Consider the following 56,634-nt stretch of genomic DNA (forward strand, 5'->3'; position numbering starts at 1 on the left):
CGGCGCCTGCCCAATAACCAGATATCATTTCGACGATCTTGAAAAAGCCGGGTTCAGCCCGGCTTTTTCGTTAGGACAAACGCATATACGGCGACAAAGCCGCGCATGGCGGTTTTCACGAGCGCCAAATCATCTAGATTGCCTTTCTGGACTGATCCAGGACAGGCATCGCGAAGAGGATAGTGCATGACGGTTGGCCGAACGCTTCTCAAGTCGTTGCTGGCGGCAGCCCTTCTGGGGGCGGGATTGCAGACCACCCGTGCCGACGAATGGCGCACCACCTCATCGCTGATCGGCGAGTCCAAATACGGCGACAATTTCCAGCACTACGACTACGTCAACCCTGATGCGCCAAAGGGCGGCACGCTGAATTCGGTGGTGCTCGGTACCTTCGACAGCTTCAACCCCTATGTCGTCCAGGGATCGCCGGCGGCGGGCCTTGTCGGATTCGGCGGTGGCCTGCTCTACGACACGCTGATGGAGCAGGCCACCGACGAAGGCAGCACCAGCCATCCGCTGATCGCCGATGCCTACAAGTATCCGGCCGACTATTCCTCGGCGACCTACCGGCTCGACCCGCGCGCGAAATGGCACGACGGCCAGCCGATCACCGTCGATGACGTGATCTGGTCGTTCCAGGTGCTGAAGGCCAACAGCCCGCAATACAGCCGCTATTTCGAGAATGTCACCGACGCGGTGGCCGTCTCCGACCGCGAGGTCGAGTTCCATTTCAGCCAGAAGGGCAACCGCGAACTGCCCAAGATCATCGGCGATCTCGCCGTGCTGCCGAAACACTGGTGGGAGGGCACCGATGCCAGCGGCAAAAAGCGCGACGTCACCAAGCCGACACTGGAAATTCCGCTTGGCTCGGCCGCCTACAAGATCGCCAGCTTCAAGCCAGGCTCGGAAATCATCTGGCAACGCGTGCCGGACTACTGGGCGGCCAAGCTGCCGGTAAAGATCGGTCGCGAGAATTTCGACAGGCGGCGCTATACCTATATCCTCGATGACAATGCCGCCTGGCTGGCCTTCACCAAGGGTGGGCTGGAAGACATCCACCGGGAGTACAGCTCGCGCAAATGGGCGACCGCCTATAATTTCCCGGCATTCCAGACTGGCGACGTCATCAAGAAGGACTTCCAGACCCAGTCGCCAGAACCGATGCAGGGCTTCGTCCTCAACCAGCGTCGGCCGCTGTTCCAGGATCGCCTGGTGCGGGAGGCGCTCACCATCCCGTTCGATTTCGAGAGCATGAACCGCACCCTGTTCTTCGGCTTCAACACCCGCACATCCAGCTATTTCCAGGGCACGAACCTGGCATCGAGCGGATTGCCGCAAGGCAAGGAACTGGAGATCCTGGAAAGGTTTCGCGACAAGCTGCCGCCCGAACTCTTCACCCAGGAATTCAAGCTGCCCGTCTACGATTCGCCACAAGCGGAACGGAAGTACCTCAAGCAGGCGGTCGATCTCTTAGCCAAGGCCGGCTGGGTCATCAAAGGTGGCAAGATGGTCAATGCCAAGACCGGCGAGCCATTGAAGTTCGAGATCCTCGGCTGGAACGACACGGACCAGGTGATCGCCAGTCCCTACATCGCCAATCTGCGCAAGATCGGAATCGCCGCCACTTTGCGCATCATCGACCAGACCCAGTATATCAACCGCGTCAACAATTTCGATTTCGATGTCGTCACGGGCCTGTTCGGCCAATCGGATTCGCCCGGCAATGAGCAACGCGATTTCTGGAGCTCGAAGGCCGCCGACGCGCCTGGTTCGCGCAATCTGATGGGCATCAAGGACCCGATCGTCGACGCACTGGTCGACCGCATCATCTTCGCCACCGACCGTGATGACCTTGTCGCTGCCACCCACGCGCTCGACCGCGTTCTGCTGTGGAACTTCTACGTCGTGCCACAATATCACCGGTCCGCGGTCTGGCTGGCCTATTGGAACAAGTTCGGCTTCCCCGACAAGCAACCTGCTTATGTCGGCGCCGATATCGACTCCTGGTGGATCGACCTCGACAAGGAGAAGGCGCTGGCGGCCAAGTACAGGGGTAGCAATTGATGGCGGTCCTGCCTCGCCGCGATTTCCTGGCATTGGGCGGCGCTGCCGCGGCCGCCGCTCTTTTGCCCGGCCGGGCCTTCGCCAACATCGCGACCGGCACCAAGCTGCACGGCCTGTCTGCCTTCGGCGACCTCAAATACAAACCGGATTTCACACATTTCGACTATGTCAATGTCGACGCACCGACTGGCGGCATATTCAATTTCGCGCCACCGAACTGGGGCTACAACCAGGACACGCAGACCTTCAACACGCTGAATTCCTTCGCCAACAAAGGCGACGCGCCGCCGCGCATGGAGATGTGTTTCGATGCGCTGATGGTATCAGCGCTCGATGAGCCGGACGCCGTCTATGGCGAGATCGCCGACGGCGTGACGCTGTCGGACGACCGCAACGGCTTCACCTTCTCGCTTCGCTCGCAGGCCCGCTTCCACGACGGCACGCCGCTGACGGCACAAGACGCCGCTTTCACCTTCAAGCTATACAAGGACAAGGGTCACCCCGACCTGTCGCTGTCGCTCACGCATATGGTCGACGCCGTCGCCGTGGACGACCGCACGCTGCGGCTGACTTTTTCCGGCAAGCAATCCGCCCGCACCGTTCTCAACATCGTGCAGTTCCCGATCCTGTCGAGGGCTTTCTACACGGCAAACCCGTTCGACAGTTCGCAACTGAACCCGCCGCTTGGCTCGGGTGCCTACAAGGTCGGGAGCTTCTCGGCCGGCGCATGGATCGAGTATGAGCGTGTGGCGGACTATTGGGGACGCGACCTCCCGGTCAATCGTGGCCTGAACAATTTCGACATCATCCGCATCGAGTTCTATCAGAATCGCACGGCCGGTTTCGAAGCCTTCAAGAAGGGCGAGATCACCTATCGCGAAGAATTCACCTCGCGCGTCTGGGCCACCGCCTACGACTTCCCCGCACTGACGGCCGGCAAAGTGGTCAAGCACGAATTTCCGGCTGAAAAGAAGCCCGCCATGCAGGGGACCGCGGTCAATCAACGACGCGAGCAGTTTCGCGACGCCCGGGTGCGGCAGGCGATCGCACTGTGCTTCGACTTCGAATGGACGCGGCGCAATTTCTTCTACGGCTCCTACGAACGCTCGCAATCCTGCTTCGAGAAATCGGCCTTCCGCGCCGAAGGGCCGCCTTCTCCGGAAGAACTGGCCCTGCTGGAGCCGCTGCGCAGCCAGCTTCCGGCGGAAGTCTTCGGCGAGGCTGTGACGCAGCCCGCATCCGACGGCTCCGGCCGCGACCGCAAACTGCTTGGCAAGGCGGCAAAGCTTCTGGGCGCCGCGGGCTGGAAACGGTCGGGCGACTTTGTCGTCAACGACAAGGGCAGCAGGCTTTCGGCCGAGTTCATGGTCGATGACGATACCTTCGTGCAGATCTATTCGCCCTGGGTCGCGAACATGAAGGCGATCGGCATCGACGCCACCATCCGGCTGGTGGATTCGGCGCAATATCAGTCCAGACAAGCGACGTTCGACTTCGATCTGCTGTCGGCCGCCTTCTCGTTCAGCGCGACGCCGACGCGCGACGATATCGAAGTCTTCTTCCACTCGAGCACCGCCAACGTCTCCGGCTCCCGAAATTTGCCGGGCGTGGCGGACCCCGCGATCGATACGCTGATCGATGCCGTGGGCGCGGCAAAGGATCGTGAAACCCTGACCGTGGCGATGCGGGCGCTTGACCGGGTCTTGCGCGCGCGGCGCGATTGGATTCCTAGTTGGTTCCTGGCGAATCACCGAAGCGCCTATTGGGACATGTTCGGCTTTCCCGAACAGAAGCCCGATTTCGGCTTTCCGGTCGAGGCGCTGTGGTGGTTCGATAAGGGCAAGGCGGCAAAAATTGGCAAAGGCTGAGATATCAGTCCAACGAGGGCAGAAAGCCTGATGGGCGCCTATATCCTGCGCCGCATCCTTTTGATGATCCCGACCCTGTTCGGCATCATGGCGATATCCTTCGCCGTCATCCAGTTCGCGCCTGGCGGTCCGGTCGAGCAGGTCATCGCCAAGCTGACCAACCAGGGCGGCAGCGATCGCCTTGGCGGCGGCGGTGGCGACGTGGGCGGCGGCAATTTGGACGTCGCCGGCGACGTCGGTTCGAAATATCGCGGCGCGCAGGGCCTCGATCCGGAATTCATCAAGAAGCTGGAAAAGCAGTTCGGCTTCGACAAGCCGCCGCTCGAGCGCTTCGGCATGATGCTGTGGAACTACGCCCGCTTCGATTTCGGCGACAGCTATTTCCGCGATATCTCGGTGCTCGACCTAATCCTGGAAAAAATGCCGGTGTCGATTTCGATCGGGCTGTGGATCACGCTTCTCTCCTACATGATCTCGATCCCGCTCGGCATCCGCAAGGCGGTCAAGGACGGCACGCCCTTCGACGTCTGGACCAGCGGCGTTGTCATTGTCGGCTATGCCATTCCAGGCTTCCTGTTCGGCATCATGCTGATGGTGCTGTTTGCCGGCGGGTCCTTCTGGGACTGGTTTCCGCTGCGCGGCCTGACCTCCGACAATTGGGACCAGCTGTCCTGGTGGGGCAAGATCGTCGACTATTTCTGGCACATGACCTTGCCGCTGACGGCGCTGGTGCTGTCGGCCTTCGCCACCACCACGCTGTTGACCAAGAACTCGTTCCTGGAAGAGATCCGCAAGCAGTATGTGGTGACGGCGCGCGCCAAGGGCCTGTCGGAACGGCAGGTGCTCTACGGCCATGTCTTCCGCAACGCCATGCTGATCGTTATCGCCGGCTTTCCGGGCGCCTTCATCTCGGCCTTCTTCACCGGTTCGCTGCTGATCGAGAACATCTTTTCGCTCGATGGCCTCGGCCTGCTCGGTTTTAGGTCGGTGGTCGAACGCGACTATCCCGTGGTGTTCGCCAATCTCTACATCTTCTCGCTTCTCGGCCTGTTCGTCGGATTGCTGTCCGACCTGCTCTACACCTGGGTCGATCCGCGCATCGATTTCGAGCGGAGAGACGTCTGATGTCGGAGGCCAGCGCCACCGCGGAGACGGCACCCGCACGGATCAAGCGGCCGTTCCTGTCGCCGCTCAACAAGCGCCGCCTGCAGAACTTCAAAGCCAACCGGCGCGGTTTCTGGTCGCTGTGGATATTCCTCGTCCTGTTCGTGCTGTCGCTGTTTGCCGAATTCATCGCCAACGACAAACCGATCATCGCTTCCTACAAGGGCGAGATCCTGTTCCCGGTGCTGGTCGCCTACCCCGAGGAAAAGTTCGGCGGCTTCTATGCCGTCACCGACTACCGCGACCCGGTGATCCAGGACGAGATCAACGCCAATGGCTGGATGATCTGGCCGCCGGTGCGCTACTCCTACCAGACCGTCAACAACGCCATTCCGGAAGCCGCACCGGCCAGGCCGTCCTGGGAGTACGACGCCAAGACACGCTGCAACCAGTACCCGCAAGGCGCAGCCGACCCGGCCTGCATCGTCGGCAACTGGAACTGGCTTGGCACCGACGACCAAGCGCGCGACGTGCTGGCGCGTGTCATCTACGGCTTCCGCATTTCGGTGCTGTTCGGCCTGATCCTGACCGCCGGCTCGGCTTTGATCGGCGTCGCGGCCGGCGCCGTGCAAGGCTATTTCGGCGGCTGGACCGATCTGCTGTTCCAGCGCTTCATCGAAATCTGGTCGGCGATCCCGGTGCTCTATCTCCTGCTCATCGTCGCCGCCATCCTGCCGCCGGGCTTCTTCATCCTGCTCGGACTGATGCTTCTGTTCTCCTGGGTGGCGCTGGTCGGCGTGGTGCGGGCCGAGTTCCTGCGCGCCCGCAACTTCGAATATGTCAACGCGGCCCGGGCGCTCGGCGTGCCCAACCTCACCATCATGTTCCGGCACCTCCTGCCCAACGCCATGGTGGCGACATTGACCTTCCTGCCGTTCCTGCTCAGCGGCTCGATCTCGACGCTGACCTCGCTCGACTATCTCGGCTTTGGCCTGCCGCCCGGCTCCGCCTCGCTCGGCGAGCTGCTCAAGCAGGCGCAGCGCAACCTCAACGCGCCGTGGCTCGGCATTTCCGGTTTCGTCGTCATTTCGCTGATGCTGTCGCTGCTGGTCTTCGTCGGCGAGGCGACGCGCGACGCCTTCGATCCGCGCAAGACGTTCCGATGAGCGAGGCTCCCCTGCTCAGCGTCCAAGACCTCAGCGTCGCCTTCGGCCAGGGCGGCGACCAGTCGATGGCGGTCGACCACATCTCCTTCGACATCGCCAAGGGCGAGACAGTGGCGCTCGTCGGCGAATCCGGCTCCGGCAAATCGGTATCGGCACTGTCGGTGCTGAAGCTCTTGCCCTATCCGAGCGCCAGCCACCCCTCGGGAAAGATCCTGTTCCGGGGCGCTGACCTGCTTGCCATGAGCGAGAAGCAGTTGCGGCAGGTGCGCGGCAACAAGATCACCATGATCTTCCAGGAGCCGATGACCTCGCTCAACCCGCTGCACACGATCGAGCATCAGATCGTCGAGATCCTGAAGCTGCATCAAGGCATGGCCGACCGCCCGGCCAAGGCGCGTACGCTGGAACTGCTCAACGAGGTCGGCATTCGCGATCCGCAGAAGCGGCTCGATGCCTATCCGCACCAGCTGTCCGGCGGTCAGCGCCAGCGCGTCATGATCGCCATGGCACTGGCTAACGAACCCGAACTGCTGATCGCCGACGAGCCGACGACGGCGCTCGACGTCACCGTGCAGGCACAGATCCTCGAACTGCTGGCCGGCTTGAAAAGCCGCAAGGGCATGTCGATGCTGTTCATCACCCATGATCTCGGCATCGTGCGCAAGATTGCCGACCGGGTGTGCGTGATGACCAAGGGCAAGATCGTCGAGACCGGACCGACCAAGGAGATCTTCGCCAATCCGCAGCACGCCTATACGCGGCATCTGCTGGCGGCGGAGCCGAAGGGCAAGCCGCCGGCGGCCAATGCCGCCGCCAAGCCGGTGATGACGGGCAAGGACATCAAGGTCTGGTTCCCGATCAAGCAGGGCTTCTTCCGCCGCACCGTCGACAATGTGAAGGCGGTCGACGGTATCGACGTCACCGTGCGTGCCGGCCAGACGCTTGGGGTGGTCGGCGAGTCCGGCTCGGGCAAGACGACGCTCGGCCTGGCGCTGGCGCGCATGATCTCATCGACCGGGACCATCCAGTTCAACGGGCACGACATCAACCAATTATCGTTCAATGCCATGCGGCCGCTCAGGCGCGAGCTGCAGATCGTCTTCCAGGACCCGTTCGGCTCGCTCAGCCCGCGCATGTCGATCGCCGAGATCATCGAGGAAGGCCTGAAGATCCACGAACCGAAGCTGTCGTCCGACCAGCGCGACGACAAAGTGGCCGCCGTGCTGAACGAGGTCGGCCTCGATCCGGCGACACGCAACCGCTATCCGCACGAGTTTTCCGGTGGCCAGCGCCAGCGTGTCGCCATCGCGCGCGCCATGGTGCTCAACCCACGCTTCGTCATGCTGGACGAGCCGACGTCGGCGCTCGACATGAGCGTGCAGGCGCAGGTCGTCGACCTGTTGCGCAGCCTGCAGGCCAAGCACGACCTCGCCTATCTCTTCATCAGCCACGACCTCAAGGTCATCCGGGCGCTGGCCAACGACGTCATCGTCATGCGCAACGGCAAGATCGTCGAAGCCGGTCCTTCCGAGCAGATTTTTGGAAATCCGCAAACCGACTATACTCGGGCGTTGATCTCGGCCGCCTTCAAGATAGAGACGGCCCCTGTCGGCATCGTCAGCCAGTGATTTGCGTAAAGAGGGACTAGAAGATCGCGATGGAAAAAGGCCGTATCCTGCTTGCCGTCACCGGCTTTCATCCGCAGCGCTGGCGCGAACTGTTGTCGGCGGAACGCGAGGTGGTGCTGGAGCCGGATGGCGCCAAAGACCCCTCGATCACCTATGCCGTGGTGTGGAAGCAGAAGCCGAACATTCTGGCATCGCTGCCCAATCTGCGCGCCATCTTCTCGATCGGTGCCGGCGTCGACCATATCTTCGCCGATCCCGGCCTGCCCGATGTGCCGATCGTCAAGGTCGTCGCCGACAACCTTACCCAGTACATGACCGAGTATGTCGTCTGGCGGGTGCTCGATCACCATCGCCAGGGTCTGCTCTACCGGTCGCAGCAGCCGAAGAAAATCTGGCATGAGCCACAGCAGAGGCCGGCCGGCGACATTTCCGTCGGCATCATGGGGCTCGGCAATCTCGGCCGCGCCGCAGCCTCGGTGCTTTTGTCGCTCGGCTTTGCCGTCAATGGCTGGTCGCGCAGCGACCGACCGATGGACGGGGTTGCGACCTATTCCGGCGAGGCCGGATTGATCCCTTTCCTCAAGGCGACCGATATCCTGGTCGTTCTGCTGCCCCTGACGCCAGACACCCGTGGCATCATCAACTACGGGGTGCTGAAGGAGTTGAGGAAACGCAACGGTCTTGGCGGCTCGGTGCTGATCAATGCCGGACGCGGGCGCCTGCAGAAGGACGCCGACATTTTGCGGGCGCTGGATGACGGCACGCTGAAGGAAGCGAGTCTGGACGTGTTCGAGGTCGAACCGCTGCCAAAGACCAGTCCGTTGTGGAGCCATCCCAAGGTGTTCGTGACGCCGCACACGGCCGCGACCTCCGACCCTGTCCACCTGGCGCCGATCATGCTGCGCCAGATGGATGCCTTCGAACGGGGCGAAAAGCTCGTCAATCTGGTGGACCGCAAAGCGGGGTATTAGAACGCCGCGTCCGAAAACCGGATTCCACTTTCGGATCCTTAACCCGGCAGGGCCAACTTCTTCTGCTTGTCCGGGTGGCCGCAGTCGCGGCGGTCGATCGACCGGTTCATGGCATCGATCTCGCCGGTGGCCTGGTCGGCATCGCGCTTGGCCTTGGAGCGCATGTCAGGCGTGAACGGGCCAAAGCCCATCGCCGGGTTGGAGAATGTCGGCTTGGCTTCCGTCGACAGATGGTATTGCTGCGCCAATCCGTTGCGCTGCGCGAGCAACTGGTCGCACGGGACGCTGTCATACTGCAGGGAGGACTGTATATTGGCGTCCTGCCTCTCGGACATCGAATTGCCCACGCAGCCGGCGGTCGCCAGGCAAGATGCCAAGACAATCATGTTCCAGCGCATCTGATATGCTCCTCCTGATATCCCGCCCTGATGCGACCAGATCGCAAATATCAGTCGCGCACGCAAATCAGACTTTTTCGCAGCACCGATGTCCGCGAGGGCGACGAAACAGGATTGGCATTCAACCTGCTGGCAGCCTGCCCGCCACAACGACCAGCCCCCCGACCGGTTCCCGCCGATCCTGCCGGATCACGGTTGTTTCCAGCGACAGGACCGAAAACCCGTTGGCAGCCAGGACTTCACGCACATGATGTTCCGAATGTGCGTAGCGACGCGATGGCAGCAACACGAAATCGCCATTGCCGGCCAGCCTCTCGACGGAAAAGGCGAACAGGCCATCCCCGGTCAGCAAGCCGCCAACCGTCTTCACCACGCCGTCCAGCGCGCCGACATAGATGAAGACATCGGCCACCGTCACGAGTTCGGCTTTCGGGCCGGCATAGGAAAAATCCCGCAAATCGGCCTTGCCAAGGAAATCGTAGACACCCTTGGCCCGCGCCTGCTTCAGCATCCTGGCCGAAATGTCGTAGCCCTCCAGGCGATCGGCGATGGGCCGCAGCCTTTGCCCCATCAGGCCGGTGCCGCAGCCAAGGTCGAGCGCCAGCGGGAAGCGGCCCGGCCTTGCCGTCCGGATGGCCTGATCGAGCAACTGCGGCAGCCGGTAACCCAGCTTCTCGACCAGTGATTCATCGAAGCTTTCCGCGTAGTGGTCGAACAGCGTCTCGACGAAGGCACTGGGGAGCGCGTCGGCGGCCGGCGCCTTGCCGATCAATTGCAGGTTCAATGCGGCGCCCTGACGATCCGTCGGATCGAGTTGCAGCGACATCGTCCATGCCTGCGCAGCCAGATCCGGCGCACCCGCCGCCTGCTGCATTTCACCGAGGCGAAACCAGCCCATCGCCCATTGCGGCGTCAGTTCCAGCGCGCCGAGCAGCAATTCGGCCGCCGCCGCATGATCGCCGTCCGCACAAAGCATCTCGGCATAATCGGCGCGGCGATCGGCGTTCAAGTCGCCGGACGAGGCCTGTAGCGGTTTCATGGCGATGGGTCCTGTCGGCAAATGCAGCCGGCGATGCTGTATGCGGGAGTCAGCAGTCTCTGACAACAGGCTTCCCGTGGCGGAATTATATCCTATCTTGGAGAAACATGCGCGCCAGCGACCTGCTTCACCCCCGGCCCGAGGGCCTCTATTGCCCGCCGGGCGATTTCTTCATCGACCCGGTGCGGCCGGTGAACCGGGCGCTGATCACGCACGGCCATTCCGATCATGCGCGTTCCGGCCACCGCTCGGTGCTGGCGACGCAGCAGACGCTCGACATCATGGGCCTGCGCTATGGCGAGCACTTTGCCGAGACGACGCAAGCGGCGCGGCTCGGCGAGACGATTGTCCTCGACGGCGTCGGCGTCAGCTTCCATCCGGCCGGTCATGTGCTGGGCTCGGCGCAGATCGCCGTCGAGCACCAGGGCACGCGCATCGTCGCTTCCGGCGACTACAAGCGGCAGAAGGACGCGACGTGCCGGCCATTCGAGCCGATCCAGTGCGACGTGTTCATCACCGAGGCAACCTTCGGCCTGCCGGTGTTCCGCCATCCGCCCGACACCGAGGAGATCGGCCGCCTGCTGAAGTCGGCGGCGCAGTTTCCCGAGCGCTCGCATCTGGTCGGCGCCTATGCGTTGGGGAAGGCGCAGCGGGTGATGCGGCTGTTGCGCGACGCCGGCTACGACAGGCCGATCTACATCCATGGCGCGCTGGCGAAACTCAGCGAGTACTACCAGGGCCAGGGCATCGACCTCGGGACGCTCGCACCGGCAACGGTGGAGGGCGGCAAGCAAGATTTCGCGGGCGCCATCGTCGTTGGCCCGCCATCGGCCTTCGCCGACCGCTGGGCGCGGCGCTTTCCCGATCCGATCTCGTGCTTCGCGTCGGGCTGGATGCGCATCCGCCAGCGCGCCAAGCAAGGCGGCGTCGAACTGCCGCTGATCATATCGGACCACGCCGACTGGGACGAGCTGACCGGCACCATCAAGGAGACCGGAGCCGAGGAGATCTGGGTGACGCATGGCCGCGAGGAAGCGCTGGTGCGCTGGTGCGAGCTCGAAGGCATAGCCGCCCGGCCACTGCACCTTGTCGGCTATGAGGACGAGGGCGATTGATGGCATGAACCGCTTCGCCGAGCTTCTCGACCGCCTCGTGCTGACGCCGTCGCGCAACGGCAAGCTGACCTTGCTGACCGACTATTTCCGCAGCGTCGAGGATCCCGACCGCGGCCTGGCGCTGGCCGCCATCACCGGTGACCTCAACATAGCCGCGGTCAAGCCGGCGATGCTGCGGGCCTTGGTCACCGAACGCATGGACCCGGTGCTGTTCGGCTATTCCTACGACTATGTCGGCGATCTCGCCGAAACGGTGTCGCTGGTCTGGCCGCAATCGCCCGGACATATTCCGAACCGTGAACCGACGCTTGGCGAGGTCGTGGCGAAACTGCAGGCGGCAAGCCGCTCCGATGGGCCGAAGGTGCTGGCCGGGCTGCTCGACAGCGCCGGCATCTCGGCGCGCTTTGCCATCATCAAGCTGGTCACCGGGGGGCTGCGTATCGGCGTATCGGCGCGGCTTGCCAAACAGGCTCTGGCGGATTTCGGCAAGGTCGATGTCGCCGAGATCGAGGAGCTCTGGCACGGGCTGTCGCCGCCTTACACGGCACTGTTCGCGTGGCTGGAAGGCAAGGCCGAAAAACCACAAAGCACGGCGATGGCGCTGTTCAAACCGGTGATGCTGTCGAACCCGGTCGGCGATGGCGATCTCGAAAAGCTTGACCCCGCGGACTATGCGGCCGAGTGGAAATGGGATGGCATCCGTGTCCAGGCGGCAGCCGAAGGCGGCAGTCGAAGGCTCTATTCGCGCACCGGCGACGATGTCTCCGGCGCCTTTCCAGACCTCGCCGACGCCATGCATTTTTCCGCCGTCCTAGACGGCGAACTGCTGGTCGGCGATCCCCGGGAGGCGACGGGAACCTTCTCGGATCTGCAGCAGCGGCTGAACCGCAAGACAGTGACCGCCAAGATGCAGCAGCAATACCCGGCATTCATGCGCTGCTACGATTTGCTGCAGATCGGCGACGAGGATTTGCGCGCCTTGCCGTTTCGCGAGCGGCGCGGCCGTCTCGAAACCTTCGTGCAGACGCTCGATCCGAGCCGCTTCGATCTTTCGCCGTTCGTCCAATTCGAGGACTGGAAAGCGCTGGGGGACCTGCGGCGGGCGCCGCCGCATCCGGTCATCGAAGGCGTGATGTTGAAGCGCTGGGACTCACCTTATGTCGCCGGTCGGCCGAAAGGTCCCTGGTTCAAGTGGAAACGCGATCCGCACACGGTGGATGCGGTGCTGATGTACGCCCAACGCGGTCACGGCAAGCGCTCGAGCTTCTACTCGGACTATACGTTCGGCGTCTGGTCCGGCGGGGAAGGCGAGGAGGAACTGGTGCCGGTCGGCAAGGCCTATTTCGGCTTCACCGACGAGGAGCTGAAGCAGATCGACAAATATGTCCGCGACAACACCATCGAACGCTTCGGACCGGTGCGCTCGGTGCGGGCCGACCGCGACAACGGCCTGGTGCTCGAAGTCGCCTTCGAGGGGCTCAACCGCTCGACCCGACATAAATCCGGCGTCGCCATGCGCTTCCCCCGCATTTCACGGCTGCGCTGGGACAAGCCAGCCAACGAGGCGGACCGCATCGAGACGCTGCAGGCGCTGCTCGATCGCTAGGCCACTTCGTCCTGCTTACGGCTCGACCGAGACGCGGATCTCGTAGATGTCCGCTGCCTTGCCCTGCTTGTCGAAGTCGGAATTGATGGCGATCGTGCCGGCCGAGCCCGGGTGCTTATCGGGAAACTTCACGTCGAACAGATATTCGTTCTGCTGCTGGCCGACCGCATAGCGCTTGCGGCCGCAGTCGCCGAGTTCGCCGAAGTTGCAGTCGACGGACATCTGCGTCTCCTTGCCTTCTTCGGAACGGGCGATGATGTCGAACACGGCATGCTTGCCGGCGAGCTTCTCCAGCACGCCTTGCCCGACATCGAAGCTGATCGCCGAACCGGAGGCGCCGGACTGGATGCGCAGGAACGACCCGGTGTCGTCCTTCATCACCTCGGCCTTGGCATCCGACGGGGCGCTGACATGCGTCGGGTCGGTCGGCGAGAACACGTTGATCCAGTCACGCGACTGGTCCGCCGCACCCGGCTTTGCCGGTCCGGTTTCGCCATCGGCCGGCGTGAAATCGTCGTCCTCGACTGTCGGCGGTGCTTGCGGCGGCGCGGTGTCGAGTTGTGCCGGCGTCTTGAACACGCCGGTCTGCATGGCGAAGAACAGGCCGATGCCAATTGCGGCAAGCAGCGTCACGCCGAGGAAGATGGCGGTCAGCGGCAGGCGACGCCCCCTTATGCGCCGTTCATCGCGATCGGGCGCCACTTCGGCCGCGGCTTGCGCCGAGGCCGGGGCCGACATGTCGATGGCCGGCGCGCCGGGAAGAACCGGATCGGGCATGATGTCGGGAACGACCGGCAGCACGCGCGAGTGCGGCGCATCGGAGCCGGATTGCACGGGTCCGTGGACAACGGGCGATGGCGCCGCCTGGCCATTCTCAACCGTGGGTGCCGCATCGGCCGCAAGCTCGACCGCCGGGGCTTCGCCCCGCGGCGTGACATCCGGCACCGCCGGCAGGTACTCGGATTCGATTTCGGTGATTTTCGCCTGTATCGACTTGCGGCGATTGATGGCGACTTCAACTGTTACACCAGGATTGGCCTGGAGCGCGCGGTCGAGCGCGGCGAAAGCCGATCGATAGACCTTTTCGCGGAACGCGCGGTCCTCGGCATTGCCCTTCTCCAAGGCGTTCCGGATCGCTTTTTCGATCGCGTCCAAGCGGGTCCCTTTGCACGTTTGCCAACCTTGCCATGATCGTTAGCCGCAGGCGACCAATCAATCAACGGGCGAGCGGCGCATTCTGCCTTGTCGAGGTGTGCAAAGTCCATTCCGGCAGTGTTCCGATAACGAAATCAGCATGTTTCATCTATTTTCCCGCGCATGGCGACATCGATCCTGTCGAGCCATCCCTTCGCAACCAATTGGCGAAGGGTGCGTGAGCGGCTTTCGGCGGCGATACGACACGCCGCATGAAATGCCAAGTCGCATCTTGAATTCGCGGCCGGTTGAGTCTATCACCCAGCCCATCTTGGAGGCTTGGCTTCCCGGGGCCGCTTTAGCTCAGTTGGTAGAGCACCGCATTCGTAATGCGGGGGTCGCGTGTTCGAGTCACGCAAGCGGCACCATTTCCCCTCCATTCCTGTCATCTCGTCGCGTGCCGCATCGGGCACTCCCGCCGCTGCTGGAGCAAAGGATCGCGATGCCGGCGAAGGTCATCCACCATTGTCGAGACCCAGGTTTGGTGTGAAACTTGGAGACTCAGAATGGGAGGTCGAAAATGTCCAACAGTTTCAGGACCGGAGACATCGTCAAGCTGAAGTCCGGGGGCCCCAGGATGACGGTGAGCGATGGCGCCGCCTCGGGCATGTATCTGTGCCATTGGTTCAATCGCGAGGGCGAGGTGTGGACCCCGCAACACGCCGCGTTCAAGCCCGAGCAGCTGGTAGTGGCCGACCAATCAGACTAGGCCACAGGCCGACACGGCTTCGCTGAGGGCGGCGGCGAGATACCGGGTTTGACGCGCCATCGCGGCGGCTGGCGGAACCCACGCGGAAGCCGCGTCCAGCCGCTTGAACGGATTTGCAGGCGCGACCGACGGATTTCTCTCGTCGCGGCGTTTAACGGTCGAAGCGTGACTGCGGCACAAGCCGTCGGTACCGCGCCAACCGGAGACGCAAAGCATGATCCGCCGTTCGATACTTGCCGCTGCCTTGAGCCTGCAGACCGTTGCGGCTCTCGCCCAGACAACGACACAGCTCCCTGCCCCGACGCCACCGGCCACCGCGCCCACTCCGCCGACTGCCGCACCGACGCCGCCGGCTGCCGCACCGGCTGCTCCGGCAAGGTCCGAGATCACGCTGGCCAAATTCCAGAAGCGGCGCGAGAAGGCGATCCTGGCGGCCGACACCGACGGCGACGGCAAGATCAGCCTGGCGGAATGGACGGCCTTCCAGGCCAAACGCACCGCCAAGGGCGACCCCGGTAAATCCTTCGCCCGTATCGATTCCAACCATGACGGCTTCATCGACCGCGCCGAACTCGATGCGTTCTTCGCCAAGCGCTTTGCCAGGCTGGACAAGAATGCCGACGGCGTTCTGACGGCCGACGAAATGCCAGGCCATAAAACCGCTCCCAAACAGGAGCAATGACCAAGGGGCAATGACGCGCGATGACCATCAGGAGTGCGCCAACTGATGAGCGCCGATCCGGACGAGGAGCTGGTTCGCCGTGTCGGCGCCGGCGACCCGGCAGCCGTGAAAAGCCTGGTCGCGCGCAAGCTGCCGCGCATCCTGGCGCTGGCCGTGCGCATGCTCGGCGATGCAGCCGAGGCCGAGGATGTCGCGCAGGAAGCCTTCGTGCGGATCTGGCGCCATGCCTCGGGGTGGCGGCGTGGCAATGCGCGTTTCGACACCTGGGTCCACCGGGTGACGCTGAACCTCTGCTACGACCGGCTGCGCCGCAGGCGCGAATGGGTAACCGACGATGTGCCGGACGTGGCCGATCCCGCAGCGCTTCCCGATGCCCATCCGCGGGAAGACGCGCAGCGGGTCGAACGGGCACTGCAAGGCATAGCGCCGCGCCAGCGCGAGGCGATCATCCTGGTCTACTATCAGGAGATGTCCAACATGGAGGCGGCAGCGACCTTGCGGATCAGCGTCGACGCCCTGGAGAGCCTGCTTTCGCGCGGCCGGCGGTCGCTGCAGGTCATCCTGGCCGGGGATGGCGCCGATGGATGAGAACCGGGTGACCATGGCCGCGGAGCATTCATCCCGCCTTGCGGCCGCTGCCTGGTGGTCGGTTGCTGCCGTTCCAACACCGCACGGGGACGCGGCGCCAACGGGCAAGGGGAAAACAGATGGCTGAAGACACAGAGGACGAACCGGCAATGGATGCCAAGCGCTTTGCGGCCCTGGCTGCGGCCTATGGCGGTGACTTGCGGCGATGGCCGGAGGCCGAACGGATGGCAGGCGCGATCTTTGCCCCCAGCGAGACGGGCGAGGCCATCTTGAGGCACGCCGGAAAACTTGACGCGCAGCTTGACAGCTATGCCGTCGAAGCGCCCGGCAAGGCCTTGCACGGCAGCATCCTGCGGGCCGCCGGCCGGCATCTCGTTCAGCGCCGGCGTCAGCTGCTCTGGCGGATGGGGCTGGTTCTTGCCGGCATTGGTCTGGCCGGCGCCGTTGCCGGATTGGCCCTGGTGACCATCGTCACGCCCGAGGCCCAGCCCGATCACTATGTTCTTGATACCAACGCGACGGCGTTCGGCGATGCGGGACCCGACGGCGACACGGTCGGGGAAGACCTATGAGCATGAGCCGCAACATCATCGCGTCGGTGGTGCTCAACGTCTTCCTGGCTGGGGCGCTTGCCGGCGGTGCCATCTGGATACGAAGCGGCAAGTCGGGCCATGCCCATTCCCTGGAGACGGCCGGCGGTCGTCTTCCCGAGCAGGATCGCACGGCATTCCGCAAGGCCCTGCGCGAAGTTCGCCGCGACTCGCGCCAGGTCATTCTCGACGGCCAGCAGGCCAGGCGGGAAGCAGCGGACCTGCTGCAACAGCCGGTTCTGGACACGACCGCCCTGTCGGCGGCGCTGGAGCGTGCCCGCAATGCCGACGTCACCGTCCGCACGCGGCTGGAACAGCGCATCGTCGAGTTCGCGGCGGCTGGCTCAGCCGAGGGTCGTCGTGTGCTGGCGGAGGGACTGCTGCGGCGCGGCGGCCCGCAACCGTCCGCCACGCCAAAAAAATCACCGTGACGACCGACGGAAAATGCCGACGACACCGTTTAACCGGGGGAAGGGCAGACCTGCCGGACCCATGTGGTTCGAACAGGTTTTCAACCTCGGAAACACTCGGAGTATGACATGAATCGTCTGACAAAATACGCGATCGCCGCAGCTCTTGCGGTGACCGGAGCCGTTGCGACGGTTGCGGCATCCTCGGCGATGCCGATGGCGCCGCTCGCCTCTGCCGCCCCGGGGCTGGTCGAGCATGTCGCCTGGGGCTGCGGGCCTGGATGGCATCCCAATCCCTGGGGACGCTGCGTCCCCAACCGTGTGGTGGTCTACCCTCGTCACCACTATCGGCATGGGCCGGCCTTCTATGTCTGGCATCCGCACCGTCACTGGCACCGCTGGCATCGCTGGTAGGAACGCGTGGGGGCCGGCCACCGCGCCGACCCCCGGCTTGCTGGACAGCACGCCCGCCATCCAGGCCAGCATGACAAGGTGTTTCCACAGTCCGCAGCGGTGAGGCCGATGCGGGACCTCGTCGCGTGACGGCTGAAGAGCGGCACGACGTTCGTTAGCGGGCTGCGTTGTCGTTGAGCGTCGCCACCGTCTTCAGCGCGCCGTCGAGCATATCGCCCTTCTCGTCCTTCAGTGCCATCTCGCGCAGGCGGCGGATCCAGTCGGCGGCATCAGTGCGGCCCTTGAGCAGATCGAGCGCCGACAGCACGCGGTCAAATTTCGACTGGGCGCGGACATGGGTGTCGCTGTAGCCCTTGATCAGCCGGCGGCAGTTGAGGATCTCGACAGCCAGCGCGTAGTCTTCCGGGACGTACCGGAGCGCCAGTGCATACCAGCTGTCGAGATGAGCGATCTCGACCTTGTGGCGCAACAGGCGGCGGCGCCAGCGGCGCAGGCCGCCGATGAACCACAGCGCGGCAAAGCCGGCAAAACTGTCGGTGCGGATGCGGCGGCCGTGGTTGATGCGGCGATCGAGAAACGCGGCGAGCTTCGGCCGGTTCTCGATGTAGCTGCCCAGGCTTGCCGGGAGCGTGCCACAGAACTCCTCGATGCGCGGATGGAAATATTCGGTCACCTGCAGGATCGAACCGTGCTTGACGCCGACCTCGCGGCGCACCCGTTTGTCGCGCGTCGAACGCGTCTTCAGGTCGGCAACGCGGATCATGTCGTCGTAGCACAGGGCGTTGGCCAGGTGCTTGGCGGCAGCAATCGACAGCGCATAGGCATGGTCGGCGCTGTCCAGCGCGACGGCGCGGTCCAGGCGGTCGAGATACTCGCCACCATAGGCGATGTCCTGGTAGTCGACGACTTTCTTCAAGCCGCGAAGCGCCATGTCGCGAAGAGGTTCCGGCCCCGCACCGACACGCGTTTCCAGCGCCTGCCAGCCTTTCAGCAGGTTTTGCGGACCGCTCACTTGCCCGGCACCCGGGACAGGCTCGGCAACCTTCGGCTTTTGCACCGGCGCGGCCGTGCCACGCGCGCGGTCATAGGCGGCACCGAAGGCGGCAAGGCTGGCCTTCGCGCCCCGGCCACCGGCACCGATCGCCTGCTCGTAGCTTTCACGCGTGAACGGCAGCGCGTCGGACCCCGCCAGCGCGCCAAGCAGGCTGGCCGAGATCATCGAGCCTTTGTCGGCGGCGATCTTTTCCATGTCGAAGGCGATGAAGCGCTTCGATGCGGCCTCCGCGGTCGCATGCACCTTTGAAGACGAAGCCCGCCCGTCACCCGGCTCGATCTTTTCCGACACGGCGGCGATGCGGTGCGACGAAGCGATCAGCGTGGTGCGCTCAGGCGTGACGAAGCCGCGGATGATGGCGCGGCCGGCTTCCATCAACTCCGCCGCGATCAAAATGTCGACGTCGCCTTGCGAAGGCGACAGCGCGAAGACCGGCAAGCGGCCGGTGTCGCGGGCCATCTCGACATAGTAGATGGTGGCGCCGGTGCGCTGGGCGACGCCGGCGACTGAGGTCGATTGCGCGACATATCCGTTGCGCTCGGCGACGTCGGTGATCCAGTCGGCCAGCACCCCGCCGCCCTGGCCGCCCACAGCCAGCACGGCAAGCTTGATGACGCGCTCGTCATCCTGAGCGCCGGCCCGGGCGCGAAATGGCGGGACAGCGTCAAGCATCGGCGAAAGTCAGGCGCCGGCTTTCGCGGCGGCGCTGCAACAGGCTGATGGTGGCGCGGCGCACCGTTTCGAGGAAGCGGTCCCAGCGGTTCGGATTGTGCACGACATCGGCGCGGTAGAAGGACGGGCAGAGCACCGCTGCATCGGCGACCTCGCCGCAATTGCCGCAGCCGACGCAGCTCTGATCGATATGCGCCACCGGATCGTCGCGCAGCGGATCGTCGAGCGACTTCACCGAAAGCGAGGGGCAGCCGGACAGCCGCATGCAGGCGTGGTCGCCGGTGCAGATGTCCTCGTCGACGCCGAACTTCGGTTTCACCACCCGCTCGCCGCCCCTGATCGCCTTGTCGACCAACGGCTTTTCGCGGCGCTGCCGGTTGAGCATGCATTCGGACGAGGCGACGATGACCTTCGGTCCCTTCTCGTCCGTCGTCAGCGCCTCGCGCAAAGTGTCCTGCATCCTGGTCACGTCATAGGTGCGGTCGACATGGCGCAGCCATTTGACACCCATGCCTTTCACCGCCTCGGTGATCGGATGCTTCGTCGACTTGGTCTTGTTGCCGGCGCGGGACGAGAGAATGTCCTGTCCGCCGGTCGCCGCCGAGTAGAAGTTGTCGACGATGACGATGACGCCGTCGTTCTTATTGAACACCGCGTTGCCGATCGAGGAGGTCAGGCCGTTGTGCCAGAAGCCGCCATCGCCGACGAAGGAGATCGAACGGCGCTTGGCGTCCGGCGAATTGAACGCCGAGGCGGAGGCCGGCCCCAGCCCATAGCCCATGGTGGTGGCGCCGAGTTCGAAAGGCGGCATGATCGAGAACAGATGGCAGCCGATGTCGGAGGCGATATGATGCTTGCCGAGTTCCTGCTCGACCAGCTTGGTGGCGGCAAAGATCGGCCGCTCCGGGCAGCCGATGCAGAAGCCGGGCGGGCGGCCGGGAACCACGTTGATCAGGTCCGCGGTGTCGACGCCGTCGCCAACCTTGTTGGGCGCGCGCACCTCGCCCGGCAGCAGATGCGGCGCCTCGGCGCGCAGGAAAGCGCCGATGCCGTCGAGCATGACCTGGCCGGTGTATTCGCCGGCCATCGGCAGATGCTCCTTGCCGACCAGCCCGGTGCCGCGCCCGGCCTTGTGCAGCATCGAGGCAAAGGCTTGTTCGATGTAGTTGGGCTGGCCCTCCTCGACGACGAGCACCGACTGCTTGCCCTCGCAGAAGGACAGGAACTCGTCGTCGATCAGGGGATAGACGGCGTTGAGCACGTAGAGCGGCACGTCGGTGTCGCCATAGGTGTCGGCGAGGCCGAGCCGCTGAAGCGCGCGGATGACCGAATTGTACATGCCGCCCTGCATGACGATGCCGACCGAGCCGTGGTCCGAGCCGAAGAATTCGTTGATCTTGTTCTTGCGGATGAAATCGACCGCCGCCGGCCAGCGCTTCTGCACCTTTTCCTTCTCATGCAGGAAGGAAGCAGGCGGCAGCACGATGCGGCCGGTGTCGCGGCGCGGTGCGTCGAGCGCATCGGCCACCGTCATCGGCGGCCGCTTGTTGTCCTTGGCGATGAAATGGCCATGCACGTGGCAGCAGCGGATGCGGACCTGCAGCATCACCGGCGTGTTGGAAATCTCGGACAGCTCGAAACCGTCCTCCACCGCCTTGACGATCGACGGCAAATTGGGGCGCGGATCGAGCAGCCAGACCTGGCTCTTCATGGCGAAGGCATGGGAGCGCTCCTGCATGATCGAAGAGCCTTCGCCGTAATCCTCGCCGACAATGATCAGCGCGCCGCCGGTGACGCCGCCGGACGCGAGATTGGCCAGCGCATCGGAGGCGACATTGGTGCCGACGGTCGACTTGAAGGTCGCGGCGCCCCGGATCGGGTAATGCACCGAGGCGGCCAGCATGGCGGTGGCGGTGGCTTCCGAGGCACTGGCCTCGAAATGCACGCCGAGCTCGCCCAGAATGTCCTGCGCATCGGCCAGCACATCCATCAAATGGCTGATCGGCGCGCCCTGATAGCCGCCGACATAGCCGACGCCGCATTGCAGCAGCGCCTTGGTGATGGCGAGAATGCCCTCGCCGGCAAACTCCTCGCCGGCGCCGAGCCGGAGCTTCTCGACTTCCTTGGCAAAAGACCGTTCGGCCATGTCGGCCTCCTTCCGTTACCGCCGGGCGCGCCGGCAGTGCGTACATCTAGATGTCGTGCTTGCGAATGTTCTTCAGCATCTTCTGCAGCGTCGCGATCAGCGCCGCGTATTCGGCATCGTCGACATCGTCGAACATCGCCTCGAACGCGTCATGCATGGCCGGCCAGGCGCGCGCGAACTCGGCGCGGCCATCGTCGGTCAGGAACACATGGCGGATACGGCTGTCGGTGACCCCCTGCTCGCGCCGTACAAACCCTTGCCCCTCCAGCGTGTCGAGCGTCCGGCTCAAGGTCGACTGCTCGATGACCGTATAGACCGAGAGGTCGTTGACGGTGACGCCGTCGGTGACCGACAGCACGGCAAGCGTGCGCACCTGCGGAATGGTCAGGCCCTGCTTGCGAAAATCGTCGCGCAAGGTGGCGTTGTAGCGACCCATGATGCGGTTCATCAGATAGGGCGCGAATTGCTGCAGGCCGATCTGCCCCAAGGTCGAAATGCGCTGGCGCTTTTCCGCAACCTTCTGTTCCATCACAGCCTCCCCGCCAGGAGAAAGCCGGAGCCGCCGCCCAGGCCCGCGCCCGGATGTGTCGAGGCGCCGATGTGGTAGAGGCCCTTGATGCCGGTCTGGTGGTTGCGGCTGGCCTTGAACGGCCGCCACAGGAACGACTGGTCAAGGGTCGACGAACCGCCATAGGGGTCGCCGCCGACCAGATTGATGTTCATCGCTTCCAGATCAACCGGAGAATAGGCGCGGCGCGTAATGACGCTGTCCTTGAAGCCGTCGATATGGCTGGCGAGGATCGCCTCGACGCGATCGGCATAGGCTTCGCGCAGCGCTTCGGTCCACTGCCCGTCGGTGGGTGCCTGCAGCTTGCCGGCGGCGTCGCCCTTGATGTGCCGGGGCGCCTCGGGCAGCTGCAGCCACAGGATCGCCTTGCCCTGCGGGCAGCGTGACGGATCAAGCGCGTGCGGCTGGCCGACACAGATGGTCGGCACCTCCGGCAGCATGCCGCGTGCCGCCTCGTTGCAGGCTTTCGACACACCATCCAGACCCGGGGTCAGGTGCAGCAAGGCCACCTTGTCCAGTCCTTCGCCACGCCATGCCGGAGGCCTGTCGAGGGCGTAGTGGATCTGGAAGTTGCCCTTGCCGTAGCGGTATTTCCGCGTCGCCTCGACGTCGTCCCGGGGTGCCTCGCTGCCGAGCAGCCGGCCATAAAGCTGCGTTGGCGTCACCGAGCAGATGATGCTCTTCTTCGCGTGGACCGTTTCGCCCGACGCCAGCCGCACGCCGGTGGCGCGGCCTCCGGTCAGGATGATGGAGGCAACGTCCGCTTCGGTGGATATGACGCCACCGCGCTCGGTGATGAGCGCCTCGAAGGCCGACAGCAGGTTCTTCGCGCCGCCCTTGACGATCGGCGCGCCGGCGGCTTCCAGCGCGAAGGCGATGACCTTGGCGATCTGGCCGGAGAAAGCATCTTCCGGCCCAAGGCCGGCATGGAGCACCCAGGGCGCCCACAACGCGCGGACGGTCTCGGACTGGTAGGTGCTTTCCAGCCAGCCGCGCGCCGGCACCAGCGCTTCGCCGAGAAAGGCGGCAAGATTGCGCGGGCTTCGCCGCCAGGCTTCGCCCGCCAGCAGCTTCGTCGTCGGGTAGGACCAAAGGCTGCCGCCAAGCAGGCCGAACAGCAGGCCGGCATTGCGCTCGATGCCGCCGACATCGGCCGCGTGCCCGTCGCCGTCACCCGCCGTGATCGCGTTCAGGGCGGCAACGTTGGCGGCACGGTCGGTGCCGAGCACGGCATGGCTGCCGTCCGGCCGCAGCACGCCGGTCGGCGTGCTCGTGTGGCAGAACTCCAGCCCGTGCCGTGCAAGGTCGGCGCCAAGTGCCGCAAAGGCAGGCGAGGTGATGAACAGCACGAAGGTGGTCGCCATCACGTCATGGATGAAGCCGGGCGCGGTGATCTCCTCGGTGCGCATGCAGCCGCCGATGCGGTCGTTGCGCTCGAGGACGAGCACCTTGGCGCCCTTGCCGCCGAGCATCGCCGCGCAGACCAGCGCGTTGATGCCGCTGCCGACGATGATGTGATCCGGCTGACTCACCTTGATCTGCCTTCGTTCAGCGTGTGTCATCCAGCTTGGGCACGATCTCTTGCGAAACCGGCCCTCGCCTGGGGCGATCATGCCTTCGAGACGAGCGCCAGCGCGCGGATCGGGCTGCCGGTGCCATGCTCGATCTTGAGCGGCGCCGCGATCAGGATCGCACCCTTCGGCGGCAGCTGGTCGAGGTTGCACAGGCTGGCAAGCCCGTAGCGGTTGGCCTTGTGCATCAGGCTGTGCGCCGGGAATGGCGGCTCCATGCCGCCGGCCTTGCCGGCGTCGGTGCCGATGGTCTCGCTGCCCCAGCCCTTGATGTTCTTGCTGATCAGGTACTGGATGGCTTCGGCCGTCGGGCCGGGCGTGTGCGGACCGGTCTCATTGGCATTGAGGAATTCGGCTTCCGAGCCATTGCGCTTGTACCAGTCGGTGCGCATCACCACCCACTCGCCGGCATTGATGGCGCCATGCTTGGCTTCCCATGCCTTGATGTGGTCGACGGTGAGCAGGAAATCGTGGTCGGCGGCGGCTTCCTTCGAACAGTCGATGACATTGACCGGGCCGACGAAGTTCTGCGCCGGAATGGTATCGGTGGCGCCGTCCGGATAGTCCTTGCCGGTGATCCAGTGCTTGGGCGCGTCGAAATGCGTGCCCGAATGCTCGCCGAGCTTCAGCCAGTTCCACGCCCACCAGGGACCGTTCTTGTCGTAGGCGGAGATGGTGTGGATCTCGACCTTCGGCGTGTCGACCGCGAGTTCCGGCGGCAGCTTGATCAACGGGGTGTCGGGACCGAGCGGTGCCGACAGGTCTACCACCTTGATGGCGCCTGAAAGAAGCTGGCCGGCGACTTCGCCGAGGAGTTTTTGGGTGTCCATGGTCTCTGTTCCCTCTTTCGTGGTGGTGATCAAGGCTCGTCGCGGCCCTTAATATCCTACTAGACGAAAACATATGCATCTGCAATTATCTTTAAGCATAAAGGAAATGGGAACGGGGCGTGAGCGAGTTCGACGCCATCTTTGTCGGGGCGGGCCACAACAGTCTGGCATGCGCCGCGCATTTGGCGCTCAAAGGCTGGAAAACCGGGATTTTCGAGCGCAGTGCAACAATCGGCGGCGCCGTCCAGACCCGTGAATTCACCCTTCCCGGCTTCCGCCACGACTTCGGCGCGATGAATCTGAGCCTGTTCGCCGGCTCGGCCTTCCATCGGAAATATGCAAATGAATTGAAAGCGCGGGGGTTGGAGTTCGCGCCGGTCGCCGACTGTTTCGCCAGCGCCTTTCCGGATGGCCGCTGGTTCGGCGTCAGCAACGATCTGGAAAAGACCGCCGCGCGCATGGCCGCCTTCTCAGCCGCCGATGCCGCGACATGGCGCAGGCTGGTCGCCGCCTTCCCGGCGGAGGCCGAGCATCTGTTCCGGCTGCTGGGCTCGCCGATGAGCGCCCGCGCTCTGGCCGGCACCGCGTGGAACCTGTGGCGCAAGAAGGGTGTTGCCGGCGCGCTCGACACCGGGCGATTGCTGCTGTCGTCGCCACGTGCCTGGCTGGAGGAGAATTTCGAGTCCGCGCATGTCAGGGCAACGCTCGCGACCTGGGGCATGCATCTGGACTTCGCACCCGACATCGCCGGCGGCGCCGTGTTCCCCTATCTGGAATCGATGGCCAACCAGAGTTTTGGCATGGTGCTGGGCAAGGGTGGTGCCGACACCATCATCCGCGCGCTCTCGGGCATGGTCACGGCCGCCGGCGGCAAGATCGTCACCGGGGCCGAAGTGGCCGAGATCATGGTTTCCGCCGGCAAGGCGACCGGCGTGCGGCTCGCTTCCGGCGACACCCATACCGCCACTAAGGCGGTCATCGCCGGCGTTGCGCCAAAGGCGCTGACCGGCAAGTTGCTGCCCAACGGTTCCGGCGACGCCGGCTTCGACACGGCGATGCAAGAGTTCCGCCACGCGCCGGGCACGATGATGATCCATCTGGCGCTCGACGATCTGCCGGACTGGCGCGCCGGCGCCGAGCTTCGCCAGTTCGCCTATGTGCATCTGTCGCCGTCGCTCGACGCGATGTCGCGGACCTATCAGCAGGCGATGGCAGGCATGCTTCCGGACGAACCGGTGCTGGTCGTCGGCCAGCCGACCGCGATCGATCCGTCTCGCGCACCTGAAGGCAAGCATGTGCTGTGGGTGCAGGTGCGCATGCTGCCCGCAGAAATCCTCGGCGACGCTACCGGCAAGGTCGCGCCGGACCACTGGGACAAGGTCAAGGACCGCTACGCCGACCGCGTTCTCGACATCATCGAAAGCTACGCGCCCGGCCTGCGAAACAAGATCCTGGGCCGCTCGGTGTTTTCGCCCATCGACCTGGAACGCGAGAACCCGAACCTCGTCGGCGGCGACCAGGTCTGCGGCAGCCACCATCTGGCGCAGAATTTCCTGTTTCGCCCGGCGCGCGGTTTCGCCGGCTGGAACACGCCGGTCGGCAATCTGCATCTCACGGGTGCCGCGACGTGGCCGGTGCCGGCACCGGCGCGGCTTCGGGCTACATGCTCGCGCAACAGCTTGGCGGGAGGTAGGAGCCGAAGATTTCTAGAGGTGCCGAAGATTTCTAGAGGTGAAGGAGGGCAAGGCGCTGCTGCCCAAGGAGCCTGAACCAAGGAACTGACATTGCCGCGCGAAGAAAATACAACCAACAAGGGGAACGACCATGACAATCAACAGACGCGAATTACTCGGATACAGTGCCGCGGCACTTGGGGTGGCCGCCGTCGGCCTGCCGCGGATCGCCAAGGCGGCTGCCGGCGAACTGACCATCGCCTACAACGTCAACCTGCCGTCCTGGGACCCGACCACCGGCCCCTCCGCGGTCAACCCGACGATCCAGGGCCTCTACCAGTCGGTGTTCGACCAGTTCATCCCCCAGAAGCCGGACCTGTCCTTCGCACCGGGCCTGCTGACCGAGTGGGGCTGGAACGACGACCGCACCAAGATCATGATGACGGTGCGCGAAGGCGTTACCCGGCATGACGGCTCGCCGTTCACGGCCGAAGACGTGGTCTGGTCGCTGCAGCGGGCGGGTGACGAAAAGACCGGCAACCCGATCCAGTTCGTCTGGAAGAACGTCAACAACTTCAAGATCGACGGCAACAAGATCACCGGCGACGTCGTGCAGTTCGACCCGGTGTATTTCAAATGGATGTCGTTCCTGACCGGCTACATCATGCCCAAGGCGTATTACGAGAAGGTCGGCGCCGAAGGCTTCGAGAAGGCGCCGATCGGCACAGGTCCCTACATGGTCGAGAAGTTCGAGCGCAACGCCTTCCTGCGGCTCAAGGCCAACCCGACCTACTGGGGCGGCAAGCCGGCCTTCGAGAATGTGACGATCAAGTTCGTCACCGATGCGGCGAGCCGCGTCGCCGAGATCGAATCCGGTTCCTCGCAAGTGACGCTCGAAATTCCCTATGAGGAGTATGACCGGCTGATCGCCAAGGACGGGCTTGCCGGCTCGTGCAAGAACGTCTCCGACATCGGCATGATCTTCTTCAACGACATCGAGGCGATGCTGGACAAGAACGTCCGCCGGGCAGCGGTGATGTCGATCGACAAGAAGCTGCTCGTCGACCGCCTGCTGCGCGGCTACGGCCAGCCCATCGATACGCTGGAAACGCCGGAATACACGGCCTACGATGCGTCGATCAAGGTCGAGCACAATCCGGAGAAGGCCAAGGAATTGCTGGCCGCCTCGGGCTATTCGCCCGAAAAGCCGGTCAAGTTCACCATCCAGACGACCAAGGGCTTCAAGCCCAAGGACTACGAGATGATCCAGGCGATCGTCGGCATGTGGCGCAAGGTCGGCATCGAGGCGACGATCGAGGTCTACGAAATCGCCAAACACTACGAGCTGCGTGCCGCCGACAAGCTGGCGCCGGCCGCCTTCTACAATTGGGGCAATGCCATCGGCGACCCGACCACCTCGACCGGCTTTGCCATGTATGGCCCGAGCCCGCATTCGGTGTGGGACAGCCAGGACCTGATCGACATGATCAACCCGCTATGGGGCGAAAAGGACGAGGCCAAGCGCATTGCCGGCTGGAAGGCGGTCGACAAATATATCGCCGAGCAAGCCTATGTGCTGCCGCTGATGCAGTATGCTCAGCCGATCGTGCACGCCAAGGGCGTCAATGTGGTCCAGCATGTGTCCGGCGCGCTGCTGCCGGCCCTGATGACCCCGGCCTGATATCGGTCCGGGATTGCCGCGCGCCGTCGACAGCGACGGCGCGCATTTTCCATCAGGCATACGAGCCAGCGGGCTCCTGCAAAGATTTACATGCTCCTGCAGAGATTTCTGATCCGCCTTCTGACGATGCTGGTCACGCTGTTCGGCGTGGCCGTCGTCGTCTTCGTCGTGATCCGCGTCGCTCCCGGCGATCCGATCGCGATGATGTTGCCGCCCGGCGCGACCGATGCCGACATCGCCCGGCTGCGCGCGCTCTATGGTCTCGACAAGACCATCCTGCAGCAATTCTTCATCTGGCTGTCCGGCGTTGTCAGGGGCGATTTCGGCACCTCGATCTCGCTGCGACAGGACGTGCTGGGGCTGGTCTTCAACCGGCTGCCGGCGACACTGGAACTCGCCATCGTCGCGCTCATCATGGCGGTGGCGATCGGCGGCACGACGGCCATCCTCGGCGCCCGCGAACGCGGCACGGCGGTCGAGGCCGGCATCGATATCGCCAGTGGCACCGCCCTTTCCATTCCCGACTTCCTGTGGGGCCTGGTGCTGATCCTTCTGTTCGGCGTGCTGATCCCCGTCTTCGATATTTCCGGCCGGGTGTCGCCGCAGCTCGACCTGCCCTTCGTCACCCAGTTCTATCTGTTCGAGAGCTTGCTGCGGCTGCGCCTTGACCTGACCTGGGATCTCTTGAAGCACATGCTGATGCCGGCCGTCGCGCTGGCGCTGCCGCTGGCGGCGATCATCGCGCAGCTGTTGAAACAGTCGCTCAAGGAAGTGCTCGACCTCGACTATGTCGTGCTGGCGCGGGTGAAAGGTTTTTCGGAAACACAGGTCATTCTGCGTGAGGCGTTGAAGAATGCCGCGCTGCCGACGCTGACCCTGGTCGGGGTACAATTCACCTTCCTCATCGGCGGCACGGTCATCGTCGAGCGGCTGTTCTCCTATGAAGGCCTCGGCAATATGGCGATCGATGCCGTCATCAACCGCGACCTGCCGCTGATCCAGGGCATCGTGCTGGTCTTCGCGCTGTTGTTCGTGCTGATCAACCTCGTCGTCGACATGATGTATGCGCTGCTCAATCCGAGGTTGCGCCATGGATGACGGCCGCATTTCAAGACACGGCTCGGGCGCGAAACTGTGGTTGGCCGGCGGCTGGCTGCTGCTCGCACTGCTTGCCGCCATCTTCGCGCCACTGGTCGCGCCGCAGGATCCGCTGGCGCAGGACCTGATGCTCGAGCGGCTGCCGCCGTTCTGGATGAGCGGCGCCGAACCCGGCTACTGGCTCGGCACCGACAGTCTCGGCCGCGATCTCCTGTCCCGGCTGATCTTCGGCGCCCGCATCGCCTTCATCGTCGCTTTCGCGGCAGCCACCGCCGCGTGCCTGGTCGGCTCGACGCTTGGTCTGATCGCCGGCTATTTCGGCGGCTGGGCCGACCGCATCATCTCGCGCATCGTCGATGTCTGGATGGCATTTCCGCCGGTGTTGTTCGCCATCCTCCTGGTCGCCGTGCTCGGCACCGGCCTGAGTTCCGTCATCATCGCCATCGCCGTCATCGACTGGACGCGCTTTTGCCGGGTGATCCGCGCCGAGACCATGGGCCAGTCGCGCATGGACTATGTCGAGAATGCCCGCATCGCCGGCTATGGCCGCATCGGCATCATGCTGCGCGAAGTGCTGCCCAATGTGGTGCCGTCGATCGTCGCGTTGCTGTCGCTGGAAATGGGCATCGCTGTCATCGTCGAGGCGATCCTGTCCTTCGTCAACCTGTCGATCTCGACCGACGATCCGACCTGGGGCGGCATCATCGCCGAGGGCCGGCTGTCGATCCATCAGGCCTGGTGGGTGCTGGTGTTCCCGCTGATCACGCTGATCCTCACCGTACTGTCGTTCAGTCAGTTCGGCGAAGGGTTGAAGGCGCGTTTCGACCCGGTGCTGCGATGAGCGCTTGCCTCGACATCAGGAATTTGAGCGCCGTGCTGCCCAACGGCCAGCGCGTGCTGCGCTCGGTATCGCTTGCGGTTCAACCCGGCGAGGTCCGTGCGCTGGTCGGCGAGAGCGGCGCCGGCAAGACGATGATCGGCAAGGCCGTGCTTGGCGTGTTGCCGTCGAGCGTGCGCATTGTCGAAGGCGACATGCTGCTTGAAGGCGAAGACCTCGGCAAATTGCAGCCGAAGGCGCGCCGCACGCTGATTGGCGCCCGCACGGCTCTGATCCCGCAGGATCCGCTGACCGCGCTCAATCCATCGCGCCGCATCGGCCCACAGATGACCGACCGGCTGGTACGCATTCTCGGCTGGAGTGGCGAGAAGGCCGATCAGCGCATCCGCCAATTGCTGGACGAGGTGCATATCCGCGATCCCGACCGCGTGCTGAAAAGCTATCCGCACGAGCTTTCAGGCGGCATGCGCCAGCGCGTGCTGATCGCGGCCGCCTTCGCCGCCGAGCCACGGCTGATCGTCGCCGACGAGCCGACCACGGCGCTCGACGTCACCGTGCAGAAGCAGATCCTGCGGTTGATCGTACAGTTGCAGCGCGAGCATGGCACCGCGATCCTGTTCGTCACCCATGATCTCGGCGTCGTCGCCAAGATCAGCCAGAAAGTGTCGGTGCTCTATGCCGGCAAGGTGGTGGAAGAGGCCGAAACGGTTGCTCTCTTCGCCGCACCGCAGCACCCCTACACGCGAGCACTGATGGCCGCCACACCGCGCTACACCGACCCGTTCGCTTCGCTGAAACCGGTGGACGAAACGGTCCTGGCCGGGCTTGCCGCCGAGATCGCGTCCGCCGACCAGGCCTGGAGGCGACCGCATGGCTGAGCCGCTGTTTTCCGTACGCGGGCTGAAGGTCGCCCTGCCTGACATGACGCGCAAGCCGCTGATCGGCCGCGCGCCATTGGCCGAAATCCTGAAGGGCCTGGATTTCGACCTGCCGAAAGGGTCGGTGACCGGCATCGTCGGCGAGTCAGGGTCGGGAAAATCGACACTCGGCCGCGCCCTCGTGCGGCTGCTGGAGCCCAGCGCCGGCAGCGTCACCTTCGACGGCCACGACATCACCCATCTGCCGGAGGCGGAGCTGCGGCCACTGCGCCGCAACCTGCAGATGATCTTCCAGGATCCGATGTCGTCGCTCAACCCGCGTCGCACCATTGCCAGCATCATCGCAGCGCCCCTCAAGCAGAATGGCCTTGGCGACAATCTCAGGGCACGCGTCGCCGAGGCGTTGCAGCGCGTCGGCCTGCCGCAGAGCTTCGCCAGCCGCTACCGCCACGAACTGTCGGGCGGCCAGCGCCAGCGCGTCGGCATTGCGCGGGCGCTGGCGCTGTCGCCGAAATTCGTGCTGGCCGACGAGATCGTCTCCGGGCTCGACGTGTCGACGCAGGCGCAGATCCTCACCCTTCTGGAGAAGCTGGCGGCGGAGATGGGCCTGACTGTCGCCTTCATCAGCCACGACCTTTCGGTGATCCGGCGGCTATGCCGGCAAGTGATCGTCATGCGCGAAGGCATGATCGTCGAGGCGAGCGCCACCGACGCCTTGTTCGAAAACCCGCGGCAAAGCTACACGCGCGACCTGATCTCAGCCATCCCGCTGCCGGAAATCGATGCTGGCTGGCTGGACATCCCGCCTGCCGCCAGGGCCCCGACATGAATGCATACGCACGCCGAAAAGCGGGCCTCGGACGTGCGGCCGGCAATGACCCAAGTCCCGCCAATGGAGGAGGACTGACATGAAGACGATACTTGGAAACGCAACGCTCGCCGCGGCCATCCTTGGCAGTGCCGGCATGGCCGCGGCCAGCTCGATCCCCGGCATGCACGGTCACGATCACACCGGCATCACGGTTCCCGACATGAAGCAGGCGGTCGACTTCTTCACCGACGTGGTCGGCTGCAAGAAGGCGATGTCGTTCGGCCCGTTCGCCGACGACAAGGGCACGTTCATGCAGGATCTGCTGGGCGTGGACCCCAAGGCCGTGATCGAAGAGATCACCATGGTCCGCTGCGGCTACGGATCGAACATCGAATTGTTCAAATACACCGCACCGGACCAGAAGGATCTGCAAGCCCGCAACAGCGACATCGGCGGCTTCCACATCGCCTTCTATGTCGACGATGTCGCCGCCGCCAAGGCGTATCTCGACGCCAAGGGCGTGAAGACCAGATTGGGACCGCTGCCGGTCAAGGAAGGGCCAGCCGCCGGCCAGACCATTCTCTATTTCCAGGCACCCTGGGGCCTACAGCTGGAAGCGATCAGCTATCCGACCGGCATGGCCTACGAGAAAGGCGCCGAAACCGTGTTGTGGAGCCCAAAGAGCCCGGAAAAATGACCTGACGGCGCGCTTGCGTGACGACACGCAAGCGCGCCTTCGTCAATGTCGGATAATCATTTCGATATGAAACTTTAAGCTTGAAATAATTTGCCGCCAGCGCGATACTCAAATCAGCAAGCGAAGAGGAGATCGCACAGATGAAGGTTGCGGTTCTCGGCGGCGGACCAGCCGGCCTCTACTTTGCCATCTCGATGAAGCTCAGGGATGCCGCGCATGATGTGACGGTGTTCGAGCGCAACCGCGCCGATGACACGTTCGGCTGGGGCGTCGTGCTGTCGGCCGAGACACTCGAAAACCTGTCGAAGAACGATCCCGTCAGCGCCGTCTGGATCAAGAAGCATTTCGCCTACTGGGACGACATCGCCGTCATCCATGATGGCGTGCGCACGGTTTCGACCGGCCATGGCTTCTGCGGCATCGGCCGCAAGCGGCTGCTCATCCTGCTGCAGCGCCGCGCACGCGAACTCGGCGTCAAGTTGATGTTCGAGACCGACATCGCCGATCCCAAGCCCTATATGGAAACGCATGATCTGGTCGTTGCCGCCGATGGGCTGAACTCCAGGGCGCGCAACACCTTCGTCGACATCTTCAAGCCCGACATCGACACCCGCAAGTGCAAGTTCGTCTGGCTCGGCACCAAGCAGAAATTCGACGATGCCTTCACCTTCATCTTCGAGAAGACCGAGCATGGCTGGGTGTGGGCGCACGCCTACCAGTTCGACAGTGACACCGCGACGTTCATCGTCGAGTGCAGCGAACAGACATGGCAGGCTTTCGGCTTCGGCTCGATGTCGCAGCAGGAATCGATCGCCACCTGCGAGCGCATCTTCGCCAAGCATCTTGGCGGCCACGCGCTTATGACCAATGCCAACCACATCCGTGGCTCGGCCTGGATCAATTTTCCGCGGGTGCTGTGCGAGCGCTGGTCCTACAAGAACCTGGCGCTGATGGGCGATGCGGCGGCATCGGCGCATTTCTCGATCGGCTCCGGCACCAAGCTGGCGCTGGAAAGCGCGGTGGCGCTGGCCGACTATGTCGAGTCCGAGCCGGACCTCGACGCCGCATTCCGCAAATATGAGGATGCCCGCCGCACCGAGGTGCTGAAGCTGCAGTCGGCGGCGCGCAATTCGCTCGAATGGTTCGAGGAGGTCGAGCGCTATCTCGGCCTCGATCCGGTGCAGTTCAATTATTCGCTGCTGACCCGCTCGCAGCGCATAAGCCACGAGAATCTGCGGCTGCGCGACGCCGAATGGCTGGGCGGCGCCGAGGAATGGTTCCAGCGCCAGGCAGGCGCCGCCGCCAGCAACCTTCGCCGCGCGCCGATGTTCGCGCCGTTCAAGCTGCGCGACATGAGGCTGCAGAACCGGATCGTCGTCTCCCCGATGGCGCAGTACAAGGCCGTCGACGGCTGTCCGACCGACTGGCATTTCACCCACTATGCCGAGCGGGCCAAAGGCGGCGCCGGGCTGGTCTATATCGAGATGACCTGCGTCAGCCCCGAAGGCCGCATCACGCCCGGCTGCCCCGGCTTCTATGCGCCCGAACATGAAGTGGCCTGGAAGCGGCTGGTCGATTTCGTCCACACCGAGACCGAAGCGAAGATCTGCGCGCAGATCGGCCATTCCGGCGCCAAGGGTTCGACGCGGCTCGGCTGGGAAGGTACCGACGTGCCGCTGACATCCGGCAATTGGCCTGTGATGGCGGCCTCGGCCGTGGCGTGGTCACCGCAGAACCAGGTGCCGAAGGCGATGGACCGCGCCGACATGGACAGGGTGCGCGACGAATTCGTGGCGTCCGCCGAGATGGCCGATCGCTGCGGCTTCGACATGCTAGAGATCCATGCGGCGCACGGCTATCTCCTGTCGTCCTTCATCACGCCGGTCACCAACCGGCGCACGGATGCCTATGGCGGATCGCTGGAAAACCGCATGCGCTATCCCCTCGAAATCTTCCGTGCGGTGCGCGCCACCTGGCCGGCGGAGAAGCCGATCTCGATGCGCATTTCGGCGAATGACTGGGTCGGCATCGAAGGCGTGACGCCAGCCGACGCGGTCGAGATCGCGCGGCTGCTGCATGAGGCCGGCGTCGACATTTGCGACGTCTCAGCCGGGCAAACGTCGATTGCCGCGAAGCCGGTCTATGGCCGCATGTTCCAGACGCCGTTTTCCGACCGCATCCGCAACGAGGTCGGCATGGCGACGATGGCGGTCGGCAACATCTACGAGCCTGACCATGTCAATTCGATCCTGATGGCCGGCCGAGCCGATCTGGTGGCGCTGGCACGGCCACATCTTGCCGATCCCTACTGGACGCTGCATGCGGCGGTCACGCTCGGCGATCGCGGCGTCAAATGGCCCGACCCCTATCTGCCTGGCCGGGACCAGCTCTACAGGTTGGCCGAGCGTGATGCGGCCGCGGGGCTGAAAGTATGACGGCCGCGACAGCGATCGCCGGCAAGCATGCGCTCGTCACCGGCGGTGGCTCCGGCGTCGGCCGCGCAATCGCGCTGGCATTGGCAGAGGCCGGCATCGACGTCACCATTTGCGGCCGCCGGGAAGCGGAGCTCGCCAAGGTGGCTGGCGAAAACGACCGCATCTTCTCCATCGCCGCCGATGTCACCAATGAGGCGGCGATGACATCCCTTTACGAGACGGCCGAAGCAGCGCGCGGGCCGTTCGACATCGTCGTCGCCAATGCCGGCATGGCCGGCAGCACGGCGGCGCAGAAGACCACGCTTGCCGATTGGCAGCGCACGCTCGACGTCAATTTGACCGGCGCGTTCCTGACGGTGAAGCCGGCGCTGGCCGGCATGGCGGGGCGCAAGGCGGGCCGGATCGTCTTCATCGCCTCGACCGCCGGGCTGAAGGGCTACGCCTACGTCGCGCCCTATGTCGCCGCCAAGCATGGCGTCGTCGGCCTGATGCGGGCGCTGGCGGCCGAGACGGCGAAGTCAGGCGTGACCGTCAACGCGGTGTGCCCGGGTTTCGTGGAAACCGAGATGCTGGAGGAGTCCATCCAGCGCATCATCGAAAAGACCGGGCGCTCGGCCGGCGAGGCACGGTCGAGCCTTGCCTCGACCAATCCGCAAGGCCGCTTCATCCAGCCGCAAGAGGTTGCCGCCGCCGTACTGTGGCTGTGCGGCGATGCCGCCCGGTCTATCACCGGACAGACGATTTCCATTTCAGGAGGCGAAACATGGTAGCCGGCCCGCTGCCCGCGCCGTCAGGACCCGGCAAGGACCGCTTGCGTCTGTGGATCAGGCTGCTGCGTGCCTCGCGCACGATCGAGGCCGAGCTGCGCGAGCGGCTGAAGAAGGAATTCAACACGACGCTGCCGCGCTTCGATGTGATGGCCGCACTCTATCGAATGCCGGAAGGCATGCTGATGAGCGACCTGTCGCGCTTCCTGCTGGTGTCCAACGGCAATGTCACGGGCATCGTCGACCGGCTGGTCTCGGAAGGGCTGGTCGCCCGCGCCCGCCGCAATGGCGACCGCCGCACCTCGATGGTGCGCCTGACCGAGGAAGGCTCAGCGGCCTTCGCCACCATCGCCGCGGCACATGAGGGCTGGATCGGTGAATTGCTGGGCAAGGTCAGCGAAGACGACGCGCGCCGGCTGACCGGCATGCTGACCTCGTTCCGCAGCAATTGGGAGGGACGCGAATGACCGGAATGACCGGGCTCAAGCCGAAGCATTTCCTCTGGCAGGTCGAGGGCAGGATCGCAAAGGTCCGGCTCGACCGGCCGGAGCGCAAGAACCCGCTGACCTTCGACAGCTATGCCGAGCTGCGCGACACATTCCGCGACCTCGTCTACGCCGATGACGTCGACGCCGTGGTGTTCCTGTCCAATGGCGGCAATTTCTGCTCCGGCGGCGATGTCCACGACATCATCGGCCCGCTGGTCAAGATGGACATGAAGGAGCTTCTCGCCTTCACCCGCATGACCGGCGATTTCGTCAAGGCGATGCTCAACTGCGGCAAGCCGATCATTGCGGCTGTCGATGGTGTTGCGGTCGGCGCGGGCGCCATCATCGCCATGAGTTCCGACATCCGCATCGCCACGCCGGAAGCCAAGACGGCGTTCCTGTTCACGCGCGTCGGTCTCGCCGGCTGCGACATGGGCGCCTGCGCGATCCTGCCGCGCATCATCGGCCAGGGCCGCGCCGCCGAACTGCTCTACACCGGCCGCACGATGACGGCGGCGGAAGGCGAGCGCTGGGGATTCTACAACCGGCTGGTCGACGCCGCCGCCCTCGAGGCCGACGCGCTCGACATGGCGGCGCGCATCGTCTCCGGCCCGACCTTCGCCCACGGCATCACCAAGACGCAACTCAACCAGGAATGGTCGATGGGTCTCGACCAGGCAATCGAGGCGGAAGCGCAGGCGCAAGCGATATGCATGCAGACGCGCGATTTCGAGCGCGCGTACAAGGCGTTCGTGGCCAAGGAAAAGCCGGTATTCGAGGGCAATTGAAGATGAACGGTTTTCGCCCAGACACCCCCCTCTGGCCTGCCGGCCATCTCCCCCGCAAGGGGGAGATCGGCTGCACGTATTGTTTTCGCCAATCTCCAACGTTGCCAGGTCGAAGCCGTCGGCAAGGCTGCCAATCTCCCCCTTGCGGGGGAGATGTCCGGCAGGACAGAGGGGGGTGCGACGGATCGCGACGAAAGCCGAGGGCGCGCCCATGCCTGATCGATCCTTTCTCAACTGGCCTTTCTTCGAGGACCGCCATCGCCAGCTGGCCGAGCGGCTGGAGGCATGGTGCGCAAAGAACCTGCCGGTCGATCACCATGACGTCGATGCCGCCTGCCGCGAGCTGGTGGGCAAGCTCGGCAGGGACGGCTGGCTGAAGCCGACGGCCATCGACACCGACAATCCGGGCCCACTCGACGTGCGTACGCTTTGCATCACGCGCGAGACGCTCGCCCGCCATGACGGACTGGCTGATTTCGCCTTCGCCATGCAAGGGCTCGGCACCGGTGCACTCAGCCTGTTCGGCACGCCCGAGCAGCAACAATGGCTGGCGAAGACGCGCGCCGGCAGGGCGATTTCCGCTTTCGCCCTGTCGGAGCCGCGCTCGGGATCGGATGTCGCCAACACCGAGATGACGGCGACCCGCGATGGCGACAGCTATGTTCTGTCCGGCGAGAAGACCTGGATCTCCAATGGCGGCATCGCCGACCTCTACGTGGTCTTTGCGCGCACCGGCGAGGCGCCGGGCGCCAAGGGGCTCTCCGCCTTCCTCGTGCCTGGCGACGCCAGGGGCCTTGGCATCGCCGAACGGCTGGAAGTGATCGCGCCGCATCCGCTGGCGCGCCTGTCCTTCGACCAGGTCCGCCTGCCCGCCTCGGCGTTGATCGGCAGACCGGGCGACGGTTTCCGCATCGCCATGTCGGTGCTCGACGTGTTCCGCTCGACCGTCGGTGCGGCAGCACTCGGCTTTGCCCGCCGCGCGCTGGATGAAAGCATCAAGCGGGTGGCCGAGCGCAAACTGTTCGGCGCGCCGATGGCCGAGCTGCAGATGGTGCAGGGCCATATCGCCGACATGGCGCTCGACGTCGATGCGGCGGCACTACTGGTTTACCGCGCCGCCTGGACCAAGGACATGGGTGCGGCGCGGGTCACCCGCGAAGCGGCGATGGCCAAGCTGTTCGCCACCGACAAGGCGCAAGAGGTGATCGACAAGGCGGTGCAGTTGCATGGTGGCGACGGCGTCCGCAAAGGCCATATCGTCGAAAGCCTGTATCGCGAAATCCGCGCGTTGCGCATCTACGAGGGTGCCTCGGACGTGCAGAAGGTGGTCATCGCGCGGCAAGTGATGGGCGCGGCGTGACGGCAAGAGATTTGACGGGCATTCGATTTTGAGACTTGGTTTTTAGAATACCGGGAGGCTTGAAATGCACACGATCCTGCAGCCGGAAGGCTGGGCGAAGCCGGTCGGCTATGCCAATGGCGTCGCCGCGCGTGGGCAGCTTGTTTTCATCGGCGGACAGGTCGGCTGGAACGGGCAATGCCAGTTCGAAACCGACGACTTTGTCGGCCAGGTGCGGCAGACGCTCGAGAACATCGTGGCGGTGCTGGCCGAGGCCGGGGCGGAGCCGCGGCACATCACCTCGATGACCTGGTATTTTACCGACAAGGCCGAATACCTCGCCAATCTCAGGGGTATCGGCGAGGCCTATCGCGAGGTGATCGGCCGGCATTTTCCGGCGATGGCCGCCATGCAGGTGATGGCGCTGGTCGAGGATCGCGCCAAGGTCGAAATCCAGGCCACCGCCGTTATCCCGGAATAACGAATTCGTTGTTCAGGAATAACCAATCTCCGGAACAAGTGTCCGTCCCGAATAATTTATTCGCGAAGCCCAGCTTGCCTCAGCAGCGGCAGCACGTGGTCGCAAAAATAGGGCAGTTCCTGCGTGTAGTTGACGAAGGACAGCGCGATGCCCTGATAGCCGTGCTCGGCAATGGCGACCATTTCGGCGGCGATCGTTTCCGGCGTTCCGATCAGCGGGTACGTACCGGCGCCGCCAGCAAAGCGCTGCCGGTAGCGGTCGTAGGCGTGCGGGTCGTGCGATTGCGAGAATTCCTTCTTGCCAGCCATATGGGCATCGACCGCATCGTGGTCGGCCATATCAACGGCATAGCGGGTGTAATAGGCCCGCGACTCTTCCATCGTCGGGCGACATACGACATGCGCCACCGTGTAGACGCCGACATCTCGGCCCACTTTGTCGGCCCGTTCGCTGATATCGGCGACATGCTTGCCGGCATCGCTCATTTCGGAAAAGGTCGTGAACAGATAGTCGCATCTGGCGGCGGCGAAATCGCGGCCCGGCCCGCCGAACGCGGCGTTCATGGTCACCGGGCGCGGCATCTGCAGACTGGCCGGCCGGCTCACCGCCTCCTTGAGATGGTAATAGGTGCCTTCATAATCGAGCGGCTCGGCCGACGCATAAAGCTTTTCGAGGATTTCGATCCACTCGGCCGCCTGATCGTAGCCCTTCTCGACCAGCGGCGTGCCGAACATGCCGAATTCCTTGGGGTTCCAGCCACAGACGATGTTGAGCCCGGCGCGGCCCTGGCTGATGTGGTCGACCGTCGCCAGCGCCTTGGCGGCATAGAGCGGATGCACGAGCGGCACATGCACGGTCATGAACAGGCCGATCTGTTCGGTGGCCACGGCAAGGGCCGCCGCCCAGGTGAAAGTCTCGAACGACCATTCGCGCACCTTGTTGCGGCCGCCAAAACCGCGCCAGCGCGCGATCGGCAGCATGAACTCCAGGCCGGCGCGGTCGGCGATCTGGGCCGCCGTCAGATTGTCCCGCCAGCTTGCCGCCCAGCGTTCCGGCACGTCGGTGATGGCAAGGCCACCATCCGCATTGGTCGAAAACACGCCAAGCTTCAGTTTGTTGGAGCCGTGCAGGGGATGTGATTTCTTCATGTCGCGACCTCTCGGCGGGAGATGGCACGCTACGGTTCCGTGAAAATATTTCAAGCATGAAATAGCTTCGCCTCGCCATCGTTTGCGGATATGGATTCGGGCAGGACGAGAAAGGGGATCGGCATGAGCGAGTTCCGCCAGAAATGCACCGGCAAGACGAGCCTCATCGGTTCGTTTGCCGCCATTCCTCATCCCGTCGCGGTCGAGGTGATGGCGCTGTCCGGCCTCGACTTCCTCTGCATCGACTGGGAGCATGCCCAGATCTCGCGCGACATGATCGAGAGCATGGTTCGGGCGGCTGACGTCCATCGCGTGCCGGCGATGGTGCGCGTTCCCGGTCATGCGCCAGAAGCGATCCAGGCAGCGCTGGACAGCGGTGCGCAAGGCGTGCTGATCCCTCGTGTCTCGACCGCTGCCCAGGCCGAAGCAGCCGTGAAAGCCTCGCGCTATCCGCCACTGGGCGAGCGCGGCGTCGGCCCCGGCCGTGCCGCCGGCTACGGCTATCGCATTCCCGAATATCTTGCCGGCGCGAATGACAGGATCGTCGTCGCGGTCCAGGTGGAGACATCAGAGGGGCTGGCCAATATCGAAGCGATCGCCGCCGTCGACGGCGTCGACGTTATCTTCGTTGGCCCGGGCGACCTTTCGGTGTCGATCGATGCGATCGGAACGAAGGGCGCCGACAGGCTGAATGCGGCGATCCGGACGATCATCGGTGTGACGACCGCGCACGACAAGGCCGCCGGCATATTTTGCGCCAGCCCGCAGCCTGTCGGGCAATGGGCAGCCATCGGCGCCAGCTTCTTCATCCTGGCCAGCGACACGATGTTCCTCGGCGCCGGCGCCGCGGCCAACTGTGCCGCCGCACGCGACGAATTGGCGTGAGACGAGCGCAGCCAACACAAAAGAGCGTATCGGCCAGGCCACAGGCCGGCGAAACTTTTTAAGCTTAAAACTTTTGCCTTGAAAAGTGTCGTGGTTTGGATAAGCATTCCAAAGTCGATGGCGCCTGCCGTGCCGGACGGGCTTGCCGGCCAGTCCATCGTGGTGCTCCGGGTGGGTTCAAAGGGTTCAGTCCTTGTCGTTCATGCTGCCCCAATCATCGTCCAGCGCGCGCTATGCTCTCGATGGCGTGCGCGCTCAAATCCGTGATCTGCACACCGAGAACATCGCCAACCTCGCCGTGCGTGCGCGCGAGCTCGGCGACGTGATCGCGCTCTGGTATGGCGAAGGCGACATGGTGACGCCGGCCTTCATCCGCGACGCTGCCAAGGCAGCCTTCGATGAGGGCCTCACCTTCTACGTTCCCAATATGCGTGGCCATGGGCCCCTGAACGAAGCGCTGTCAGAGTACCAGACGCGCCTGCACGGCCGACCGATCCCCATCGCGCGCACCACCGTCACGCCGGGCGGCATGCAGGCCTTGTACCTGGCGCTCGAGCTGCTGGTCGATACTGGCACCAATGTCGTCTATGTCGCGCCGCAATGGCCCAACATCCACAACGCCATCCACCTGATCGGCGGTGAGCCGCGGCCGTTTTCGCTCGACTTCAAGGGCGACTGGCATCTCGACCTCGACCGGCTGTTCGCGACCTGCGACGCGCGCACGCGGGCGATCTTCCTGTCAACGCCCTCCAACCCGACCGGCTGGACCGCGTCGCGCCAGGAGATGCAGGCCCTGCTCGACTTCAGCCGGCGCACCGGCATCTGGATCATCTCCGACGAGGTCTATGGCCGGCTCTATTTCGATGGCGACGTTGCTCCCTCGATCCTGCAGATCGCCGAGGACGGCGACCGGGTGCTGTCGGTCAACAGCTTCTCCAAGGCCTGGGCGATGACCGGCTGGCGCATTGGCTGGCTGACGCATCCGTCCGGGGTGGCCGACCAGCTCGGCGCCATGACCCAGTATATCAACAGCGGCACGGCGGCTCCGATCCAGGCCGGCGCTGTTGCGGCCATCCGCCAGGGCGAACCGCTGGTCGAGGAGATCAGGCAGCGGATCAGGACCGGCCTCGACCTCGCCTATATCCGGCTGGCGCAGATTCCGGGCGTCATCCTGCCGGCGAAACCGCGCGGCGGCATGTATGCCTTCTTTGCCTTGGAAGGCGAAAGTGATGCCCGGCAGGCCTGCGCCAAGATCCTGGAGACGGCGCGTGTCGGCCTGGCGCCTGGCCATCTGTTCGGAAGTTCGGCAACGGCCTTCCTGCGTATGTGCGTCTGCCGTGAACGCGACCAGATAGCGACCGCGCTCGACCGCATGGTCGCTGCCATGAATTGACGCCCCGCCGGAGGTGGGGCGGCAAAAAACCGTGCGGGGCCAACCCGCCCGATCAACAACAGAGGGAACACAAATGAGCTTCACTCGCCGCAATCTGCTTCTTCTCGCTGCCGCCATCGGTATCGCCGCCGGCCCCGCCACCGCTTATGCCGCCGACGTGCTGAATGTCGGCGCCTACCCGACCAATCCGCCCTTCGAGTACAAGAACGAGAGCGGCACCTTCGAGGGCTTTGAGGTCGACATCGTCAACGAGGCGGCCAAGCGCGTCGGCATGACCACCGATATCGCCGACCTCGGCTTCCAGGCGCTGTTCGCCGCCACGACGTCGAAGCGCATCGACGTCGCCATCTCGTCGATCACCATCACGCCGGAGCGGCTGAAGTCGCAGTCGTTCACGCAGCCTTACTATGATTCCGACATGGGCATCGCCACCAAGACCGACAGCCCGATCAAGGCCGAGGCCGACCTCAAGGGCAAGATTGTCGGCGTGCTGTCCGGTTCGACCGGCGAAACCTGGGTCAAGGCGCATCAGGAGGCTGACGGCTTCAGCGACGTGAAGGGCTACGACACGCAGCAGAACCTGCTGCTCGACCTCAGCGCCGGCCGCGTCGACGCCGCCGTCAGCGACATTCCGGGCATGCAGTATTCCTTCACCAAGATGAAGGACCTGACCGTCAAGGAGCGCATCAAGACCGGCGAACAGTACGGCCTGATGATGACCAAGGACCACCCGCTGCTCGGCAAGCTGAACGACGCCCTGACCGCGATGAAGAAGGACGGCACGCTGGCCGCGATCCACAAGAAGTGGTTCGGCAGCGACGCCCCAGCCGACTCTTCGACGGTCAAGGAAATGCCGCTGCCGAAGGCCTGAGCGGCAATGCACTGAAATCGTGCCGGCTTTCCAGGCCGGCACGATTCATTTGATGCTCTGGCGCCAGCTTCGGCGCAAATCGTCTCGCCATCGGCGAGGCCTATGAATTTTAACTGAGCACCCTTTGCTCTGGCGTCACGGGACGCAAAACGGTTCGGGAACGCTCCCATGTCGCTGCTGGACACTTTCTTCAACCCCGATGTCATCATGTCCAGCCTGCCGGCGCTGCTGCGCGGCTTCCTGAACACGCTGCTGCTCGGACTGCTCAGCATCGGCATCGGCATCCCCGTCGGCCTAGTGATCAGCCTGCTGCGGCTCTACGCGCCGAAGCCGCTGCGGTGGCTCGCGATCGGCTACACCGACATCTTCCGCGCCCTGCCGGTGCTGGTCGTGCTGATCCTGATCTACTATGCGCTGCCTTTCCTTGGCATACGCCTGTCGTCCTGGACCTCGGCGGTGACCGCGTTTGCCATCATCATGTCGGCCTATTCGAGCGAAGTGTTCCGTTCCGGCATCGAAAGCATTCCACGCGGCCAGTTCGAGGCGGCGCAGGCGCTTGGCCTGCCGTTCCTGCTGACCTTGCGCAAGGTGGTGCTGCCGCAGGCGGTGCGCGTGGTCATCCCGCCGATGACGAGCAATTGCGTCTCGATGTTCAAGGACACCTCGCTCGCCTCGACCGTGGCGCTGCCGGAACTCCTGAAGGAAGCGACCAACGCGCAGTCGCTCTACGCCAACCCCTCGCCGCTGATCGGCGCGGCGCTTGTCTATCTTATCTTCCTCTGGCCGATGGTCCGCCTCGTCAGCCTGCTCGAGCGCCGCTTCAAGACCGAGAAGACGCGCTGACCGCGCCAACTGATCCCAACCGCCAAGTCCTTCGCAGGAGCGTACCCGTGAACAAGCATCAAGCCCACAATGCGAACGCCGCCGCGTTCCCCGTCGACACCATCCGCGCCATGTTTCCAGCCCTGCAGCAGGCCGGCGACTTTATCTTCCTGGACAACGCCGCCGGCGCGCAGATCCCGCAGAGCGTGCTCGACGCGGTGACCAACCATCTAATCGCGCACAATGTGCAGCGCGGCGGCCGCTATGGCCGCAGCGTCGCCGTCGACCAAGCGGTCGCCGATGCGCGCGCGAGCGTGGCCTTGCTGATCAACGCCACCAGTCCCTCGGAAATCTGCTTCGGCATGAACGCCACCTCGTTCATCCGCCTGGTCAGCCTCGGCATCGGCCAGATGCTTCAGGAGCGCGACGAGATCGTCATCACCGACATGGACCACGATGCCAATATCGCCACATGGCTGGCGCTGGAGTCCGCCGGCGCCAAATTCAAATGGTGGCGGATGCGCGACGACGGCAACCTGCATGTCGACGATTTGCGCCCGCTGGTTTCCGATCGCACCCGCCTCGTCGCCTGCACGGTGACGGCGCATTCGATCGGCTCGATCGTCGATGTCGCCTCGGTGGCCAGGATCGCGCACGCGGCCGGCGCGGAAGTGTTCCTCGACTGCGTGCATTACGGGCCGCATGGGCTGATCGACGTGCAAGCCTGGGACTGCGACTACCTCGTCTGTTCCGGCTACAAGAATTTCTCGCCGCATATGGGCTTCCTGTGGGGCCGTTTCGAAACGCTGAAGCGGCTGCCAACCTTCCGCGAGGATTTCATCCCGGACGAGCCGCCCTACAAGGTCGAGGCCGGCACCTTCATCTACGAGAATGTCTCGGGCATGGATGCCGCCGTGCAGTATCTGGAACTGATCGGCCGCAACCTTGCGCCATCCAACAACCGCTCGCGGCGCGACAACATCGTCGCCGGCATGGGCGCCATCCGCGACTATGAGCTGTTGCTGGCGCGCGAGATGCTCGCCGTGCTGAAAGGTTGCGGGGCGACCATCTACGGCGTTGCCGATGAAGCCCGCATCAATGAGCGCGTGCCGACCTTCTGCTTCAACATCGGCAAACTGTCGCCGCAGCGGATCGTCGAGGAAATGGCCGAAATGCAGATCGGCATCCGCGACGGCCACATGTACGCGCCGCGCCTGATGAAGCGTCTCAACCTGTCGATGGACAGCGGCGCCATCCGCGCTTCGCTGGTCCACTACAACACTGTCGATGAGATCCACCGTTTCGGCGAGGCGCTACGCGCCATCATCGCCAAACTGTCCTGAACGAGATGGCTCTGACCTGACGCTGCGGCTCGCGGCGTCAGGCGGCCTTCTTCTTCGCCAACCTCGCCTTGATCGAGGCGACGTCGGCGCGCGGCGTCGCCGCGAACAGGGTCCTGGTGTAGCTGTGCTTGGGATCGGCGAAGACCTCCTCGCGCGAGCCGTATTCGACCGCCTCACCGAAATACATCACCATCACATCGTCAGCGATATAGCGCACCACGGACAGGTCGTGGCTGATGAAGACATAGGTCAGTTGGAACTCGTCCTGCAGGTCGGCAAGCAGGTTGAGCACCTGCGCCTGCACCGACAGGTCGAGCGCGGAGACGGGCTCGTCCAGCACCAGCAGGCTCGGGTTGAGCATCAGCGCGCGGGCAATGGCGATGCGCTGGCGCTGGCCGCCCGAGAACATGTGCGGGTAGCGGTTGTAGTGCTCGGGTCCGAGGCCGACCTTCTTCAGCATCTTCATGGCGAGGTCGCGCCGTTCCTCGGCCGGCTTGTTGGTGTTGATGAGCAGCGGCTCGCCGAGCACGTCGCCGATCTTCTGGCGCGGATTGAGCGACCCGTAGGGGTTCTGGAAGACGATCTGCACCTTGCGGCGCATCTCCTTGGTCAATCCGTTCCTGGCGATGTCGACCTTGTTGCCGTCGATGAACAGCTCACCCGACGTCGCCGGATCGATCAGCGTGATGATGCGGGCAAGCGTCGACTTGCCACAGCCGCTTTCACCGACGATGGCCAGCGTCTTGCCCTTGTCGACGCTGAACGAAACGCCCTTGACCGCATGCACCGTGCGCTGGCCGCGAAACAGGCCGCCACCAATATGGTAGTCGCGTACGATGTTCTTGCCTTCGACGACCTTGATGCTCATGCGGCGGCTCCCGAGGGCGCCGGCTCGAACAGCATGTCGGACACGGTCGGCAGCCGGTCGCCGACGGCATTCTCCGGCAGCGCCGACAAAAGCGCGCGGGTGTAGTTGCTCTTCGGCGATTCAAACAGCGACAGCACGTCGGCCTCTTCCATCTTGCGGCCCTTGTACTGGACGATGACGCGGTCGGCGGTCTCGGCCACCACGCCCATATTGTGGGTGATCATGATCAGGCCCATGCCGTATTTGGCCTGTAGCGAGACCAGGAGATCGAGGATCTGCTTCTGGATGGTGACGTCGAGCGCGGTGGTCGGCTCGTCGGCGATCAGAAGCTTCGGATTGCAGGCGATGGCGATGGCGATCATGACGCGCTGGCACTGGCCGCCCGACATCTGGTGCGGGAATGAGTTGAGCCGTTCCGCTGGCTCGGCAATGCCGACCTGCGTCAGGAGTTCGATGGCGCGCGCCCGGCGTTGTGCACCGTCCATGCCCATATGGAAGCGCAGAACCTCTTCGATCTGGAAGCCCACGGTGAAGCAGGGATTGAGGCTGGCCATGGGTTCCTGGAAGATCATCGATATGTCCTTGCCGATGATCTTGCGCCGCTCGGCCGGGCTCAGCTTCAGAAGCTCGCGGCCATTGAAGCTCATGCGGTCGGCGGTGACCTTGGCGGTCCATGGCAGAAGGCCCATCACCGCCAGCATCGAGACCGACTTGCCGGAGCCGGATTCGCCGACGATGGCCAGCACTTCGCGTTCGTCGACATGCAGCGACACGCCGTCGACCGCCCGGAACGGACCTGACGCGGTCTGGAATTCGACGACGAGATTCTGGATCTCGAGCAGCGCCATCACGACCTCCTCAGTTTCGGATCGAGCGCGTCGCGCAGACCGTCGCCGATCAGATTGATGGCAAGCACGGTGATCAGGATCGCAAGGCCGGGGAAGGTCACCACCCACCAGGCGCGCAGGATGAATTCGCGCGCCGAAGCGAGCATCGTGCCCCATTCGGGCGTCGGCGGTTGGGCGCCGAGGCCGAGGAAGCCCAGCGCGGCCGCTTCGAGAATGGCGTTGGAGAAAGACAAGGTGCCCTGGACGATCAGCGGTCCCAGGCAATTCGGCAGGATGGTGCGAAGCATCAGCCTGATATGGCCGGCGCCGGCGACCTTCGCCGCCACGACATACTCGCGGCTCTTTTCCGCCATCACGGCGGCGCGCACCAGCCGCGCGAAATGCGGCTGCAGGACGAGCGCGATGGCCAGCATCGCATTGAACAGGCCAGGGCCAAGAATGGTGACCAGGACGAGCGCCAGGAGCAGCGACGGGAACGCCAGGATGAGGTCCATCAGGCGCATGATCGCCACGTCGACCCAGCCGCGGAAATAACCGGCCAGCAGGCCGAGCGTGATGCCGCCGGTGAGCGCCAGCGTGACCACGACCGCGCCGATGAGCAGCGAAAAGCGCGCGCCGAAGAGCAGGCGCGAAAGGATGTCGCGGCCGACAGGATCGGTGCCAAGCAGGTATTGCGCGCTGCCGCCGGCCTGCCAGGCCGGCGGTCTCAGAAACGCGGTCTTGTCCTGAATGTCGGGCGCATAGGGCGCCAGCAGCGGCGCAAACAGTGCCGCCAGCACCAAAAGGATGAAGACGAACAGGCCGATCACGGCGCCGCGGTTGACGGAAAAATAGTGCCAGAAGGTCCTGAACCCGGTCAGGCGGTCAGGATTGCCGGCGGCGAGCGCGGTGACTTCGGTCGACTGGCTCATCACGCGGCCCGTATGCGCGGGTTGATGACGGCGTAGAGCACGTCGACGATAAGGTTCACAGCCATGACGATGAGGGCGATCAAGAGCAAGCCTGACTGCACGACGACATAGTCGCGCTTGAAGATGGAATCGACCATCCACTTGCCGATGCCCGGCCAGGCGAAGATGGTTTCGGTGAGGATGGCGCCGGCAAGCAGCGTGCCGATCTGCAGGCCGATTGTGGTGACCACCGGGATGAGCGCGTTGCGCAATGCATGCAGACCGACCACCCGCGACGGCGACAAGCCCTTGGCGCGCGCCGTGCGCACATAGTCCTCGCCCAGAACTTCCAGCATGGCCGAACGCGTCTGGCGGGCGATCACAGCGAGCGGGATGGTGCCCAGCACGATCGCCGGCAGGACCAGGTGGCTCAAGGCCGACCGGAAGGCATCCCATTTGCCATAGAGCAGGGTGTCGATGGTCATGAAGCCGGTGATCGGCTTGAAGAAGAACTGCAGGCCGATGCGGCCCGAAACCGGTGTCCAGCCGAGGTAGCCGGAGAAGAAGATGATCAGCAGCAGGCCCCACCAGAAGATCGGCATGGAATAGCCGACGAGCGCCGTGCCCATCAGCGACTGGTCGAACCAGGAGCCGCGCTTGACCGCGGCGAAGATGCCGGCTGGAATGCCGAGCACCATGGCGAAAATCATAGCGAAGAACGACAGCTCCATTGTCGCCGGAAAGAGGGTCTTGAACTCCTCCATCACCGGGCGCTTGGACGAGATCGAGACGCCGAAATCACCGGTGGCGACCTCACCGACATAGCGGGCATATTGCTGCCAGATCGGCAGATTGTAGCCGAACTGTTCCTTGAGCTCCTCGTAGCGCGCCGGCGCCACGCCGTGTTCACCGGCCATGGCAAGGATGGGATCGCCGGGCAGCAGCCTGACGAAGGCGAAGGCACAGATAGTGATGCCGACAAGCGTCGGAATCAAAAGTGCAATTCTGTGAAGAATATATTTGAGCATGGCGAAGGGGGCGGCGCCCTAGAGCGCCGCCCCACTCTATGTCTTATTCAGCTTTGTCGACGCCGTCGAAGCGGTGAATGCCGAGCGGGTCCATCATGAAACCGCTGACATTCTTGCGCACGACCGCGTAGACTTGGCTATGCGCCAGCAGGAACGCCGGAGCCTGCTTCTGGAAGACCACCTGCGCCTGTTCGTAGAGCTTGGTGCGCTCGGCCTGGTCGCTGGTCTTCTTGGCCTTCTGGATCAGGTCCTCGAAGTCCTTGTCGCACCAGCTCGAGTAGTTCGAGACGCCGATAGCGGAGCAGGCGAACAGCGTGGCGAAGAAGTTGTCCGGATCGCCATTGTCGCCGGTCCAGCCGATCTGGAAGGCGCCTGGACGATCCTTCTTCTTGCCCTCCGAGCGATACTTGGTCCACTCGTAGTTGACGATCTCAGCCTTGACGCCGACCTTGGCCCAGTCGGCCTGGATCAGTTCGGCGGCACGCTGGAAGTTCGGGTTGTAAGGACGAACGCGGTCGGAAGCCCAAAGCTGGATTTCCGTGAGCCCGGCAGCGGCCAGCACCTTCTTGGCGGCTTCCGGATCATAGGCGTCGGACTTCACATCCTTGTTCCACGACCACATGGTCGGCGGGATCAGGTTTACGGCCGGCGTGGCGCCAGCGTCCTGGAACAGCGACTTGATCAGCGATTCCCGGTCGATGGCCTGGTTGAGCGCATGGCGCACCTCGGGCTTGTCGAGCGGCGGGATGGTGGTGTTGTAGCTCATGTAGCCGATGTTCAGGCCGGCCTGATCCATCAGGGTCACGTCGGTGTTGGCCTTGATCGTGCCGATGTCGGCAGGATTCGGATAGGGCGCGATGTCGCATTCGCCGGCGAGCACCTTCTGGATGCGGGCGGTCGCGTCAGGGGTGATGGCGAAGACGAGATCGTCGATCTTCTCCTTGCCCTTGAAATAGTCCGGGTTGGCCGCATAGCGGATGACCGAATCCAGCTGGTAGTCGGCGAACTGGAACGGACCGGTGCCGATAGGCTTGGTGGAGAAATCGGCCATCTTGCCGGACTTCTCCAGCTGGTCGGCATATTCCTTCGACACGATCGAGGCGAAGTCCATGCCGAGATTGGCCAGCATCGGCGCATTCGGCTCGGTCAGCGTCAGCTTGACGGTCAGGTCATCGACCTTTTCCCACTTGGCGACGTATTTCGGCATGTCCATGCCGGTGTAGTAGTCCCAGGTCAGGTTGGGCAGATACTTGTCACCGTTCCAGGGATTCGCCTTGTTGAACTGACGATCGAAAGAGAAGACCACGTCATCCGCATTGAGGTCGCGGGTCGGCTTGAAAAAATCGGTGGTCTGGAATTTCACGCCCGGATGCAGGTGGAAGGTATAGACCAGACCGTCGTCGGAGATTTCCCACTTGTCGGCAAGGCCGGGCTCGACCTCGGTACCGCCATGCTTGAATTCGACCAGACGCGAATAGACGGTACGCGACGAGGCATCGAAGTCGTTGCCGCCGGTCGTCGTACCTGGATCAAAATTGGCAGGCGACGCTTCCGAGCAATAGACAAGCGTCTTTGCATTGGCCATGCCGCCCAGGACGCTTGCGGCCAGCAACGCGGCCGCAAAAGCGAGTTTCTTTTTCATTGAGCACTCCCTGATGTTCTTCCAAGCCCCTCTATCAGGCTCGCGAAGCGCGCATATAAGCACCGTTTTTCCGGCTTTGGAACACCCCGTTTGCTTACCCCGCGGGAAGCAGGAAAAAAATCCGCGATTTTGCCAAACGGCAGAAAAAATTAGCAGTTTTTTCCATTCACGCTATTATTAACAACCGCATTTTTTTATTGATCGCCAGTCTGGCGATATTGATGGCGCGCGCGCCTTCGCTCGGCCGCGGATACGGGAAGAGACCGGTTCGAAATGTCGGCGACGGGAAAGATTTTCGGCGGCAAATCTTTCCCGGCCTGCCGCAGGGGCAAGACTTGCACGGCCGCCAATAGAGGCAATACATAGAAGATATCTAGGCAGCAGCGGAGGATGTCCCTGTCAATTCAGGGGCGAGCGCGGCGCGGACGAACAGAACGATCCAGGGAGGAACGGGTGGCAAAAACAGCAAAGAAGGCAGCGCCGGCAAAGGCACCGGCCAAGGCGGCCTCGAAACCGGCCGCCGGCCCTGACCGACAGGGGGCGCCCGCCACCAAAGCGGCGACCGCGAAGGCAAAAGCAATGCCCGCAACGAAACCGTCCCCGGTAAAGACGGCAGCCAAGACCACAAAGACCGCGTCGCCAAAGGCGGCTCCGGCGAAGGCTGCAGCTTCGAAAGCCGCGCCGGCCGCAAAGCCCGTCGCAACTGCCGCCAAGCGACTGCCGAAGGCGCTGACCGCGCTCGCCGCGGGGCTGCCGGAAAAGCCGTGGCTCAAGAGCTATCCGAAGAACATGCCGGCCGAAATTGGCGTCCTGCCCTACAGTTCCATCGGCGACTTCCTGGTCGCCACCTGCAAGCAGTTTTCCGCCCAGCCCGCTTTCACCTGCATGGACAAGTCCATCAGCTACGCCGATATGGAGCGGCTGTCGGCGGCCTTCGGCGCTTATCTGCAGTCGAAAGGTTTGCAGAAAGGAGCGCGCGTCGCCCTGATGATGCCGAACGTGCTGCAATATCCGGTAGCGATGATGGCCATCCTGCGCGCGGGATACACCGTGGTGAACGTCAACCCGCTCTACACACCGCGCGAACTCGAACATCAGCTCAAGGATTCCGGCGCGCAGGCCATCGTCATCCTGGAGAACTTCGCCAGCACGTTGCAGGCCGTGATCGCCAGGACCGCGGTCAAGCATGTCGTCGTCGCGGCGATGGGCGACATGCTTGGCGGGCTGAAGGGGACCATCGTCAACCTCGTCGTGCGCCGCGTGAAGAAGATGGTGCCGGCATGGTCGCTGCCCGGCCATGTCAAGTTCAACGCGGCCGTGAAGGCCGGTGCCGGCCTGCGCTTCACGCCAGCCACGGTGGCGGCCGGCGATGTCGCCTTCCTGCAATATACCGGCGGCACCACGGGGATTTCGAAGGGCGCGGTGCTGCTGCACAGCAACGTGCTGGCCAATGTCGTTCAGAACGCGCTGTGGCTGGAAGACGCCTACACTTACAAGCCGAAGCCGGCGCATCCGAACTTCATCTGCGCACTGCCGCTCTATCATATCTTCGCGCTGACGGTGAACGCGCTGATGGGCATGCAGCAAGGCGCCCGTAACGTGCTCATTCCCAATCCGCGCGACATCCCGGGTTTCGTCAAGGAACTGGCAAAATACCCGGTCCACATCTTTCCGGGTCTCAACACGCTGTTCAACGCGCTGCTCAACAACGAGGATTTCCGCAAGCTCGACTTCAAGCCGCTGATCCTGACGCTGGGCGGCGGCATGGCGGTGCAGAGGGGCGTCGCCGAACGCTGGAAGTCGCTCACCGGCTGCCCGGTCACCGAAGGCTACGGCCTCTCGGAAACTTCCCCGGTGGCCACCGCCAACAAGTTCAGCGCCAGCGATTTCACCGGCACGATCGGCCTGCCGCTGCCGTCGACGGAGATCGCCATTCGCGACGACGACGGCAACAACCTGCCGCTCGGCGAGGTCGGCGAGATCTGCATCAGGGGGCCGCAAGTGATGGCGGGCTACTGGAACCGGCCGGACGAGACCGCCAAGGTGATGACCAAGGACGGTTATTTCAAATCCGGCGACATGGGTTTCATGGACGAGCGCGGCTACACCAAGATCGTCGACCGCAAGAAGGACATGATCCTAGTCTCGGGCTTCAACGTCTATCCGAACGAACTCGAGGAAGTCGTCGCCCAGCATCCGGGCGTGCTCGAAGTCGCGGCGGTCGGCGTGCCGGACGAACATTCGGGCGAAGTGCCGAAGCTGTTCGTCGTCAAGAAGGATCCGGCGCTGACCGCCGAGGTGCTGACCGCCTATTGCCGCGAGAACCTGACCGGCTACAAGCGGCCCAAATACATCGAATTCAGGACCGAGCTGCCGAAGACGCCGGTCGGCAAGATCCTGCGGCGGGCGCTGCGGGAATAGGCAGGATCTTGGCTGACAAGCTCGCCGCCGCCGATGCGCCGGTTCGGCGCTCGCGCCTCGACCCGGCGACGTTCATCAAGGCGAACATGCGCCTTGTTCCTGTCCCAGCGCTTCCCGAGATCCAGTTCTACACGGCTCATCCCGGCAGCGGGTTGAGGCGGCTCGTCGAGCCCGAGGACGAGAACGACGAGGAGGATTCGCCGGAGCCACGACCGCCCTACTGGGCCTATGCGTGGGCCGGTGGCACCGTGCTCGCGCGCTATGTACTGGACCATCCGACGACAGTGGCCGGGCGCCGCGTGCTCGACCTCGGCGCCGGCTCCGGCATTGTCGGCATTGCCGCCGCGAAAGCCGGGGCGCGCGAAGTGATCGCCGCCGAGATCGACCGCAACGGCGTGGCCGCGCTCGGCCTCAATGCTGCAGCCAACGGCGTCGCCATAACGGTGATCGGCAAGGATATCACCACGGGTTCGCCACCCGCGATCGACCTGGTGCTCGCCGGCGATCTGTTCTACGGGCAGGACGTCGCCTGGCGGGTCATTCCCTTCCTCGACCGCTGCCTCGCCGCCGGCATCGAAGTCCTGGTCGGCGACCCGGGCCGGGCCTACCTGCCACGATCGCGGCTGCTTCTGCTTGCCGAATACGAGGTGCCGGATTTCGGCCAGACGAAAGGCACAGCACTGGAGCCGAGCGGCGTCTTTCGTTTCGAGGCGGATATGGCATCCGCCAGTGGTGCCGATATCAGATCGTCTCCTTGACCCGCGCCGAAAGGAAATCCGGCAGATCGGCAACGGAATCGAGGACGGCGTCGGCAATGCCGGCCAGCGATTCACGGGTGCCGGTGCCCGAGAGCACGCCAATCGCCAGGCCGCAGCCACCGGCCCGCGCCATTTCGAGATCGTGGCGGTTGTCGCCGACCATGGCGATCGCCGACGGCTGCAAGCCGGTGAGATCGCAAAAGGCCAGGATCGTATCGGGCGCCGGTTTGGGATTGGCGACAGCATCGTAGCCATAGGCCGCGTCGAACAGTTGAGCGACGCCGAGCGTGACCAGCGTCCTTTCCGCGCCGCTGGTCGAATCGTTGGTCGCGACACCAAGCCGGTAGGATTTCCTGTGCAGGGTGTTGAGCGTCTCGACGATGCCCGGCAGTGCCACCGCCATCGCCGAGCCCTGCACCGAGGTGATCTCGTTGAAGCGGGCGACGGCCAGCATCTGGTCCTCGTCGGACAGGCGCGGGAACCACAGCTCGACGACGTCCATGTTGGTGCCCGAGGCAAAGATCGAATCGGGCTTGAAACGTCGGTTGGCGAAATCGAAGCCGGCTGCCGCGAGCAGCCTGTCGGCTTTCCAGCGATCGCCCTCGGACGCATCCATGGCCATGAAATCGGCGACGCCGAGCCAGGTGGCGTTGAAGTCGACAAGCGTCCCGTCCTTGTCGAACAATATTCCCTTGATGTCTGCCAAGCGCTTCACTCCGACCCACGCAAATGGTGGATGTATTCCACCAGACCAGCGGTCGAGGCGTCCCGCTTTGCGGCACTTTCCTTGCCCTCCACGACAGGCAAAAGGCCGGTGGCCAGTTCCTTGCCGAGCTCGACGCCCCACTGGTCGAAGGAGTTGATGTTGAAGAGCGTTCCCTCGACGAAGACGCGGTGCTCATAGAGCGCGATCAGCCGGCCGAAGGTGCGCGGGTCGAGTTTCCGGTAGAGGATGGTCATCGAGGGCCGGTTGCCGGAGAAGACGCGGTGCGGGGCGATCTTGTCGACCTCGGCAGGCTTCATGCCCTTGGCCAGCATCTGGGCGCGCGCCTCCTCCAGCGTACGGCCCTTCATCAACGCTTCCGACTGCGCCAGGCAATTGGCGAGCAGCAGATCGTGCTGGTGCTTGAGCTCCGGCTCGTGGCCGACGGCCGCGGCAAGGAACTCGACCGGGATGAAATCGGTGCCCTGGTGCAGCAGCTGGAAGAAGGCATGCTGGCCGTTGGTGCCGGGCTCGCCCCAGACCAACGGCCCGGTCGGCGTCGTCACCGCCACGCCTTCGAGGGTGACGCTCTTGCCGTTCGATTCCATGTCGAGCTGCTGCAGATAGGCCGGCAGCCTGGACAGGCGCTGGTCGTAAGGGATGACGGCGCGAGCCGGATATCCGCAGATCACGCGATGCCACCAGCCGACCAGCCCCAGAAGCGCCGGCAGGTTCTCCTGGATGGGCGCGGTGCGGAAATGCTCGTCCATCTCATGGGCGCCATCCAGGAAGGCGCGAAAATTTCTGGGGCCAACAGCGATCATCACCGGCAGGCCGATCGCGCCCCAGACCGAATAGCGGCCGCCAACCCAGTCCCAGAAGCCGAAGACGCGATCCCGCTCGATGCCGAACTTCGCCACCAGGTCGAGCGCGGTCGAGACGGCGGCAAAATGCTTGCCCACCGCATCCTTGCCGAGCGCTTCCTGCACCCATTTGCGCGCCGTCTCGGCATTGGTCATCGTCTCGACGGTGGTAAAGGTCTTGGATGCGATGATGAAAAGCGTGGTCTCGGCGGAGAGGCCTTTCAGCGTGTCGTGGATATGGGCGCCATCGATGTTGGAGACGTAATGCGCGCGCGGCCCGTCATGATAGGGCGCCAGCGCCAGCGTCGCCATGGCCGGACCGAGATCGGAACCGCCGATACCGATGTTGACGATGTCGGTGATCTTCTTGCCGGTGGCGCCGGCCGCCTTGCCGGAACGCACGGCATCGGCAAAAGCGCCCATCGCGTCGAGTACGGCGATGACGTCCGCCTTGACGTCCTGGCCATCGACCGTGACGCCTTTGCCGGTCAGGTTGCGCAGCGCCGTGTGCAACACGGCGCGATCCTCGGTGACGTTGATCTTCTTGCCGGCGAACATCGCGGTGCGACGGCCTTCGAGATCGGCGGCCTTGGCGAGCTTTTCCAGCAAATCCATGGTGACCGCATCGACAGCGCATTTCGACCAGTCGAGCAGAAGGTCGCCGTCGGTGGCGGAGAAGTTCTCGAACCGCTTCGAATCGGCGGCGAAGGCCTGGCGCATGCTGGCAGGTGCGGCGGCACGATGGTCGCGCAAGGCGGCAAGCTGTTTTTGAAAGGCTGACTGATCCACTGGCGGGGGGACTCCTGACGTTTTCGACGCACCATATCAGACCGGATGTTTCCGGCGCGTGTCGTCGCGCCAAAACTATTGAGCCGAATTCCATCCGGTTCAATGCGCAGCGATGACGCAGTGCACCATGCGGCGATGATGCAACGCATCACGCGGGGGCTGGGTTTCGGCGGAAGGATCACTGGCATAAATCTCAAAGATCAGAAAAATTGATTGGCGCAACACCTTGTGCCACCGTTACATTCGACTGGTCCAGCCAAGCGAAAAAAGCTGGCCATCGAGGAACATCTCCCATGCCACAGCGTAACGACACGGCGATATGGTCCGGCCTGTTCCGGATTTCGGCTGAATCCGGCCAGACCCTGCAGGCGCAGATCCGCCAGGCCATCGTTGCAGCCATTCTCGATCGCCAGATCGCCGCTTCGATGCCGCTTCCCTCGTGCCGGATCCTCGCCGAAAAACTCGGCGTGGCGCGCGGCACCGTCGTGCTGGCCTTCCAGCAGCTCGTCGACCAGGGATTCCTGGTGGCGCGCGAGCGGCGTGGCCATTTCGTCAATCCCGACGTGCTGGCGACACCGGCCAAGCCGCACCAGAAGGCGCCCGACCAGGCCAATGAGATCGACTGGAAGGCACGCCGCCAGATCGCCGCCAGCGACATGCCGCCGCCGGCCAAGCACGAGAACTGGATCAAGTCGTCCTACCCCTTCGTCTACGGCCAGTTCGACCCGGCGCTGTTCCCGACCGCCGAGTGGCGCGAGTGCAACCGCATGGCGCTCGCGGTGCTCGAAATCCGCAACTGGGCGTCGGACATGGTCGATCGCGACGATCCGCTGCTGATCGAGCAGATCCAGGCGCGGCTCTTGCCCCGGCGCGGCATTTTCGCCAATCCCGACGAGATCATCGTTACGCTGGGCGCCCAGAATGCGCTCTACATGCTGGCGACGCTGCTGATGACCAAGGGCTCCAAGGTGGCGATGGAGGACCCCGGCTATCCCGACGCG

51 protein-coding genes, 1 tRNA gene and 1 pseudogene (2 of these 53 cut by a window edge) are annotated in these 56,634 nt (G+C 64.1%); 37 read left to right on the top strand and 16 right to left on the bottom strand.

Annotation, left to right across the window (positions count from 1 at the left end; genetic code table 11):
* From AC56QQ_RS33855 to AC56QQ_RS33885, 7 genes are all read left to right on the top strand, one after another.
* Positions 1-17, top strand: the 3' portion of a protein-coding gene (locus AC56QQ_RS33855) for a c-type cytochrome (RefSeq protein ID WP_489859246.1). It extends 655 nt beyond the left edge of the window; the window shows 17 of its 672 coding nt (coding positions 656-672); its start codon lies beyond the left edge, outside the window; it ends in the stop codon at positions 15-17.
* Positions 18-186: 169 nt separating this feature from the next.
* Positions 187-2,064: an extracellular solute-binding protein gene (locus AC56QQ_RS33860; RefSeq protein ID WP_497124898.1), complete on the top strand. Its 1,878-nt coding sequence runs from the start codon at positions 187-189 to the stop codon at positions 2,062-2,064.
* Positions 2,064-3,932 (top strand): extracellular solute-binding protein, encoded by a 1,869-nt coding sequence (locus AC56QQ_RS33865; RefSeq protein WP_497124899.1) that lies wholly within the window; start codon positions 2,064-2,066, stop codon positions 3,930-3,932. The genes AC56QQ_RS33860 and AC56QQ_RS33865 overlap by 1 nt, the downstream gene beginning before the upstream one ends.
* Before the next feature lie 30 nt (positions 3,933-3,962).
* Positions 3,963-5,057: a microcin C ABC transporter permease YejB gene (locus tag AC56QQ_RS33870; protein WP_489859243.1), complete on the top strand. Its 1,095-nt coding sequence runs from the start codon at positions 3,963-3,965 to the stop codon at positions 5,055-5,057.
* The gene (locus AC56QQ_RS33875) at positions 5,057-6,202 is read left to right on the top strand and encodes an ABC transporter permease (protein ID WP_489859242.1); all 1,146 of its coding nucleotides are present in this window, start codon (positions 5,057-5,059) and stop codon (positions 6,200-6,202) included. The genes AC56QQ_RS33870 and AC56QQ_RS33875 overlap by 1 nt, the downstream gene beginning before the upstream one ends.
* Complete coding sequence (locus tag AC56QQ_RS33880; protein ID WP_497124900.1) at positions 6,199-7,830, top strand: ABC transporter ATP-binding protein; 1,632 nt, start codon at positions 6,199-6,201, stop codon at positions 7,828-7,830. Before AC56QQ_RS33875 ends, AC56QQ_RS33880 begins: the two co-directional genes overlap by 4 nt.
* A gap of 29 nt (positions 7,831-7,859) precedes the next feature.
* Positions 7,860-8,801: a 2-hydroxyacid dehydrogenase gene (locus AC56QQ_RS33885; protein ID WP_489859240.1), complete on the top strand. Its 942-nt coding sequence runs from the start codon at positions 7,860-7,862 to the stop codon at positions 8,799-8,801.
* Between the two features lie 38 nt (positions 8,802-8,839).
* Here the strand turns inward: AC56QQ_RS33885 and AC56QQ_RS33890 are convergent, their stop codons facing one another.
* Positions 8,840-9,136 carry a hypothetical protein gene (locus AC56QQ_RS33890; RefSeq protein WP_497124901.1) on the bottom strand — a complete coding sequence of 99 codons (297 nt, stop codon included), beginning with the start codon at positions 9,134-9,136 and terminating at the stop codon, positions 8,840-8,842.
* A 184-nt stretch (positions 9,137-9,320) separates the two neighbouring features.
* Entirely contained in the window at positions 9,321-10,238 is a 918-nt protein-coding gene (locus AC56QQ_RS33895) for a class I SAM-dependent DNA methyltransferase (RefSeq protein WP_497124902.1), read from the bottom strand.
* Positions 10,239-10,345: 107 nt separating this feature from the next.
* Between AC56QQ_RS33895 and AC56QQ_RS33900 the strand changes: the two genes are divergently transcribed.
* Entirely contained in the window at positions 10,346-11,353 is a 1,008-nt protein-coding gene (locus AC56QQ_RS33900; RefSeq protein ID WP_497124903.1) for a ligase-associated DNA damage response exonuclease, read from the top strand.
* A 4-nt stretch (positions 11,354-11,357) separates the two neighbouring features.
* Positions 11,358-12,959: a cisplatin damage response ATP-dependent DNA ligase gene (locus tag AC56QQ_RS33905; protein ID WP_497124904.1), complete on the top strand. Its 1,602-nt coding sequence runs from the start codon at positions 11,358-11,360 to the stop codon at positions 12,957-12,959.
* 15 nt (positions 12,960-12,974) lie between these two features.
* Here AC56QQ_RS33905 and AC56QQ_RS33910 read toward each other — a convergent pair whose 3' ends face one another.
* Positions 12,975-14,114 carry a hypothetical protein gene (locus AC56QQ_RS33910; RefSeq protein WP_497124906.1) on the bottom strand — a complete coding sequence of 380 codons (1,140 nt, stop codon included), beginning with the start codon at positions 14,112-14,114 and terminating at the stop codon, positions 12,975-12,977.
* Between the two features lie 331 nt (positions 14,115-14,445).
* Between AC56QQ_RS33910 and AC56QQ_RS33915 the strand changes: the two genes are divergently transcribed.
* The 7 genes from AC56QQ_RS33915 (at position 14,446) to AC56QQ_RS33945 (ending at position 17,546) form a co-directional block, all read left to right on the top strand.
* A tRNA-Thr gene (locus tag AC56QQ_RS33915) sits at positions 14,446-14,521 on the top strand.
* 152 nt (positions 14,522-14,673) lie between these two features.
* Positions 14,674-14,862: a YodC family protein gene (locus AC56QQ_RS33920; protein WP_489859234.1), complete on the top strand. Its 189-nt coding sequence runs from the start codon at positions 14,674-14,676 to the stop codon at positions 14,860-14,862.
* Between the two features lie 214 nt (positions 14,863-15,076).
* A complete protein-coding gene (locus AC56QQ_RS33925; protein WP_497124907.1) occupies positions 15,077-15,544 on the top strand; it encodes an EF-hand domain-containing protein in 468 nt (155 codons plus the stop codon).
* A 45-nt stretch (positions 15,545-15,589) separates the two neighbouring features.
* Positions 15,590-16,132, top strand: coding sequence for an RNA polymerase sigma factor (locus AC56QQ_RS33930; protein ID WP_497124908.1), 543 nt, complete (start codon positions 15,590-15,592; stop codon positions 16,130-16,132).
* Between the two features lie 119 nt (positions 16,133-16,251).
* Entirely contained in the window at positions 16,252-16,704 is a 453-nt protein-coding gene (locus AC56QQ_RS33935; RefSeq protein WP_497124909.1) for a hypothetical protein, read from the top strand.
* A complete protein-coding gene (locus AC56QQ_RS33940; protein WP_497124910.1) occupies positions 16,701-17,153 on the top strand; it encodes a periplasmic heavy metal sensor in 453 nt (150 codons plus the stop codon). Before AC56QQ_RS33935 ends, AC56QQ_RS33940 begins: the two co-directional genes overlap by 4 nt.
* Before the next feature lie 108 nt (positions 17,154-17,261).
* Positions 17,262-17,546: a GCG_CRPN prefix-to-repeats domain-containing protein gene (locus AC56QQ_RS33945; RefSeq protein ID WP_489859229.1), complete on the top strand. Its 285-nt coding sequence runs from the start codon at positions 17,262-17,264 to the stop codon at positions 17,544-17,546.
* 154 nt (positions 17,547-17,700) lie between these two features.
* Here the strand turns inward: AC56QQ_RS33945 and AC56QQ_RS33950 are convergent, their stop codons facing one another.
* The 5 genes from AC56QQ_RS33950 to AC56QQ_RS33970 all read right to left on the bottom strand — a co-directional run bounded on the left by AC56QQ_RS33950 (position 17,701) and on the right by AC56QQ_RS33970 (position 24,387).
* Positions 17,701-19,272 (bottom strand): indolepyruvate oxidoreductase subunit beta family protein, encoded by a 1,572-nt coding sequence (locus AC56QQ_RS33950; RefSeq protein ID WP_489859228.1) that lies wholly within the window; start codon positions 19,270-19,272, stop codon positions 17,701-17,703.
* Positions 19,265-21,418 (bottom strand): thiamine pyrophosphate-dependent enzyme, encoded by a 2,154-nt coding sequence (locus AC56QQ_RS33955; RefSeq protein ID WP_497124911.1) that lies wholly within the window; start codon positions 21,416-21,418, stop codon positions 19,265-19,267. The genes AC56QQ_RS33950 and AC56QQ_RS33955 overlap by 8 nt, the downstream gene beginning before the upstream one ends.
* Before the next feature lie 46 nt (positions 21,419-21,464).
* Positions 21,465-21,947 (bottom strand): MarR family winged helix-turn-helix transcriptional regulator, encoded by a 483-nt coding sequence (locus tag AC56QQ_RS33960; protein ID WP_023667791.1) that lies wholly within the window; start codon positions 21,945-21,947, stop codon positions 21,465-21,467.
* Positions 21,947-23,518, bottom strand: coding sequence for a phytoene desaturase family protein (locus tag AC56QQ_RS33965; RefSeq protein WP_497124912.1), 1,572 nt, complete (start codon positions 23,516-23,518; stop codon positions 21,947-21,949). The genes AC56QQ_RS33960 and AC56QQ_RS33965 overlap by 1 nt, the downstream gene beginning before the upstream one ends.
* Positions 23,519-23,595: 77 nt before the next feature.
* Entirely contained in the window at positions 23,596-24,387 is a 792-nt protein-coding gene (locus AC56QQ_RS33970) for a cyclase family protein (RefSeq protein WP_091584595.1), read from the bottom strand.
* Between the two features lie 119 nt (positions 24,388-24,506).
* On the opposite strand from AC56QQ_RS33970, the pseudogene AC56QQ_RS33975 reads away from it, so the two are divergent.
* The 13 genes and pseudogenes from AC56QQ_RS33975 (at position 24,507) to AC56QQ_RS34035 (ending at position 38,361) form a co-directional block, all read left to right on the top strand.
* A pseudogene (locus AC56QQ_RS33975) lies at positions 24,507-26,080 on the top strand (phytoene desaturase family protein).
* A gap of 131 nt (positions 26,081-26,211) precedes the next feature.
* Positions 26,212-27,741, top strand: a complete 1,530-nt coding sequence (locus tag AC56QQ_RS33980; RefSeq protein ID WP_497124913.1) for an ABC transporter substrate-binding protein — start codon at positions 26,212-26,214, stop codon at positions 27,739-27,741.
* A 90-nt stretch (positions 27,742-27,831) separates the two neighbouring features.
* On the top strand, positions 27,832-28,839 hold the full coding sequence (locus AC56QQ_RS33985) for an ABC transporter permease (RefSeq protein WP_497124914.1): 1,008 nt from the start codon (positions 27,832-27,834) through the stop codon (positions 28,837-28,839).
* Positions 28,832-29,680 (top strand): ABC transporter permease, encoded by an 849-nt coding sequence (locus tag AC56QQ_RS33990; protein WP_256749012.1) that lies wholly within the window; start codon positions 28,832-28,834, stop codon positions 29,678-29,680. The genes AC56QQ_RS33985 and AC56QQ_RS33990 overlap by 8 nt, the downstream gene beginning before the upstream one ends.
* Positions 29,677-30,555 (top strand): ABC transporter ATP-binding protein, encoded by an 879-nt coding sequence (locus AC56QQ_RS33995; RefSeq protein ID WP_497124915.1) that lies wholly within the window; start codon positions 29,677-29,679, stop codon positions 30,553-30,555. Before AC56QQ_RS33990 ends, AC56QQ_RS33995 begins: the two co-directional genes overlap by 4 nt.
* A complete protein-coding gene (locus tag AC56QQ_RS34000) occupies positions 30,548-31,384 on the top strand; it encodes an ATP-binding cassette domain-containing protein (RefSeq protein ID WP_497124916.1) in 837 nt (278 codons plus the stop codon). The genes AC56QQ_RS33995 and AC56QQ_RS34000 overlap by 8 nt, the downstream gene beginning before the upstream one ends.
* Positions 31,385-31,463: 79 nt before the next feature.
* Complete coding sequence (locus AC56QQ_RS34005) at positions 31,464-32,063, top strand: VOC family protein (RefSeq protein ID WP_497124918.1); 600 nt, start codon at positions 31,464-31,466, stop codon at positions 32,061-32,063.
* 140 nt (positions 32,064-32,203) lie between these two features.
* Positions 32,204-34,498, top strand: coding sequence for a bifunctional salicylyl-CoA 5-hydroxylase/oxidoreductase (locus AC56QQ_RS34010; protein WP_497124920.1), 2,295 nt, complete (start codon positions 32,204-32,206; stop codon positions 34,496-34,498).
* Positions 34,495-35,268, top strand: coding sequence for an SDR family NAD(P)-dependent oxidoreductase (locus AC56QQ_RS34015; RefSeq protein WP_497124921.1), 774 nt, complete (start codon positions 34,495-34,497; stop codon positions 35,266-35,268). The genes AC56QQ_RS34010 and AC56QQ_RS34015 overlap by 4 nt, the downstream gene beginning before the upstream one ends.
* Positions 35,262-35,732, top strand: coding sequence for a MarR family winged helix-turn-helix transcriptional regulator (locus tag AC56QQ_RS34020; RefSeq protein ID WP_489859216.1), 471 nt, complete (start codon positions 35,262-35,264; stop codon positions 35,730-35,732). Before AC56QQ_RS34015 ends, AC56QQ_RS34020 begins: the two co-directional genes overlap by 7 nt.
* Positions 35,729-36,541: an enoyl-CoA hydratase family protein gene (locus AC56QQ_RS34025; protein WP_497124922.1), complete on the top strand. Its 813-nt coding sequence runs from the start codon at positions 35,729-35,731 to the stop codon at positions 36,539-36,541. The genes AC56QQ_RS34020 and AC56QQ_RS34025 overlap by 4 nt, the downstream gene beginning before the upstream one ends.
* 211 nt (positions 36,542-36,752) lie before the next feature.
* Positions 36,753-37,901, top strand: a complete 1,149-nt coding sequence (locus AC56QQ_RS34030; RefSeq protein WP_497124923.1) for an acyl-CoA dehydrogenase family protein — start codon at positions 36,753-36,755, stop codon at positions 37,899-37,901.
* Between the two features lie 64 nt (positions 37,902-37,965).
* Positions 37,966-38,361, top strand: coding sequence for a RidA family protein (locus tag AC56QQ_RS34035; RefSeq protein WP_269906048.1), 396 nt, complete (start codon positions 37,966-37,968; stop codon positions 38,359-38,361).
* 56 nt (positions 38,362-38,417) lie between these two features.
* Here the strand turns inward: AC56QQ_RS34035 and AC56QQ_RS34040 are convergent, their stop codons facing one another.
* A complete protein-coding gene (locus AC56QQ_RS34040) occupies positions 38,418-39,509 on the bottom strand; it encodes an LLM class flavin-dependent oxidoreductase (protein WP_497124924.1) in 1,092 nt (363 codons plus the stop codon).
* Between the two features lie 123 nt (positions 39,510-39,632).
* Here AC56QQ_RS34040 and AC56QQ_RS34045 point away from each other — a divergent pair, with 123 nt between their 5' ends.
* The 5 genes from AC56QQ_RS34045 to AC56QQ_RS34065 all read left to right on the top strand — a co-directional run bounded on the left by AC56QQ_RS34045 (position 39,633) and on the right by AC56QQ_RS34065 (position 44,823).
* Positions 39,633-40,394, top strand: coding sequence for an HpcH/HpaI aldolase family protein (locus tag AC56QQ_RS34045; protein ID WP_497124926.1), 762 nt, complete (start codon positions 39,633-39,635; stop codon positions 40,392-40,394).
* A gap of 202 nt (positions 40,395-40,596) precedes the next feature.
* A complete protein-coding gene (locus tag AC56QQ_RS34050; protein ID WP_489863598.1) occupies positions 40,597-41,787 on the top strand; it encodes a pyridoxal phosphate-dependent aminotransferase in 1,191 nt (396 codons plus the stop codon).
* Positions 41,788-41,860: 73 nt separating this feature from the next.
* The gene (locus AC56QQ_RS34055) at positions 41,861-42,658 is read left to right on the top strand and encodes an ABC transporter substrate-binding protein (protein WP_091584467.1); all 798 of its coding nucleotides are present in this window, start codon (positions 41,861-41,863) and stop codon (positions 42,656-42,658) included.
* A gap of 168 nt (positions 42,659-42,826) precedes the next feature.
* Positions 42,827-43,501, top strand: coding sequence for an amino acid ABC transporter permease (locus AC56QQ_RS34060; RefSeq protein WP_497124927.1), 675 nt, complete (start codon positions 42,827-42,829; stop codon positions 43,499-43,501).
* 47 nt (positions 43,502-43,548) lie between these two features.
* Positions 43,549-44,823: a cysteine desulfurase-like protein gene (locus AC56QQ_RS34065; protein ID WP_497124928.1), complete on the top strand. Its 1,275-nt coding sequence runs from the start codon at positions 43,549-43,551 to the stop codon at positions 44,821-44,823.
* 37 nt (positions 44,824-44,860) lie between these two features.
* Here AC56QQ_RS34065 and AC56QQ_RS34070 read toward each other — a convergent pair whose 3' ends face one another.
* From AC56QQ_RS34070 to AC56QQ_RS34090, 5 genes are read right to left on the bottom strand one after another with little or no spacing between them, the layout of a single operon-like run.
* Positions 44,861-45,691, bottom strand: a complete 831-nt coding sequence (locus tag AC56QQ_RS34070) for a dipeptide ABC transporter ATP-binding protein (RefSeq protein WP_497124929.1) — start codon at positions 45,689-45,691, stop codon at positions 44,861-44,863.
* Complete coding sequence (locus tag AC56QQ_RS34075; protein WP_256749027.1) at positions 45,688-46,539, bottom strand: ABC transporter ATP-binding protein; 852 nt, start codon at positions 46,537-46,539, stop codon at positions 45,688-45,690. Before AC56QQ_RS34075 ends, AC56QQ_RS34070 begins: the two co-directional genes overlap by 4 nt.
* The gene (locus AC56QQ_RS34080; RefSeq protein WP_256749028.1) at positions 46,539-47,450 is read right to left on the bottom strand and encodes an ABC transporter permease subunit; all 912 of its coding nucleotides are present in this window, start codon (positions 47,448-47,450) and stop codon (positions 46,539-46,541) included. The genes AC56QQ_RS34075 and AC56QQ_RS34080 overlap by 1 nt, the downstream gene beginning before the upstream one ends.
* Positions 47,450-48,457: an ABC transporter permease subunit gene (locus AC56QQ_RS34085; RefSeq protein ID WP_269906038.1), complete on the bottom strand. Its 1,008-nt coding sequence runs from the start codon at positions 48,455-48,457 to the stop codon at positions 47,450-47,452. The genes AC56QQ_RS34080 and AC56QQ_RS34085 overlap by 1 nt, the downstream gene beginning before the upstream one ends.
* 43 nt (positions 48,458-48,500) lie before the next feature.
* On the bottom strand, positions 48,501-50,099 hold the full coding sequence (locus AC56QQ_RS34090; protein WP_497124930.1) for an ABC transporter substrate-binding protein: 1,599 nt from the start codon (positions 50,097-50,099) through the stop codon (positions 48,501-48,503).
* Between the two features lie 453 nt (positions 50,100-50,552).
* On the opposite strand from AC56QQ_RS34090, the gene AC56QQ_RS34095 reads away from it, so the two are divergent.
* Together AC56QQ_RS34095 and AC56QQ_RS34100 are read left to right on the top strand one after the other, a co-directional pair.
* On the top strand, positions 50,553-52,520 hold the full coding sequence (locus AC56QQ_RS34095; protein ID WP_497124931.1) for a long-chain fatty acid--CoA ligase: 1,968 nt from the start codon (positions 50,553-50,555) through the stop codon (positions 52,518-52,520).
* Positions 52,521-52,528: 8 nt separating this feature from the next.
* Positions 52,529-53,278: a class I SAM-dependent methyltransferase gene (locus AC56QQ_RS34100; protein WP_489859205.1), complete on the top strand. Its 750-nt coding sequence runs from the start codon at positions 52,529-52,531 to the stop codon at positions 53,276-53,278.
* Here the strand turns inward: AC56QQ_RS34100 and AC56QQ_RS34105 are convergent.
* Both AC56QQ_RS34105 and pgi read right to left on the bottom strand, forming a co-directional pair.
* Positions 53,262-53,984, bottom strand: coding sequence for an HAD family hydrolase (locus AC56QQ_RS34105; protein ID WP_489859204.1), 723 nt, complete (start codon positions 53,982-53,984; stop codon positions 53,262-53,264). The two genes, AC56QQ_RS34100 and AC56QQ_RS34105, sit on opposite strands and share 17 nt — an antisense overlap.
* Before the next feature lie 5 nt (positions 53,985-53,989).
* The gene (gene pgi / locus AC56QQ_RS34110; RefSeq protein ID WP_489859203.1) at positions 53,990-55,633 is read right to left on the bottom strand and encodes a glucose-6-phosphate isomerase; all 1,644 of its coding nucleotides are present in this window, start codon (positions 55,631-55,633) and stop codon (positions 53,990-53,992) included.
* Positions 55,634-55,926: 293 nt separating this feature from the next.
* Between pgi and pdxR the strand changes: the two genes are divergently transcribed.
* Positions 55,927-56,634, top strand: the start of a protein-coding gene (pdxR, locus tag AC56QQ_RS34115) for a MocR-like pyridoxine biosynthesis transcription factor PdxR (RefSeq protein WP_489859202.1). It continues 786 nt past the right edge of the window; the window shows 708 of its 1,494 coding nt (coding positions 1-708); it begins with the start codon at positions 55,927-55,929; its stop codon lies beyond the right edge, outside the window.

The sequence above is a fragment of the Mesorhizobium sp. RCAM 05099 genome (genome assembly GCF_059683685.1).

What these genes read in the sequence shown, in the direction of transcription:
- AC56QQ_RS33970 (WP_091584595.1), bottom strand. Translation starts at nt 24,387, where the DNA reads ATGGACACCCAAAAACTCCTCGGCGAAGTCGCCGGCCAGCTTCTTTCA.
- AC56QQ_RS33885 (WP_489859240.1), top strand. Translation starts at nt 7,860, where the DNA reads ATGGAAAAAGGCCGTATCCTGCTTGCCGTCACCGGCTTTCATCCGCAG.
- AC56QQ_RS34020 (WP_489859216.1), top strand. Translation starts at nt 35,262, where the DNA reads ATGGTAGCCGGCCCGCTGCCCGCGCCGTCAGGACCCGGCAAGGACCGC.
- AC56QQ_RS34015 (WP_497124921.1), top strand. Translation starts at nt 34,495, where the DNA reads ATGACGGCCGCGACAGCGATCGCCGGCAAGCATGCGCTCGTCACCGGC.
- AC56QQ_RS34005 (WP_497124918.1), top strand. Translation starts at nt 31,464, where the DNA reads ATGAAGACGATACTTGGAAACGCAACGCTCGCCGCGGCCATCCTTGGC.
- AC56QQ_RS34025 (WP_497124922.1), top strand. Translation starts at nt 35,729, where the DNA reads ATGACCGGAATGACCGGGCTCAAGCCGAAGCATTTCCTCTGGCAGGTC.
- AC56QQ_RS33875 (WP_489859242.1), top strand. Translation starts at nt 5,057, where the DNA reads ATGTCGGAGGCCAGCGCCACCGCGGAGACGGCACCCGCACGGATCAAG.
- AC56QQ_RS34050 (WP_489863598.1), top strand. Translation starts at nt 40,597, where the DNA reads ATGCTGCCCCAATCATCGTCCAGCGCGCGCTATGCTCTCGATGGCGTG.
- AC56QQ_RS33955 (WP_497124911.1), bottom strand. Translation starts at nt 21,418, where the DNA reads ATGGCCGAACGGTCTTTTGCCAAGGAAGTCGAGAAGCTCCGGCTCGGC.
- AC56QQ_RS34045 (WP_497124926.1), top strand. Translation starts at nt 39,633, where the DNA reads ATGAGCGAGTTCCGCCAGAAATGCACCGGCAAGACGAGCCTCATCGGT.
- AC56QQ_RS33920 (WP_489859234.1), top strand. Translation starts at nt 14,674, where the DNA reads ATGTCCAACAGTTTCAGGACCGGAGACATCGTCAAGCTGAAGTCCGGG.
- AC56QQ_RS34055 (WP_091584467.1), top strand. Translation starts at nt 41,861, where the DNA reads ATGAGCTTCACTCGCCGCAATCTGCTTCTTCTCGCTGCCGCCATCGGT.
- AC56QQ_RS33950 (WP_489859228.1), bottom strand. Translation starts at nt 19,272, where the DNA reads ATGCTTGACGCTGTCCCGCCATTTCGCGCCCGGGCCGGCGCTCAGGAT.
- AC56QQ_RS34035 (WP_269906048.1), top strand. Translation starts at nt 37,966, where the DNA reads ATGCACACGATCCTGCAGCCGGAAGGCTGGGCGAAGCCGGTCGGCTAT.
- AC56QQ_RS34040 (WP_497124924.1), bottom strand. Translation starts at nt 39,509, where the DNA reads ATGAAGAAATCACATCCCCTGCACGGCTCCAACAAACTGAAGCTTGGC.
- AC56QQ_RS33995 (WP_497124915.1), top strand. Translation starts at nt 29,677, where the DNA reads ATGAGCGCTTGCCTCGACATCAGGAATTTGAGCGCCGTGCTGCCCAAC.
- AC56QQ_RS33900 (WP_497124903.1), top strand. Translation starts at nt 10,346, where the DNA reads ATGCGCGCCAGCGACCTGCTTCACCCCCGGCCCGAGGGCCTCTATTGC.
- AC56QQ_RS34000 (WP_497124916.1), top strand. Translation starts at nt 30,548, where the DNA reads ATGGCTGAGCCGCTGTTTTCCGTACGCGGGCTGAAGGTCGCCCTGCCT.
- AC56QQ_RS33890 (WP_497124901.1), bottom strand. Translation starts at nt 9,136, where the DNA reads ATGTCCGAGAGGCAGGACGCCAATATACAGTCCTCCCTGCAGTATGAC.
- AC56QQ_RS33990 (WP_256749012.1), top strand. Translation starts at nt 28,832, where the DNA reads ATGGATGACGGCCGCATTTCAAGACACGGCTCGGGCGCGAAACTGTGG.
- AC56QQ_RS33870 (WP_489859243.1), top strand. Translation starts at nt 3,963, where the DNA reads ATGGGCGCCTATATCCTGCGCCGCATCCTTTTGATGATCCCGACCCTG.
- AC56QQ_RS33925 (WP_497124907.1), top strand. Translation starts at nt 15,077, where the DNA reads ATGATCCGCCGTTCGATACTTGCCGCTGCCTTGAGCCTGCAGACCGTT.
- AC56QQ_RS34060 (WP_497124927.1), top strand. Translation starts at nt 42,827, where the DNA reads ATGTCGCTGCTGGACACTTTCTTCAACCCCGATGTCATCATGTCCAGC.
- AC56QQ_RS33935 (WP_497124909.1), top strand. Translation starts at nt 16,252, where the DNA reads ATGGCTGAAGACACAGAGGACGAACCGGCAATGGATGCCAAGCGCTTT.
- AC56QQ_RS33865 (WP_497124899.1), top strand. Translation starts at nt 2,064, where the DNA reads ATGGCGGTCCTGCCTCGCCGCGATTTCCTGGCATTGGGCGGCGCTGCC.
- AC56QQ_RS34090 (WP_497124930.1), bottom strand. Translation starts at nt 50,099, where the DNA reads ATGAAAAAGAAACTCGCTTTTGCGGCCGCGTTGCTGGCCGCAAGCGTC.
- AC56QQ_RS33945 (WP_489859229.1), top strand. Translation starts at nt 17,262, where the DNA reads ATGAATCGTCTGACAAAATACGCGATCGCCGCAGCTCTTGCGGTGACC.
- AC56QQ_RS33905 (WP_497124904.1), top strand. Translation starts at nt 11,358, where the DNA reads ATGAACCGCTTCGCCGAGCTTCTCGACCGCCTCGTGCTGACGCCGTCG.
- AC56QQ_RS33985 (WP_497124914.1), top strand. Translation starts at nt 27,832, where the DNA reads ATGCTCCTGCAGAGATTTCTGATCCGCCTTCTGACGATGCTGGTCACG.
- AC56QQ_RS34080 (WP_256749028.1), bottom strand. Translation starts at nt 47,450, where the DNA reads ATGAGCCAGTCGACCGAAGTCACCGCGCTCGCCGCCGGCAATCCTGAC.
- AC56QQ_RS33940 (WP_497124910.1), top strand. Translation starts at nt 16,701, where the DNA reads ATGAGCATGAGCCGCAACATCATCGCGTCGGTGGTGCTCAACGTCTTC.
- AC56QQ_RS34070 (WP_497124929.1), bottom strand. Translation starts at nt 45,691, where the DNA reads ATGAGCATCAAGGTCGTCGAAGGCAAGAACATCGTACGCGACTACCAT.
- AC56QQ_RS34010 (WP_497124920.1), top strand. Translation starts at nt 32,204, where the DNA reads ATGAAGGTTGCGGTTCTCGGCGGCGGACCAGCCGGCCTCTACTTTGCC.
- AC56QQ_RS33895 (WP_497124902.1), bottom strand. Translation starts at nt 10,238, where the DNA reads ATGAAACCGCTACAGGCCTCGTCCGGCGACTTGAACGCCGATCGCCGC.
- AC56QQ_RS34075 (WP_256749027.1), bottom strand. Translation starts at nt 46,539, where the DNA reads ATGGCGCTGCTCGAGATCCAGAATCTCGTCGTCGAATTCCAGACCGCG.
- AC56QQ_RS34085 (WP_269906038.1), bottom strand. Translation starts at nt 48,457, where the DNA reads ATGCTCAAATATATTCTTCACAGAATTGCACTTTTGATTCCGACGCTT.
- AC56QQ_RS33960 (WP_023667791.1), bottom strand. Translation starts at nt 21,947, where the DNA reads ATGGAACAGAAGGTTGCGGAAAAGCGCCAGCGCATTTCGACCTTGGGG.
- AC56QQ_RS33980 (WP_497124913.1), top strand. Translation starts at nt 26,212, where the DNA reads ATGACAATCAACAGACGCGAATTACTCGGATACAGTGCCGCGGCACTT.
- AC56QQ_RS34030 (WP_497124923.1), top strand. Translation starts at nt 36,753, where the DNA reads ATGCCTGATCGATCCTTTCTCAACTGGCCTTTCTTCGAGGACCGCCAT.
- AC56QQ_RS33930 (WP_497124908.1), top strand. Translation starts at nt 15,590, where the DNA reads ATGAGCGCCGATCCGGACGAGGAGCTGGTTCGCCGTGTCGGCGCCGGC.
- AC56QQ_RS33880 (WP_497124900.1), top strand. Translation starts at nt 6,199, where the DNA reads ATGAGCGAGGCTCCCCTGCTCAGCGTCCAAGACCTCAGCGTCGCCTTC.
- AC56QQ_RS33860 (WP_497124898.1), top strand. Translation starts at nt 187, where the DNA reads ATGACGGTTGGCCGAACGCTTCTCAAGTCGTTGCTGGCGGCAGCCCTT.